Origin of the sequence: Pseudomonas sp. NPDC077451 (assembly GCF_044543345.1) — a bacterium.
Taxonomy (GTDB): Bacteria; Pseudomonadota; Gammaproteobacteria; order Pseudomonadales; family Pseudomonadaceae; genus Stutzerimonas.
This window is the reverse complement of record NZ_JBITVX010000001.1, coordinates 224950-282620: the sequence shown is the minus strand read 5'-3', so window position 1 is coordinate 282620 and position 57671 is coordinate 224950. Positions and strand designations below refer to the sequence as shown.

At 61.9% G+C, this 57671-nt stretch carries 48 protein-coding genes and 1 pseudogene (2 of these 49 only partly in view); 33 read left to right on the top strand and 16 right to left on the bottom strand.

Annotated elements, in window-relative coordinates:
• Positions 1-488: the beginning of a catalase/peroxidase HPI gene (katG, locus tag ACIGHL_RS01295; protein WP_128119039.1), read on the bottom strand. It extends 1744 nt beyond the left edge of the window; 488 of the gene's 2232 nt are visible here — the first part of the coding sequence; its start codon is at positions 486-488; its stop codon lies off the left edge, out of view.
• 315 nt (positions 489-803) lie between these two features.
• Here katG and ACIGHL_RS01290 point away from each other — a divergent pair, with 315 nt between their 5' ends.
• On the top strand, positions 804-1499 hold the full coding sequence (locus tag ACIGHL_RS01290; protein ID WP_128119038.1) for a GNAT family N-acetyltransferase: 696 nt from the start codon (positions 804-806) through the stop codon (positions 1497-1499).
• Positions 1500-1525: 26 nt separating this feature from the next.
• On the opposite strand, the gene ACIGHL_RS01285 is transcribed toward ACIGHL_RS01290, so the two are convergent.
• Together ACIGHL_RS01285 and ACIGHL_RS01280 are read right to left on the bottom strand one after the other, a co-directional pair.
• Complete coding sequence (locus ACIGHL_RS01285; protein ID WP_128119037.1) at positions 1526-2269, bottom strand: class I SAM-dependent DNA methyltransferase; 744 nt, start codon at positions 2267-2269, stop codon at positions 1526-1528.
• A 194-nt stretch (positions 2270-2463) separates the two neighbouring features.
• Positions 2464-3096, bottom strand: coding sequence for a TetR/AcrR family transcriptional regulator (locus tag ACIGHL_RS01280; protein ID WP_241508982.1), 633 nt, complete (start codon positions 3094-3096; stop codon positions 2464-2466).
• Positions 3097-3169: 73 nt separating this feature from the next.
• Here ACIGHL_RS01280 and ACIGHL_RS01275 point away from each other — a divergent pair, with 73 nt between their 5' ends.
• Both ACIGHL_RS01275 and ACIGHL_RS01270 read left to right on the top strand, forming a co-directional pair.
• Entirely contained in the window at positions 3170-4273 is a 1104-nt protein-coding gene (locus ACIGHL_RS01275) for a DUF2855 family protein (protein WP_128119036.1), read from the top strand.
• 110 nt (positions 4274-4383) lie between these two features.
• A complete protein-coding gene (locus ACIGHL_RS01270) occupies positions 4384-4770 on the top strand; it encodes an ester cyclase (RefSeq protein ID WP_128119035.1) in 387 nt (128 codons plus the stop codon).
• A 95-nt stretch (positions 4771-4865) separates the two neighbouring features.
• Here the strand turns inward: ACIGHL_RS01270 and ACIGHL_RS01265 are convergent, their stop codons facing one another.
• Positions 4866-5642, bottom strand: a complete 777-nt coding sequence (locus ACIGHL_RS01265; RefSeq protein ID WP_253910886.1) for a hypothetical protein — start codon at positions 5640-5642, stop codon at positions 4866-4868.
• A gap of 250 nt (positions 5643-5892) precedes the next feature.
• On the bottom strand, positions 5893-6276 hold the full coding sequence (locus ACIGHL_RS01260; protein ID WP_128119034.1) for a winged helix-turn-helix transcriptional regulator: 384 nt from the start codon (positions 6274-6276) through the stop codon (positions 5893-5895).
• 88 nt (positions 6277-6364) lie between these two features.
• Here ACIGHL_RS01260 and ACIGHL_RS01255 point away from each other — a divergent pair, with 88 nt between their 5' ends.
• The 4 genes from ACIGHL_RS01255 (at position 6365) to ACIGHL_RS01240 (ending at position 9160) form a co-directional block, all read left to right on the top strand.
• A complete protein-coding gene (locus ACIGHL_RS01255) occupies positions 6365-7426 on the top strand; it encodes an SDR family oxidoreductase (protein ID WP_216706759.1) in 1062 nt (353 codons plus the stop codon).
• Between the two features lie 78 nt (positions 7427-7504).
• On the top strand, positions 7505-7993 hold the full coding sequence (locus ACIGHL_RS01250; RefSeq protein WP_128119033.1) for an RNA methyltransferase: 489 nt from the start codon (positions 7505-7507) through the stop codon (positions 7991-7993).
• A gap of 198 nt (positions 7994-8191) precedes the next feature.
• A complete protein-coding gene (locus ACIGHL_RS01245) occupies positions 8192-8497 on the top strand; it encodes a cupin domain-containing protein (protein WP_128119032.1) in 306 nt (101 codons plus the stop codon).
• Between the two features lie 384 nt (positions 8498-8881).
• Positions 8882-9160: a hypothetical protein gene (locus ACIGHL_RS01240; RefSeq protein WP_128119031.1), complete on the top strand. Its 279-nt coding sequence runs from the start codon at positions 8882-8884 to the stop codon at positions 9158-9160.
• A gap of 32 nt (positions 9161-9192) precedes the next feature.
• Here the strand turns inward: ACIGHL_RS01240 and ACIGHL_RS01235 are convergent, their stop codons facing one another.
• The 3 genes from ACIGHL_RS01235 to ACIGHL_RS01225 form a co-directional block, all read right to left on the bottom strand.
• The gene (locus ACIGHL_RS01235) at positions 9193-9321 is read right to left on the bottom strand and encodes a hypothetical protein (RefSeq protein ID WP_256449906.1); all 129 of its coding nucleotides are present in this window, start codon (positions 9319-9321) and stop codon (positions 9193-9195) included.
• Positions 9322-9469: 148 nt separating this feature from the next.
• The gene (locus ACIGHL_RS01230) at positions 9470-9619 is read right to left on the bottom strand and encodes a hypothetical protein (protein WP_181689941.1); all 150 of its coding nucleotides are present in this window, start codon (positions 9617-9619) and stop codon (positions 9470-9472) included.
• Positions 9620-9764: 145 nt separating this feature from the next.
• Complete coding sequence (locus tag ACIGHL_RS01225) at positions 9765-10613, bottom strand: CAP domain-containing protein (protein WP_128119030.1); 849 nt, start codon at positions 10611-10613, stop codon at positions 9765-9767.
• A 159-nt stretch (positions 10614-10772) separates the two neighbouring features.
• Between ACIGHL_RS01225 and ACIGHL_RS01220 the strand changes: the two genes are divergently transcribed.
• From ACIGHL_RS01220 to ACIGHL_RS01190, 7 genes are all read left to right on the top strand, one after another.
• Positions 10773-11474: a response regulator transcription factor gene (locus ACIGHL_RS01220; RefSeq protein WP_128119029.1), complete on the top strand. Its 702-nt coding sequence runs from the start codon at positions 10773-10775 to the stop codon at positions 11472-11474.
• Positions 11474-12805, top strand: a complete 1332-nt coding sequence (locus ACIGHL_RS01215; protein ID WP_128119028.1) for a HAMP domain-containing sensor histidine kinase — start codon at positions 11474-11476, stop codon at positions 12803-12805. Before ACIGHL_RS01220 ends, ACIGHL_RS01215 begins: the two co-directional genes overlap by 1 nt.
• Before the next feature lie 137 nt (positions 12806-12942).
• On the top strand, positions 12943-14916 hold the full coding sequence (locus ACIGHL_RS01210) for a ligand-gated channel protein (protein ID WP_128119027.1): 1974 nt from the start codon (positions 12943-12945) through the stop codon (positions 14914-14916).
• Positions 14917-15095: 179 nt separating this feature from the next.
• Positions 15096-15398, top strand: coding sequence for an iron transporter (locus ACIGHL_RS01205; RefSeq protein WP_128119026.1), 303 nt, complete (start codon positions 15096-15098; stop codon positions 15396-15398).
• Positions 15395-16966, top strand: coding sequence for a PepSY-associated TM helix domain-containing protein (locus tag ACIGHL_RS01200; RefSeq protein ID WP_128119025.1), 1572 nt, complete (start codon positions 15395-15397; stop codon positions 16964-16966). The genes ACIGHL_RS01205 and ACIGHL_RS01200 overlap by 4 nt, the downstream gene beginning before the upstream one ends.
• Positions 16963-17298 carry a DUF3325 domain-containing protein gene (locus ACIGHL_RS01195; RefSeq protein WP_128119024.1) on the top strand — a complete coding sequence of 112 codons (336 nt, stop codon included), beginning with the start codon at positions 16963-16965 and terminating at the stop codon, positions 17296-17298. The genes ACIGHL_RS01200 and ACIGHL_RS01195 overlap by 4 nt, the downstream gene beginning before the upstream one ends.
• A 316-nt stretch (positions 17299-17614) precedes the next feature.
• Entirely contained in the window at positions 17615-26161 is an 8547-nt protein-coding gene (locus ACIGHL_RS01190; RefSeq protein WP_128119023.1) for a glycoside hydrolase family 94 protein, read from the top strand.
• Between the two features lie 123 nt (positions 26162-26284).
• Here the strand turns inward: ACIGHL_RS01190 and ACIGHL_RS01185 are convergent, their stop codons facing one another.
• On the bottom strand, positions 26285-28519 hold the full coding sequence (locus ACIGHL_RS01185) for a TonB-dependent siderophore receptor (protein WP_128119022.1): 2235 nt from the start codon (positions 28517-28519) through the stop codon (positions 26285-26287).
• A gap of 318 nt (positions 28520-28837) precedes the next feature.
• Between ACIGHL_RS01185 and ACIGHL_RS01180 the strand changes: the two genes are divergently transcribed.
• The 5 genes and pseudogenes from ACIGHL_RS01180 (at position 28838) to ACIGHL_RS01160 (ending at position 33790) form a co-directional block, all read left to right on the top strand.
• On the top strand, positions 28838-30838 hold the full coding sequence (locus ACIGHL_RS01180) for a peptidase U32 family protein (RefSeq protein WP_128119021.1): 2001 nt from the start codon (positions 28838-28840) through the stop codon (positions 30836-30838).
• Between the two features lie 162 nt (positions 30839-31000).
• The gene (locus ACIGHL_RS01175; protein WP_128119020.1) at positions 31001-31777 is read left to right on the top strand and encodes a transporter substrate-binding domain-containing protein; all 777 of its coding nucleotides are present in this window, start codon (positions 31001-31003) and stop codon (positions 31775-31777) included.
• Positions 31778-31978: 201 nt separating this feature from the next.
• Positions 31979-32389, top strand: a complete 411-nt coding sequence (locus tag ACIGHL_RS01170; RefSeq protein ID WP_128119019.1) for a septal ring lytic transglycosylase RlpA family protein — start codon at positions 31979-31981, stop codon at positions 32387-32389.
• Between the two features lie 87 nt (positions 32390-32476).
• Positions 32477-33253: pseudogene (locus ACIGHL_RS01165) on the top strand (PAS domain-containing protein); the annotation flags it as partial.
• A complete protein-coding gene (locus tag ACIGHL_RS01160) occupies positions 33233-33790 on the top strand; it encodes a methyl-accepting chemotaxis protein (RefSeq protein WP_371916883.1) in 558 nt (185 codons plus the stop codon). The pseudogene ACIGHL_RS01165 and the gene ACIGHL_RS01160, both read left to right, overlap by 21 nt.
• A gap of 154 nt (positions 33791-33944) precedes the next feature.
• Here the strand turns inward: ACIGHL_RS01160 and ACIGHL_RS01155 are convergent, their stop codons facing one another.
• Positions 33945-35135 carry a sugar transporter gene (locus ACIGHL_RS01155; protein ID WP_128119017.1) on the bottom strand — a complete coding sequence of 397 codons (1191 nt, stop codon included), beginning with the start codon at positions 35133-35135 and terminating at the stop codon, positions 33945-33947.
• Between the two features lie 1112 nt (positions 35136-36247).
• Complete coding sequence (locus ACIGHL_RS01150) at positions 36248-36685, bottom strand: hypothetical protein (RefSeq protein WP_128119016.1); 438 nt, start codon at positions 36683-36685, stop codon at positions 36248-36250.
• A 240-nt stretch (positions 36686-36925) separates the two neighbouring features.
• On the opposite strand from ACIGHL_RS01150, the gene ACIGHL_RS01145 reads away from it, so the two are divergent.
• On the top strand, positions 36926-37789 hold the full coding sequence (locus ACIGHL_RS01145) for an SDR family oxidoreductase (RefSeq protein ID WP_128119015.1): 864 nt from the start codon (positions 36926-36928) through the stop codon (positions 37787-37789).
• Between the two features lie 208 nt (positions 37790-37997).
• A complete protein-coding gene (locus ACIGHL_RS01140; RefSeq protein WP_128119014.1) occupies positions 37998-38594 on the top strand; it encodes a hypothetical protein in 597 nt (198 codons plus the stop codon).
• Positions 38595-38679: 85 nt separating this feature from the next.
• Here the strand turns inward: ACIGHL_RS01140 and ACIGHL_RS01135 are convergent, their stop codons facing one another.
• From ACIGHL_RS01135 to ACIGHL_RS01120, 4 genes are all read right to left on the bottom strand, one after another.
• Positions 38680-39462 (bottom strand): dienelactone hydrolase family protein, encoded by a 783-nt coding sequence (locus tag ACIGHL_RS01135; protein WP_128119013.1) that lies wholly within the window; start codon positions 39460-39462, stop codon positions 38680-38682.
• Between the two features lie 114 nt (positions 39463-39576).
• A complete protein-coding gene (locus ACIGHL_RS01130; protein WP_241508976.1) occupies positions 39577-40329 on the bottom strand; it encodes a DUF72 domain-containing protein in 753 nt (250 codons plus the stop codon).
• A gap of 35 nt (positions 40330-40364) precedes the next feature.
• The gene (gene mepA / locus ACIGHL_RS01125) at positions 40365-41201 is read right to left on the bottom strand and encodes a penicillin-insensitive murein endopeptidase (RefSeq protein WP_128119012.1); all 837 of its coding nucleotides are present in this window, start codon (positions 41199-41201) and stop codon (positions 40365-40367) included.
• A 38-nt stretch (positions 41202-41239) separates the two neighbouring features.
• Positions 41240-42385, bottom strand: a complete 1146-nt coding sequence (locus ACIGHL_RS01120; RefSeq protein WP_128119011.1) for an alpha/beta hydrolase family protein — start codon at positions 42383-42385, stop codon at positions 41240-41242.
• Between the two features lie 164 nt (positions 42386-42549).
• Between ACIGHL_RS01120 and ACIGHL_RS01115 the strand changes: the two genes are divergently transcribed.
• From ACIGHL_RS01115 to ACIGHL_RS01060, 12 genes are all read left to right on the top strand, one after another.
• Positions 42550-44985 (top strand): helicase-related protein, encoded by a 2436-nt coding sequence (locus ACIGHL_RS01115; RefSeq protein WP_216706758.1) that lies wholly within the window; start codon positions 42550-42552, stop codon positions 44983-44985.
• 199 nt (positions 44986-45184) lie between these two features.
• Positions 45185-46216 (top strand): ion channel, encoded by a 1032-nt coding sequence (locus ACIGHL_RS01110; RefSeq protein WP_128119010.1) that lies wholly within the window; start codon positions 45185-45187, stop codon positions 46214-46216.
• A 203-nt stretch (positions 46217-46419) separates the two neighbouring features.
• Entirely contained in the window at positions 46420-46845 is a 426-nt protein-coding gene (locus ACIGHL_RS01105) for a DUF1810 domain-containing protein (protein ID WP_128119009.1), read from the top strand.
• 96 nt (positions 46846-46941) lie between these two features.
• Entirely contained in the window at positions 46942-48597 is a 1656-nt protein-coding gene (locus tag ACIGHL_RS01100) for an FMN-binding glutamate synthase family protein (RefSeq protein ID WP_216706757.1), read from the top strand.
• A gap of 320 nt (positions 48598-48917) precedes the next feature.
• Positions 48918-49799 carry an MIP/aquaporin family protein gene (locus ACIGHL_RS01095; RefSeq protein ID WP_216706756.1) on the top strand — a complete coding sequence of 294 codons (882 nt, stop codon included), beginning with the start codon at positions 48918-48920 and terminating at the stop codon, positions 49797-49799.
• Positions 49800-49811: 12 nt separating this feature from the next.
• Positions 49812-51323, top strand: coding sequence for a glycerol kinase GlpK (glpK, locus tag ACIGHL_RS01090; protein ID WP_046164380.1), 1512 nt, complete (start codon positions 49812-49814; stop codon positions 51321-51323).
• 143 nt (positions 51324-51466) lie between these two features.
• Positions 51467-52225 (top strand): DeoR/GlpR family transcriptional regulator, encoded by a 759-nt coding sequence (locus ACIGHL_RS01085; protein WP_046164381.1) that lies wholly within the window; start codon positions 51467-51469, stop codon positions 52223-52225.
• Between the two features lie 629 nt (positions 52226-52854).
• Complete coding sequence (gene glpD / locus ACIGHL_RS01080) at positions 52855-54405, top strand: glycerol-3-phosphate dehydrogenase (RefSeq protein ID WP_216706755.1); 1551 nt, start codon at positions 52855-52857, stop codon at positions 54403-54405.
• A 238-nt stretch (positions 54406-54643) separates the two neighbouring features.
• Positions 54644-55807 (top strand): Na/Pi symporter, encoded by a 1164-nt coding sequence (locus tag ACIGHL_RS01075; RefSeq protein ID WP_216706754.1) that lies wholly within the window; start codon positions 54644-54646, stop codon positions 55805-55807.
• Positions 55808-55825: 18 nt separating this feature from the next.
• Positions 55826-56053, top strand: a complete 228-nt coding sequence (locus ACIGHL_RS01070; RefSeq protein WP_045425446.1) for a hypothetical protein — start codon at positions 55826-55828, stop codon at positions 56051-56053.
• 20 nt (positions 56054-56073) lie between these two features.
• Complete coding sequence (locus ACIGHL_RS01065; RefSeq protein ID WP_216706753.1) at positions 56074-57042, top strand: PstS family phosphate ABC transporter substrate-binding protein; 969 nt, start codon at positions 56074-56076, stop codon at positions 57040-57042.
• A gap of 64 nt (positions 57043-57106) precedes the next feature.
• On the top strand, positions 57107-57388 hold the full coding sequence (locus tag ACIGHL_RS01060; RefSeq protein ID WP_003282311.1) for a peptidylprolyl isomerase: 282 nt from the start codon (positions 57107-57109) through the stop codon (positions 57386-57388).
• A 97-nt stretch (positions 57389-57485) separates the two neighbouring features.
• Here ACIGHL_RS01060 and ACIGHL_RS01055 read toward each other — a convergent pair whose 3' ends face one another.
• Positions 57486-57671, bottom strand: the 3' portion of a protein-coding gene (locus tag ACIGHL_RS01055; RefSeq protein ID WP_128119001.1) for a methyl-accepting chemotaxis protein. Its footprint extends 1410 nt past the window's final position; only the last 186 of its 1596 coding nucleotides appear in the window; the start codon falls outside the window, past its right edge; the stop codon is at positions 57486-57488.

Here is a 57671-nt window from a genome sequence, read left to right as displayed (position 1 = left end):
TTACCAGTAAGCACGTAGAGGTCGGCCCAGGAAAGGTTGCGCCCGTATTTCTGCTTGATCGGCCACAGCAGGCGCCGAGCCTTGTCCAGCGAAGCGTTGTCGGGCCAGCTGTTGAGCGGGGCGAAACGCTGCTGGCCACCGCCAGCGCCGCCGCGGCCATCGGTGATCCGGTAGGTACCGGCGCTATGCCAGGCGAGCCGGATGAACAGGCCGCCGTAATGCCCGAAATCAGCAGGCCACCAGTCCTGAGAGTCAGTCATCAGGGCATGCAGATCGGCGATCACCGCGTCGAGATCGAGCGATTTAAACGCGGCCGCGTAGTCGAAATCGCCGCCATAAGGGTTGGAGCGCGGCGAGTGCTGGTTGAGTGAACTGAGGCTCAGTGCCTCGGGCCACCAGTCTTTATTACTCGGGCGTTTGCGTGGCGCACCAGCGCCGTGGCCGAACGGGCAGCCACCACCAGTGTTTTCTCCAGTTTCAGCGTTCATATTCTGCTCCTTAGGGTTGTCGTTGACGCGTTGACGCGCCGCTGAAAAGAACTTAGCAAACAGCCCCAGGCAGCCTGAACGACATAATTAACGGATGTTTGTCGCCATAATCTTTAAAACGCTTTAAATATGCTGCTATCAAGCGGCCTCATAGCGCCCTAAAGCATGCAAAGCGGTGAGCAGCATATTTGCCTATCGTCACGATAGGCTCGCCCTCTATGTCACTGCGGGTAAGCGGAAATCCTTCTTCTGCGTCGTCGTTCACGTGTGACGCCCGGTACAATTCAGCGTTCCACCCCGTCCGGAGCCAAGCCCATGTTCACCCTCGCCCACCTGGATACCCCACCGCCGGAATCGATGGAGAGCCAGCTGCTACGGATGGTGGTGGACTATCTCAGCGACGTCAGCCCGGTTTCGCTTCCCTCCAGCAACCCGCTGTATCAGCTGTACCAATACGTGGTGGGCTTCGAGGTGCATCGCTATCTGGACAGCATGGACGGCGCGCAAAACGGCAAGCCCGAACTGATCATGGCGCTGGACGCCGAAGACCCGGCGCGTCTGCTCGGGTTTGCGCTCTATCGGCCTTACGTGGACGACCCAGAGGCCAGTGCGCTGCTCTATCTGGCGGTGCAGTCCAGCCATCGCCGGCAGGGCATCGGGCGGGCCATGGTCGAGGCGATGCTGGCGCGCTATCCGCATGGAGAAGTGGCGTGCGTGGCGAGCAAGGTGCCGTACTTCCAATCGCTGGGCTTTCAGCCGTTGGCGGCCCGTGGCCCTCAGGTCGTCATGAACACCCGGAGCCAGGCGTCCAGCGGTCTGGTGGCGGTGCAGGACCTGGTGCCCATTTTCCAGTCAGAGGAAGTTCGCCAGATTCATAACTATCTGGTCAAACAACACGGCGCCGAAGCCATGAGCGACGCGGAGAAAAGCCGCGATCAATTACTCGATGAGCTAGCTCAACAGGCGATTCATCTGACGCAGACGTCTTCGACGGCCAATCGCCTGCATTGATTGCCGGCCCAGCGCAGCCATACGCCTCATAACTTCACACAGGCAAAGATCGCGTTGCCGGACGTCCCGTTCCAGGGAAGGATCTTTTCGTAATCGTGCTCCAGCACATGCACGTCGAAGTATGGCTGCAGCAGCTCGCTCAGCTCGGCGAAACTCACCGCCACCATGCGGTGCTCGTCGTGCCATGTCTGGCTTTGCCCTGCGGTCGTCCTTTCGATCCGCAGTTTCAACAGCTGTTGCTCGCCCGCCCCGGCGTAGTGCCAACCCGAGCTGAAGCTGAACAACCCATCGGGATGGTTCGCGTCGTGCGCTACAAATGACGCGTTGTCGATGGTGTGTTTGTCGACGGCGTTGAAGCAAAACAGCCCACCAGTTGCCAATGCACCGTGCACGCTGGCGATGCAGGCCTGCAATCGCGCGGTTTCGGCACTGTAGTGAATTGAATACAAGAAGCAGGTAATCAGATCGACCGGCTGGCCCACGGTGAAATCACACATGTCCTGCCGGGAGAAGCGAGCGTCCGGACAGCGAAGAGCCGCCCTGTCCAGCATCGGCTGATTGATGTCGAGCCCACTGCTCTGATAGCCAGCATCAAGAAAGTGCCGTACATGCGGACCTGTGCCACAGGCGAGATCCAGGTGTCGGTTGCCGCCGTTACCAAACAGCTTCTGCAGACGATGAACACAGTGGCTTTGCGCGCGGTAGTCGATATCGGCGCACATGAGGTCGTAGTAACCCGACAGGTCGGTATAGATGGCGGTGCCGGGCATGATGGCCTGAGGTGTGAGGGCTGGATGGGGCGCGCATATTATCTCGGCCGACTGGAAATCGCCTGGCAATTACGCATGAGCTGGCACGGCGCCCTCCACGCCCTCCCGATGGCCAGCGCACCCCGTTTGGCTCCCCCTTCAGCGGATCAGCTGAGCAAAACGATAGGTCTGCCCGGTCCAATGATCGATAGCGTTCAGACCGGGGCGACCGGCCCCGCTAGCCTGTCCAGGCATAGCTGTTCCATGCAGCGGGCCCAATCGCTCATCCGATCCGCTTCAAGCTGCACCAGCATCGCGTAGCGGCGTCCGCCCCACACCGAAAGATGAAGCGCTTCCAGGGTTGCAGCTGACGGGCGCGCCGGCAGGTCGGTCGCCGCGTCGATGACACGTTGCCAGGCGCCCAATAGGTCCTCATAGACCCGGCGCTGGTGCTTGGGCTCAGCCACCAGCGTTTCCAGTTCGAGCATGTCCGGGTGGAACCAGGGTAGCTGAGGTTCGGCCCCGGCCAAGGTGCGCACCAGGCGCCGGATGCGCTCGGGCCAGGCAAGGGCGATCGGAGCTACGGCTTGCGCCTCGATGAACTCCAGCAACTGCTCAACGCAATAGCGCACGTAGCCTGAGTGCAGCGCGTGTTTGCTGGGGAAATAGTCGTACAAGGTGCCGATGGCCACACCGGCTTCCAGGGCGACCGCCCGGGTCGTCAATCGAGACCAGCCGTCGCGCTGCCATATCCGAACATAGCTGTCGAAAATCGCCTGAACGGTGACCTTGGCGCGCTGCTGAGTGGGCCGTTTGAGCGGCTTGGCGCTTGGCAATCGTGTGTTCATGAAATCCGAACCCGGCGGAGAAACGAAAGGGCTACAGTCAATGCCATCCATTTACGAACCCAAGGTGCCATCGATGAGCGTCATCCGCCAGTTGCAGAACAACAAGAAAAACATGGAGCAGACTCGCCTTCAGACCCAGGCGATGCCTGAGCTGAAACCCGGCGAAGCCCTGCTGCGCATCAGCCGACTGGCGCTGACGACGAACAATGTGACCTACGCTGCATTCGGCGAAACCCCTCATCTGCGCTACTGGGACTTCTTCCCGACGGGCGATGCCGAGTGGTTTCACATGCCTGCCTGGGGGTTCGCCGAGGTCGTGGAAAGCACTGTCGATGGCTTGGCGAAGGGCGAGCGCTTCTATGGCTTTTGGCCGATCGCCAGCCATCTGGTCATGCAACCGGTGCGGGTCTCCGAGCGCGGATTCTACGACGGTGCCGAGCATCGACTTGAACTCACATCAGCCTACAACCAGTACCAGCGCATCAGCAGCGATGACGCCTATCGCGCCGAGAGCGAGAACTACCAGATGTTGTTGCGCCCGCTGTTCATCACCTCGTTCATGCTGGCCGACTTTCTCGATGACAACGCCTTCTTCGGTGCGCGCCAGATCCTGGTCTCCAGTGCCTCAAGCAAGACGGCGTACGGGACTGCGTTCTGCCTGCAGGACAATCCAGCCGTACAGCTGATCGGCCTCACCTCCCCGGGCAATATCGATTTCGTACAACGCCTGGGCTGCTACCGCCAGGCGCTCGGCTACGACCAGCTCGCATCGCTGGACCCGAGCGTGCCCACGCTGTATGTGGACTTCTCTGGTAGCGCCAGCCTTCGCCAGCAGATCCATGGACATTTCAAAGACGCTCTGGTGTACGACTGCTATGCCGGGTCTGCCCAAAGCCATGAATACAGCAAACGTGACCAGACGTTGGCCGGACCGCAACCACAGCCCTATTTCGCGCCTTACCAGATCAAGAAACGCAACGCCGACTGGGGGCCAGCCGAGGTGACACGCCGCTTCAACGAAGCGCAGCTGGCCTTTATCGCGCGGGTGAGCGATGCGCAGCAGCCCTGGATGCAGGTGAACGAGCACGCGGGCCTTGAAGCGGCACAAACGCTGGCCGAGTCCTTGATCAAAGGCGATATCAATCCATTGGAAGGCCACGCCGTGGTCCTCGACTGACCCGCTAACACTGCCGTTTATGGCGTGCCAGCCGAACGTATTAAGCGTGCGGCTGGCGTCTATTGCACAGGTCGCTAGCCTGACTATCAGCCTGACGCTGAGGAGCGATGATGACTGGTGACCAGATCACCGATTGCTACCAAGGCTATATCGCCTGTTTGAACAGCCAGAACTGGCCGGAGCTGGGTCACTTCGTCCATGACGAGGTGTATTACAACGGCAAGTTCGTGGGGCTGGGTGGCTATCGCCGGATGCTTGAAGAGGACTTCCGAGCGATTCCCGATTTGCAGTTCACGATTGGCCTGCTCATCGCCGAGCCGCCCCACGTGGCGGCGCAGCTGCTGTTCGACTGCACGCCCATAGCGGACTTGTTCGGCTTTGCAGTAAATGGAAAACGGGTGGCCTTCACCGAAAACGTGTTCTACGCGTTCAGCGAGGGAAAGATCCGGAACGTTTGGTCCGTGATCGACAAGGCCGCTGTTGGCGACCAACTCTGATCGAGTGGACCGTCAGAATGCGCTGCGATTGACAGACTGGGCCGGTGCTGGCGAATCCCGGCGCACCTGATCGTCAAACGCACCGGGAGCAGGATTCAAAGCTGGTTGTCGTGCAGCCCGGCGTAGAGGCGGGTCATTTCGTTGAGCTGACGGAACATCGATTCGGCATTCACCGCCACGATGGTGGGCACGAACTGCTTGGAGGTGAACGCCTTGCTCGCGAACTTCCAGCGTGCGTCGGCCTTGCGTAGGGCTTCGGCGATTTCTGCGTTGGGCGCATCGGCTGTCTGCAGCTCGGCCATGATGACGCCAAAGTCTTCAACCGAAGCTGCAAACTCCTTTTCCAGATCCGGATCCTGCACGCCCCAGGCACGGGCCATGTAGAACATGGCGGTGCGCTGGGTCAGCACACGGTTCCAGCCACTGCGGTTGATCGAATGCGACGCGGCATCGCCATTGTGTTGCTCGAACAGATCGGTGACTTGTTGGGTCTGGCGAACCAGCTCTTCGGCCTTCGCCAGTACGAGCGGAGCCTGGGCCTTGTCCGGCGTACTGGCCGCCAGAGCGCGGTAATCAGCCCAGGTGCGCTCCACGTCGTTCAACGCAACGCGAATGGCGTCACTCGGCGCAGCCGCCTTGAGCTGGGCATGGTGATCTTCGAACAAGGCCAGGCTTGCGGCACGTTGTTTGGTGGCTTCGTCCACTTTCACGCCGGCGCCGATCATGAGGTAATCCTTGGCGACGATCTGCCCCAGGCTGCGCTGCAGACCGGCCATGTTCATGATTTCCAAGGGCGCCATATCCGCCCAGCACGTCGCACTCAGCAGGCTGCAACCCAACAGCAGCGCGCGCAGAGATGTCTTGATCAACACGGTAAATCCTTTCTGGTTTTGAAGATGAGCACAGGCCGCTTACGCGGTCAGCGCCTGAGCCCGCCGCAAACAATCGCGTGCATGCGCCGCTCAGCGCGCCATTGGATTCGCCCTACCTTTCTCGAACCTTGCAGGGCGCGAAATCGGCAGTGTTGGATGTTGAAAGTGTGAAGCGATGCACCATAAAACAGCGGTGCCCTGGTGCCTGTAGAAAGGCAAACGCTGGCGGCAACGCATCAGCTGTTCGGCTTCAGCCCCGCCTACGCGACGTGCTTCTCGGCTGCAGCTGATCCAGCGCGCTGGAGTTTTGCCTCGCCCAGTCGTAGATCATTTCGATAGGTTGGACCATCAGTCTGCCGAGCGGTGAGAGCGCGTAGCTCACCGCTGGCGGGACGGAGTCGAGCGTGTGGCGTTCGATCAAGCCGCTGGTCTCCAGCTCTCGCAGCGTTTGCACCAGCATCTTTTTGGAGATTCCCGGCAAGCTGCGATGCAGCGCACCGCTACGCGCCACGCCGTCGTGGCGGGCATGCAGGGTGTGCAGAATCATGCTGGTCCACTTGGTCGAGAAGATCTCGAGCACACGTCTTGGGGCGCAATCTTCGCGCCATTGTTCTTCGTCAGAGCCGGGTTGCATGGGGGCTGGTTACCATTTGGTGCCGACTTGGATCGGCATTTTCGAGTGAGTAAGGTGCAGGCCTGTTTCGCTTTGTGGGGTTCTGAACATGACAAATCAAGCACTGGTGGTCGGCTCGAGTGGGATCGTTGGCAGCGCGGTGTCTCGCCTGTTGGCCAAGGAAGGTTGGTCCGTTGCCGGCCTGGCACGGCGGCCGAGCGAGGAATCCGGGGTTACTCCGATCAGCGCAGACCTGCTGGACCCGACGGCCCTGTCTTCGGCGCTGACCGACGTTTCGCCCACTCATCTCTTTCTGACCACCTGGGCGCGCCAAGCCAGCGAAGCGGAGAATATCCGCGTCAATGCACTGATGATTCGCAATGTGCTCGAAGCCGTTCGAACTTCAGGCTCGGTTCGCCATGTGGCGCTGGTTACCGGCCTTAAACATTACCTCGGCCCATTCGAAGCCTACGGCAAGGGCACGCTGCCACAAACGCCGTTTCGTGAGGAACAAGGGCGACTCGACGTCGAGAATTTCTACTACGCCCAGGAAGACGAGGTATTTGCAGCGGCCGAACGCGATGGCTTCAGCTGGAGCGTTCACCGCCCCCACACCGTCACCGGAATCGCAGTCGGCAATGCGATGAACATGGCAACGACGCTGGCCGTGTACGCCTCGATCTGCCGTCAGACCGGTCGGCCCTTCCGCTTTCCGGGCTCGGAAGTCCAGTGGAACAGCCTGACCGACATGACCGATGCGGGCCAGCTGGCCCGGCACCTGCACTGGGCTTCGACTACACCGGCCGCCGCCAACCAGGCCTTCAACATCGTCAACGGTGACGTGTTCCGCTGGAAGTGGATGTGGTCGCGCATTGCCGAGTGGTTCGGCATCGAGGCGGCGCCTTTCGACGGTCAACCCGCCCCGCTGGAGCAGCAGATGGCAAACGATGCCGAGGTCTGGGCAAAGATGGCCAAGCAGTTCGGTTTGGCTGAAGCGGATATCGGCAAGCTCATCTCGCCATGGCACACCGACGCAGACCTGGGTCGGCCTATCGAGGTGGTGACAGACATGTCGAAGAGCCGAAAGCTCGGGTTTCTGGACTTTCAGGCAAGTGACGACGCGTTCGTCGACGTATTCACCAAGCTGCGCGCCAGCAAACTCATCCCCTGATCGGAGCCGGGTATTCCGGGCCCACCGACGATTGGGCTGTCCCGTATACTCGCGCGTTTTCCGCGCGAGTCTTTTCCAGTGAGCAACAAACGTTACGCCTGCATCGGCCTGAGCAATCCGAAGTCGCCTTCCAATGTCGGCGCAATCATGCGGGCGGCGGGCTGCTATGGCGCGGCTTCGGTGTTCTACACCGGGACTCGTTATGACCGCGCCAGGGATTTCGTCACCGACACCAAGAAAGTCCATCAGGACATTCCGCTGATCAACATCGATGACCTGCGCAAGATCCTGCCTCTCGGCTGCGTGCCGGTCGCTGTGGAGTTAGTCGAAGGTGCCCGTGCCCTCCCCGAATACACCCATCCGGATCGCGCGCTGTACATCTTCGGTGCCGAGGATGGCTCGCTGAGCAAAGAGATCCGCGACTGGTGCGAAGACGTGGTCTACATCCCCACCAACGGCTGCATGAATTTGGCGGCGACGGTCAACGTGGTGCTCTACGACCGCCTGTCCAAGGGCAACAACACCCGCTCGGGCCCCGGGTTCGGAGCGGCGCGTAAACCGTGCTGAACCGCACACCTTCATCATCTGGGCGACTCGCTGCACGGATGTAATCGCTTGAAAGAACGCCGATGTGCATGCGGCTTACAGCGCAGATGAGCAGCAAGGTGTCGACCCCAGACAATTGGCCAGCGTAGCCCGCTAGTAACGTGAGCGGCCCATACCCTGGCCAACGCACCAATCACCGTACTGCGCGACACTCAGCCGATGCCTGTCGTCGACGCCTGCAAGTGGGAACGTATCGAAGGCGACCCGCATACCGTCAACCTCAACGCCTACACCTCCGATGATGGCAGCAAGATCATGGCCACCTGGATCTGCACGCCCGATAAGTGGCGCGTGGATTACCTCAAATGGGAGTACTGCCACTTCCAGGAAGGCTACTGCATCATCACCCCGGACGGCATGGAGCCCATCCACCTCAAGGCTGACGATATCTTCGCGGTAGAGCCCGGCATGTCCGGCACCTGGGAAGTCGTGGAAACCGTTCGCAAGTACTTCGTGTTCGACTGACGGCCCCGCCCCTCGACCGTTCCCACACGCAGCGTGGGAATCTGATCGCTGGCAGTACTGCATTTTTCCTTTCGATCACGGGGCCGTATTCGTGTCGTTGCGGCGACGGGCTGGTCCTTCGCAACGCCTTCGAAGAACCCCTAACCCAATGCTGCAGCAAGGCCGTATCACCGCAGGACTAGTGCGCCGCGGTATCAGGCAATTCGCGCTAAACAGCACCCATACCGATACAACAACGCATCGAATGCTTAATCCTGGCCGTAACATCCATCATTCGGGCGATTGATGGCCATACGGCCCCCCTATACAGTCGCCTCTGCCTGCCAAGGACAGAACGACGCTTATACAAGCTCGATGGCTGCGGGTTCTTTTTGAGGATTGGACATGTCTGTTGGGCTTAAGCAGGTGCAGAACGATGCAGGCAGCCAACCGGAGCGAACCGATTACCCAATGCCAGCTGGAGTCCAGGGTTGGGGCGCACTCCTGGCAAACGCTCGGCGCGTCCCGCTGACAATGCTGGCATTGTTGCTGCTGTTAACGGTTGCCGGCATGACAGCTGAGGTGTCCAGTAAGCAAGAACAGGCGGCGATAGCCAAACCCGCCGGGGCCATGCCCGTGCTGCTGATGATGACGGAGAGGCCGGCCGGTCGCGCCACCCGTTGACGAACTAACCTGGGCACACGGCTACGGCTGCATCAAGCTGGCTTCATCATTATCACGATGAAGCCCACCACGATACCGGCCACGGCGATTGCCCAGCCGATCCGATGCGCACGGTTCTTTTCTGCTTGCCTAACAGGGTCTACTGGCTTTTTCTTTCTCACGATCTACCTGCTTTTGAAAAAAACACGACTGCTGACTAGCACGTTGTTACCGAGCTTGAGGCGCGTCTTTTTAGGCTGGGCCGATCGAATTGTCCAGTACGCTGCTTGGCGAAGGGTCCTCTGCAACCAATGGAACAGGTGCCGCCGGCTATCCGAGCGGGCTCTCTCCAGCATTCGGCTCGTCTTTGGGCTTTACCGTTTCCTCCGGGTCGTTTTCGCCCGAATCAGGCGCGTCGCCATATTCGTCATAGTCCGGTGGGGTCAGGCCATCCTTGAGTGGATCGTTAGGGTCGGTCATGTCAGTGGTCCTGATCTGTTACGTGAAAGATGAACAGCTCAGTTGTTCGAACGCTCCTCTCAACGAAATGTTCGCAGGCGACCGAACAGGACCGAAAAAATACTCGCCATCGTGAAGGTCAGGCGTTGCGTTCGTGCGGCACCGGTTAGGGCGCGCCGAAGAGTGCGACCCAGTAGATGCCCGCATCGCTCTGCGGATCCACCGCATAGGCTGCACCCAGCTCGCTGAATTGCGGATTCATCAGATTGGCGCAGTGTCCTGGGTTCGCCAGCCAGCCTTCAACGATCTGGCGGGGTCGATCCAGCGCGGCCGCGATGTTCTGGGCGACCGGCGCACCGGGATAACCGGCCAGCTCCGCCCTGTCGCCCGGCGTTCGTCCATCCCGATCCAGGTGACTGAAGAAGTTGCCGTTGGCCATGGCTCGGCTGTGGGCCTCGGAGAGGCCGGCGAGCGTTGTGTTCCAGTTAAGCGGAGCGGCTGCAGCGAAGGGTTTGCCAGCACACTGGCGCGCGCTGGCACGCACGCGATTGATTTCGTCGAGTAGCGCCAGCCCTTCTGCCTGCGCGTCTTTCAAATGCCCGCCGAGCATCGGCCGCGCCAGCACGATGCGCCAGTCGCGCCCCTCGCGACTGACGCCGATGTCGGCGTATTGCGGATCGAGCACCACGCGACAGAAGCTTTCGCGCAGCGCCTGCATCGCGGCTTGCGCATCACGCGGCCCGGACAGGCTGACGGCCTGAACGTTGGCCATCGGATAACCGTTGCGGGCCAATGAGCCCTGCAGATCACCGGCGCCAGTGGCAGGCAACACCAGGCGCGGGTCGGACGAAAGGGCCGTCAGCTCCTCACTCGCCCGGTCTTCGCAACGCTGTACTTCACTGCGGTAGGCGTTGATCGTCTCGATCAATTGCGCCTCCTCCGCTTCGCTGGCCGCAATCGCCACAGCGCTGCCAGTGAGCGTTACCAAAAGCAGTGAGAGAGAAAGCAGGCGCATGAAGATCTCCAGATAGCACGGATGCGGACGCTGAAGATGCACCGGGCACGCCCCGGAAGTCGAGCCCATGTGGCGAACCAGCCCTTGAACCAGGGACCACGCTTGCCGTTCCGCCCCTGCTGCAATCTATAATCGTTCTTATTTGCACCGGAACCCTGCATGTCCTCCTGCGCAGCTCGTCAGATACTGGCGATCGAAGACGACCCGATCCTCGGCCCTCACCTGAAAACCTCTCTGGAACATCGTGGCTTTCACGTCACCCTCGCCGATGACGGCCCGACCGGCCTCGCATTGGCCAGCGAAGCAACGTATGACCTGATCCTGCTGGATGTGATGCTGCCTGAACTCAGCGGCATGGAGTTGCTGACCCGGTTGCGCGAGCAACGCCGCACACCTGTGCTGATGATGTCCGCGTTGGGTAACGAGGCGCACCGCATCCAGGGATTCGACAGCGGTGCCGACGACTACCTGCCCAAGCCGTTCAGTATCGAGGAGTTGCAGGTGCGCATCGCTGCCATCCTGCGGCGGGTGGCCTATGAGCGCAGCGTACCGGCAGCGCCGAATCAGGATGCGGTGCGCTTCGATGACCAACGCAGCGACCTGCAGTACGAAGGGCGATGGGTCGGCCTGACAGCCACCGAATATCGACTGATGAAGGTCCTGCACGACGCCGCTGGCGAAGTGCTGAGCAAGCCGTTTCTCTACCAGCAGGCGCTGCGCCGCGGCTATTCCCAGCATGATCGCAGCCTGGACATGCATATCAGCAATATCCGCCGCAAGCTGGCGCGCGAAGAGGTGGCGACCCTGCGCCTGGAATCCGTGTGGGGCAAAGGCTACGTGCTGGAACTGCAGGCGAGCTAATGCCCAATCGTCATTCGTTGTTCTGGCGCCTGGTGGTGCTGGTTGCTGGGTTCTGTCTGTCGATGATCTGGGCCAGCGGCTACGTGAGCCGTTATATCGACAAGACCAGCTCATTTCTGTCTGAACAGGCGCGCGACACCCTCACCGGCTACGCGAGCGAAGCTCAAGCCGCTCTGCAAGCGGGTCCAGAAGCGATGGCGCAATGGCTGACGGTGATGAAGGAGCGTGAGCCGACTTGGCTGGTGGTGGTGGACGAACAGCTGCAACCGCTCGGCGGCCAGTCCTTGAGCGACGAGGAACGGCGGAGGCTCACGTTTGTGCGGCACTACGACTGGCCTATGAGCAGGCGCTATGACGGCCTGCCCTTGGTGTCCGTACCGCTGGAGGGCACCGGTGCCCAGTTGATCATCCAGCTGCCGGAACGATTCCGTCCCTGGCGTAACCATGCGCTACTCACCGCGGGCGGCGTGTATCTGCCGCTGGTGTTGCTGTCGCTGCTGTTCTGTTGGCTGCTTTATCGGATGCTGGTTTCACCGCTGGACCGCCTGCGCCGACAGGCCAACGCGTTACGCGGTAACCGCCTCGACTCGCTGCTTCCGCCCTCCATTGCGCGGCGCAACGATGAGCTGGGGGAGCTGGGCCGTTCACTGGAGTATCTCACGCAGCGTCTGCGCGATTCGGTCGCCCAGCAGCAACAGCTGTTACGCGATCTGTCCCATGAGCTGCGCACGCCATTGAGCCGGCTGCGTGTCGCCTGCGAGAGCGAGCTGAGCGCCGAAGACATGCGCAACCGCACCGAGCGTGAAATCAACAGCATGCAGCAACTGGTCGATAACACCCTGGAGTTCGCCTGGCTGGACAGCGAACAGCCCCGCTTCGAGTGCGAGCCCGTAGATGTGGCGGCGCTTTGGGACCTGCTATGCGAGAACGCTTGTTTCGAGGCCGGCTGGCCGCGTGAACGCATCCAGGCGCAGATACCGGAAGGCTGCCAGGTGCTCGGCAACCTCAACGCATTGGCGCAAGCCATGGAAAACATCCTGCGCAATGCCATTCGCTATTCCCCCGCGCACGGCGTGGTTGGCCTCACGGCCGCTCGAGACGGGGACAGCTGGCGTCTGCGCATTCAAGACCAGGGCCCGGGCGTGCCAGAGGCGAAACTGGCCGTCATCTTCAGGCCCTTCGCACGGCTCAGCGCAGCCCGCCCGGGAGGTGACGGCTTCGGGCTGGGTCTTGCCATCGCCCGCAGCATGGTGGTGATGCAAGGCGGTGCGATCTGGGCCGAGAACAGCCAACCCGGCCTGCGCCTGACCATTCGGTTGAAAACTGTATAGATTGTAAATGCGCTTTACTCTCAAATGAGAATACTTAGCATTGCGGTCGGCTGGCGGCTCGCACCGCGGCTCACAAGCATGCGCCATGTCGTTCATGGCCGCAGATGACGTAAGTTTTCTAAGGGAGATGGCAGTACATGGTGACTTTCAATCGGCATCGGCTGGCTTGCGCGATCGCATTAGCAACCTGGACGAGCTTGCCAGCCAACGCTGCAGAACCAGTCGAATTATCGAACGTCGTCGTGACCGCATCAGGTTTCGAGCAACAGATCAAGCAGGCCCCCGCCTCCATCTCCGTGGTCACTCGAGAGGAGCTGGAAAACAAATCCTATCGCGACGTCACCGATGCCCTGCGGGACATTCCGGGCGTTGTGGTCACTGGCGGCGCCAGCTCCAGCGATATCAGCATTCGCGGCATGGCGTCCAAGTACACCCTGATCCTCATCGACGGCAAACGTATGGAGTCGCGCGCGACGCGTCCCAACAGCGATGGCCCTGGCATCGAGCAAGGTTGGACGCCTCCCCTGGAAGCCATCGAGCGCATCGAGGTCGTGCGTGGGCCGATGTCCTCCCTGTATGGCTCCGACGCCATGGGTGGCGTGATCAACATCATCACGCGCAAGGTGGCCGATACCTGGCGCGGCGGCGTGCGGACCGAAAAGACCTTCCAGGACCGCTCCGATTCCGGTGATTACCACACCCTCAACGGCTATCTCTCCGGGCCCGTGGTCGACGGCCTGCTAGGGCTCCAGGTCTATGGACAGACGTCTCGCCGGGACGAAGATGACATCCCTCGCGGGTTCAACGAGCAGAAAACCGACAGCGCAACGGCCAAATTGTCGTTCACGCCGAACGAGGCCAACGACATCGTTCTGGAAGTGGGCAAGACCGAGCAGGAACGCAACGCCAGCGTGGGCCGGTCCGGTACGGGTAACAGCGATTCGCTGTCGGATTACGAGCGTACTCATTACTCGATCAGCCATACCGGGCGCTGGGATTCGGGCCAGTCGGAAAGCTACGTGCAGCAGGAGCGCATCGAGAACCCGGGTCGCGAGATGGAGCTGGAGAACAGCGTCTTCAATACCCAGACCTCGCTCTTCCTGGGTGACCACATCGCCACGCTCGGCGGCCAGTACAAATACGAAGATCTTTCGGACAAGGGCAACCAGTTGGCTGGCGCCGAAGACGTGACCCAACTGACGCGCTGGTCCTGGGCGCTCTTTGCCGAAGACGAATGGAGCCTGACCGACAGCTTCGCACTCACCACCGGCCTGCGTATGGATCGCGATGAAAACTACGGGACTCATTGGTCGCCGCGCGTTTATGGCGTATGGCAAGCGGCCGAGCAATGGACAGTAAAAGGCGGCGTATCCAGTGGCTATCGCTCGCCGGATATTCGCGCCGCGGTGGATAACTGGGGGCAGATCACCGGTGGTGGTCGGGGCGACCCGGCCGTGATCGTGGGCAACTCGGCGCTCAAGCCAGAGGAAAGCCTGAGCCAGGAAATCGGCGTGCTGTGGGACAGCCTGAACGGTGTCTCGGCGGGCGTGACAGTGTTCAACACCGACTTCGAAGACAAGATCACCGAGCTGCGCCGCTGCACGGACACCACCGGCAATGCCTCAGGCCAGTGTGTCGTCAATGGCGAGGCTTACCGCTTTATCAGCGATCGCGTAAACGTCGACGAAGCACGCATGCGCGGTGTCGAGGCGACCTTCGACTGGGCGATCACCGAAACCATATCCCTGGGCGCCAACTACACCTATACCGAATCGGAGCAGCGCAGCGGCGACTTCCGCGGCGAGCCGCTGAACAAGATGCCCAAGCACATGTTCAACACCATGCTGGACTGGCAAGCCAGCGACCGCCTCGGCACCTGGGCGCGACTCAATTACCGCAGCGAAACCTCCGAGTACCTGTCGCGCACCAGCATGGCGGAAAGCACCCCTTCCTACACGCTGGTTGACCTGGGCGGTACCTATGACGTGAACCGCAACGTCAAGCTGCTTGCTGGGGTCTACAACATTTTCAACGAGCAGATTGAATACGACAGCTACGAAACCGTGCTCGACGGGCGTCGCTACACCCTGGGGGTGAGCGCTTCGTTCTGAGGAGTCGTGAGGGAGGCGCCTTGCCAACTGGCGTCTCGCTTCGATCCCTAAGACTGGCGTAGCGAGCATCAGTTTGGACGGGGCGCATGGGCGTCCCCCGGATCATCACAAGACCGATGCCCAGCCGGCGTTTACGACGGTTGGGCATTTTTCGTAAGACTCTCACTGGGAAGCCCGTCGTGACCCGTTCTGCCATTCAATCGCGAAGCGCCTGGCCTGCCATCGCGGCCCGCACCGCACTGGCCCTTCTCGGCGGTTACGCCTTCACCTATGCCTTTACTGCCGCGCTGGCGCGGCTATTGCCGCTCGACCCGGTGGACGCCGTCACCGCTGCTTCGCTGCTGTCGTTCGTGGTGTATCTGGTGTTCATGCTTTGGGTTTTCGCTGCAGCGTCGTTGCGGCGCGTGCTGGTCGGTGTCGGTTTGACTTTCCCGCTGGCCGCCATCGGTTTCTGGCCGCAGCTGATGGAGGTGCTGGGATGAAAGGTAGCCTGACGCAATCGATGTCCTGGCTGCATACCTGGTGCGGGCTTCTACTCGGCTGGATGCTCTTCGCCATCTTTCTCACCGGCACCCTGGCGGTGTTCGACAAGGAGATCAACTGGTGGATGCAGCCTGAGCTGAGCGATCAGGCGCTGTCACCTGCCGCTGCGGCCAATGTGGCGCAGCGCTGGCTGGCAGAGCGTCACCTCGACGAAACGAACTGGAACATCAGCCTGCCGACCGCACGCGCGCCTGATCTGGCCGTCTCGGTCGGTGAACGGCGCCGCGGCGGTGGCGGCAGCGGTGTCACTCATCTCGACCCGTTGAGCGGGGAGAAGATCGAGCCGCGGGAAACCATCGGCGGCAACTTCTTCTTCCATTTCCATTACACCTTGCACCTGCCGCGCACGCTGGGCGTATGGGTGGTGGGGTTCGCGGCTATGGCGATGCTGGTGGCGCTGATCAGCGGCATCATCATCCACAAGAAGATCTTCAAGGAGTTCTTCACCTTCCGCCCCGCCAAAGGCCAGCGATCCTGGCTCGACGCGCATAACGCCAGCGCCGTCCTGCTGTTGCCGTTTCACCTGATGATCACCTACACGGGGCTGGCGATCTTCTTTCTGCTCTATATGCCAGCGGCGGTGAACGCCCTGTACGACGGTGATCGCCAAGCCTATTTCCGCGATGGGCAATCGGGCCAAGCAGCCGAGCAGGCGCCGCGAGGCGAAGGCCGTGCTAGCAAGGCCGTCTCGGCACCGGCGGCGCCGCTGCGCCCGCTGAGCGAGATTGTCAGCCAGGCCGAGGCCCACTACGGTCAAGGCATGATCGGCAGCCTGGCGGTGAGCAATCCCGGGCGAGCCAATGCCCAGGTCACGGCGCGCCCCGTGCTGGGCAACCGCATCGAACTGACCAAGGGCGAAGGCATGCTGTTCGACGGCGTCAGCGGCAAGCTGATCCAGGCGCCGGAGCCTTCACGCACCAGCCAGCTGACCCAACGTGTGTTGGCGGGCCTGCACTTCGCGCAGTTTGGCGGCTATCCGATGCGCTGGCTGTACTTCATCTGCGGCCTGATCAGCTGCGCGATGATCGGCACAGGCCTCGTGCTCTACGCGGTCAAACAGCGCAAGCAGGCCAAGGCCAACTCGCAATTCCTGCGCGTGGTAGAAAGCCTCAACGTAGCGGTAGTCGCCGGGCTTTTGCTGGCCTGTATCGCGCTGTTGTGGGCCAACCGGCTGCTACCGGCAGAACTGGCCGCACGTCAGAACTGGGAGCTGCGGCTGTTCTTCGGCGTCTGGGCCCTCAGCTGGCTGCACGGCTGGCTGCGCAAGCCGTTGTCAGCCTGGCGCGAACAGCTCATGGCCGCCGCACTCCTGGCTACCAGCCTGCCGGTCCTGGACCTGTGGAGCGCCCAGGACACGCTGGACGTCATGCGGCTGTCCCTTTTAGCAAGCGTGGCTTCGATGGGCCTGCTGCTGGGCTGGACCGTTTGGAAAATCCCGACGGTCATTGCCTCCCGCAACGCCCGTTCGGCTCGCCTTGATCGTCCCGCTGCCGGAGCCTCCTCATGAACGGTTCCGCGCTATTCGCCAGCCTCCTGTTCGCTTACGCCGGCATGCTCGGCTTTTGCCTGGGTAAGGAGCGTCATTGGAAGCAGTTGGTCAATCCGCGCGTGCCAACCTGGCTTCGTCGCCTATGTGCCCCGTTCGGCGGGCTCCTGCTCGGGCTCGCGATATACGCGTCCTGCCAGGTCTGGCCCGGTGGCATGGCGGTGGTTGGCTGGTTCGGCCTTATCTCACTGGCTGGCTTTGCCTTGCTGTTATTACTTCCCTACGCGCCGCGTCTGGCCGTGAGCCTGCCCCTGTTGGGAGGACTGGTTTGGGCAGCCGCCGCCCTCACCTGAGCACCGGGCAAAATCGCCTCTCAACCAAGCACCGACAATAAAACCGACGTTGCTGTATCGTGAGTCCATTGCTGCGACAGCATTCTTCCTGCAAGCGGGGCGGCCTTTACGCCCTTCCGCTTACATGGCTCGCCGAATCTTGACGCCTCTGCCACACCGCCATGCGGTGTGGCGTATCCACGAGGCCGTACGGCGATTTGGCAGAAACCGGCAATCGGTTTCCCGTTGTTCCGAAAGCTTGCCGCCGTGGTTCCTCTCGACAGGATCCGGCGCCTCTACGCCTGCTCCCCTATATCCGCTAGTCGGACAGGCGCACATGACCTCAGTTTTCCGTCACATTCTCGGACGCCACCAGCGCTCGCCCCTCTGGAACGACCGTGCGCCCGTGCGCGACGAGCTGTTCGGTATCGAACGGCTGGAACACCACGCCCGTAGCCTGGCCGCGGCCCAGCCCGTCACCGACACCCCGCCCGCCGTCATGCCACTGCACGAGCGGCTGAACGACAACGCGGCGGTACTGCTGGCAGCTTACCGCGCCAGCGCCGCGGAGCTGGAAAGTGGGCGCAGCGTGGTGCCCGCCGCAGAATGGTTGCTGGACAACTATCACCTGGTCGAAGCGCAGATCCGCGAGATTCGTGACGACTTGCCACCGGGCTTCTACCGCCAGTTACCGAAGTTGGCCGAAGGCCCCTTCACCGGTTATCCGCGCGTGTTCGGCATCGCCTGGGCGTTCGTCGCCCATACCGACAGCCATTTCGATCCCGAGACGCTGCGCCGCTTCATCAGCGCCTACCAGCAGGTCCAGCCGCTGAGCATCGGTGAGTTGTGGGCGGTGGCGATCACCCTGCGCATCGTACTGATCGAGAACCTGCGGCGCCTGAGCGACCAGATCACCGACGGACGTGCTACCCGTGCTGCGGCCGATGACATGGCCAGCCGGCTGCTGTCGGCCGTCTCTGCGAAAAAAGCGCTGGAGGATGAAATTGCCTCGCGTGGTAGCGCGCCGATGTCCGAAGTGTTCGCGGCGGAGCTGGCCAAACGGCTACGCGACCAGGACCCGAACACCACACCTGCTCTGGGCTGGCTGGAAGAGTTACTGGGTCAGCAGGACAGCTCCATCGATCAGGTGGTGCAGCATTCGCAGCAACGCCAGGGCGCGTCCAATGTCAGTGTGCGCAACGTGATGACCAGCATGCGCCTGATCTCGGATATCGATTGGACCGAACTGTTCGAGAGCGTCAGCCTGGTCGACGCGCGACTGCGCGCCGGCAGCGCCTTCGCCATCATGGACTTCCCTACGCGCAACCTTTACCGCAGCGCCATCGAACAACTGGCGCGCGGCTCCAGCGCGACCGAGCTGGACGTCGCCAGCGCCGCACTCAGCGCCGCAGCTGCTGCCCCCACGCACGATCTCGCGCAGGACGAGCGCGTGGGCGATCCGGGCTATCACCTGATCGGCGAGGGCCGCCTGGCCCTAGAACGCAGCATCGGTTTTAGCCCGCCGCTGGGATTGCGCCTGAGCCGATTCCATATTCAGCTCGGGATCGTCGGCTATGTCGGCTCGATTCTGCTGGTGACCGCGCTGCTGCTGTCGGTCGGCCTCCAAGCACTGACCAGCGTCGGCGTTGGTGCCGGATGGCTCGCACTACTGGCCGTGGTCGCATTCCTGCCGATTACCGATGTGGCCACCACGCTGGTCAACCGCGTGGTGACCTGGCGCTTCGGTGCCATGACCCTGCCCGGCCTGGACCTGACCACCGGCGTGCCGCAATCGCTACGCACCCTGGTGGCCGTGCCCACGTTGCTGACCAACGAAGCGGACCTGCTGGAGCAGATCGAACGCATCGAAGTGCATCACCTGGCGGGCGCTGGTGGTGACCTCACCTTTGCGCTGCTGACCGATGGGCTGGATGCCGAGTCGGAAACCATGCCTGGCGATGCGCATCTGCTCGCCGTCGCCGTTGGCGCCATTGCCGCCCTCAACGAACGCTATGGCCCGGCACCTGGCGGCAGCCGCTTTCTGATCTTGCACCGCCGACGCCAGTTCAATCCCAGCGAGGGACGCTGGATGGGCTGGGAGCGCAAGCGCGGCAAGCTGCATGAGCTGAACCAGCTGCTGCGCGGCGCCACCGACACCAGCTATATGCCGTTGGCCGGTTGCACGCAGCAGGTGCCCACCGATGTGCGTTATGTGATCACGTTGGACGCCGACACCCGGCTGCCGCGCGATGCCGCCATGCGCCTGATCGGCAAGATGGCGCACCCGCTCAATCGCCCGCGCTTCAGCGCTTCCGAACAACGGGTGATCAACGGGTACGCGATCCTTCAACCACGGGTCACGCCATCGCTGCCGGTGGGTCGTGAAGGCTCGTTCTATCAGCGGGTGTTCTCCAGCCCTGGTGGTATGGACCCCTACGCCGCGGCTGTCTCCGATGTCTATCAGGACCTGTTCGGTGAAGGCTCGTACACCGGCAAGGGCATCTATGACATTGATGCGTTCGAGGCGGCACTCGCCGGTCGGGTACCGGAAAACACCATGCTCAGCCACGACCTGTTCGAGGGCGTCTTTGCTCGTGCAGGGCTGGCAACGGATGTCGAGGTGGTCGAGGAGTTTCCGTCGCGCTATGACGTCTCCGGTAAGCGCCAGCACCGCTGGACCCGTGGCGACTGGCAGCTATTGCCGTGGATATTCGGCGCCCGCAGCGGCACCCAGGCGCTGCCGGATATTGGCCGCTTCAAGATGCTCGACAACCTGCGCCGTTCATTGGTCGCACCGCTCACCCTGCTCGCATTGACGCTGTGCTGGCTGCTGCCTCTCCCGGCCGCGCTTGTCGGCACCTTGCTCGTACTCGCGACGATGGCCATTCCCGCCGTACTGCCGATCTGCTTTGCACTGCTGCCCGCTCGCAGCGGCATTTGTATGCAAAGCCACCTGCGAAGGCTGCGCGACGATCTGCGTCTGGCTGCCTCGCAAACAGGGTTGAACCTGGTCTTTTTGCCGGACCAGGCCTGGCGCATGGTCGATGCCATCGTGCGGACGCTGTCTCGCCTATCGTCCCGACGCAATCTGCTGGAATGGACCACCGCCGCCCAATCGGCCATCAGCCCGCGCCTGAAGCTCAGCGGTTTCTACCGTGGTATGGCCGGCGGCACGGCCTTGGGCGTTGGCGCTGCGCTCTTCGCGCTACTGATCGCTCCTGGCTCCTGGCCCGTGGTGCTGCCCTTTGCCCTGCTTTGGCTGGGTGCACCCGCCATCGCCCTGTGGGCCAGCCGCTCACCGCGCATCGCTCCGAGCCAGAAACTCGCCGAACCGGACGCCGCGGAGCTGCGCCTGATCGCCCGACGCACCTGGCGCTTCTTCGAAACCTTCGTCACGCCGGCCGACAACATGCTGCCGCCGGACAATTTCCAGGAAGACCCCAAGCCGGTCGTCGCCCGGCGGACCTCGCCCACCAACATGGGCCTTTACCTGCTCTCGGCCATCACCGCGCGTGACTTCGGTTGGGCTGGCACCCTACAGACCCTCGACCGTCTGGAAGCAACGCTGGACAGCATGAGCCGTCTGCAGCGCCACCGCGGCCACTTCTTCAACTGGTACGCGACCGAAGACATGCGGGCGCTGGAGCCGCCTTACGTGTCGGCCGTGGACAGCGGCAACCTTGCCGGCCACCTGATCGCGCTCGCCAATGCCTGCGAGGAATGGCTCGAGGCACCCACCGCGCCGAATGCGCGCGCTGGCCTACAGGACACCTTGGCACTGATTCGCCAGGCTATGACCGCGCTGCCGTCCGCCAGTGGCGAGCGTGGCCGTCCGCTGTCCGAGCTGCTCGACGAGATCAGCGCGCAGCTCGGCGAGGAGCAGGCGCTCGATACGCTGTCCGCGACGCTCCAGCAACGGGCCGAAAAGGCCGCTCGCCTGGGCCTGGAACTCTGCCCACCGGGTGAAGACGACGAGTCGTCCGACCTGCGATTCTGGATCGACGCATTGGGCCAGACCCTGGCCGAGCACGCTCGCGACCGCCAGCTACAAGGCGAAACGCTGAGCGATACGCAGGCGCGCCTGCGTGAGCTTTCTCGCAGCACCCGGCAGATGGCGCTGGAGATGGACTTCGCCTTTCTGCTCGACCCCGAACGCAAGCTGCTCTCGATCGGCTATGGGCTGGCCGAGAACAGCCTCGACCCCAGTTGCTACGACCTGCTGGCTTCCGAAGCGCGTCTGGCCAGCCTGTTCGCCATCGCCAAAGGCGACGTGACCACGCGCCACTGGTTCCGCCTGGGGCGTACCGCTACGCCGCTGGGCAACGGCTCGGCCCTGATCTCCTGGTCGGGCTCGATGTTCGAATACCTGATGCCCTCGCTGGTCATGCGTGCGCCGGCAGGCAGTCTGCTGGAGCAGACCAACAGCCTGGTGGTGCAGCGCCAGCAAGATTACGGCAACGACCGGAATGTCCCATGGGGCGTGTCGGAGTCGGCGTATCACGCCCGCGACATGGAATTCACCTATCAGTATTCCAACTTCGGCGTGCCGGGCTTGGGCCTCAAGCGCGGGCTGGCGGAGAACCTGGTCATCGCGCCCTACGCCACCGGCCTTGCCACCATGGTCGACGCTCCGGGCGCACAAGCGAACTTCCGCCGCATGGCAGCGATGGGCGCGGTCGGCCGCTACGGTTTCTACGAGGCACTGGACTTCACCCCGGCGCGACTGCCGGACGGCCAATCGTTCGTCATCGTGCGCAACTACATGGCTCACCATCAGGGCATGACCATCGTCGCCATCGCCAACACCCTGCTGGACGGGCCGATGCGCGCCCGCTTCCATCGCGAGCCGATGATCCAGGCCTGTGAACTGCTCCTGCAGGAGCGCATGCCGCGTGACGTGGCCATCGCCCATCCGCGCGCCGAAGAAGTGAAGATCCGTGCTGTCGAGGGCAGCGGCGATCCGCAAGCCCTGCGCCGGCTCAACGCGGCCGCCGCCGGAGCCGCCCCTGTCACCCATCTGCTCAGCAATGGCCGCTACGCCGTGATGCTCACCGCCGCCGGCGCGGGTTACAGCCGCTGGCGCGATATCGCGGTGACCCGCTGGCGTGAAGATGCCAGCCGTGATGACTACGGCTCGTTCATCTTCCTCCGTGATACGGCAGACGGCCGCGTCTGGCCGGCTGGCGGTCAGCCCAGCGACAGCGATGCGCTGAGCCATGAGGTGATATTTGGCGAGGATCGGGCCGAGTTCATTCGTCACGACAAGGACCTGTCCACCACCCTGGATGTGCTGGTGTCCGGTGAGGATGACGGCGAAGTACGCCGCGTCTCGCTCGCCAACAGCGGCCCTGACGCTCGCGAGATCGAGCTGACCTCCTACAGCGAAGTGGTGCTTACGACGCCATCCACCGACAACGCGCACCCGGCCTTTGCCAAGCTCTTCGTAGTCACCGAATACCTGCCCGAGTTCGGCGCGCTGCTGGCCACTCGACGCCTGCGCAGCGAGGGCGAGCGCCCGATCTGGGCGGCGCATTTCGCGGTGGCTGAAGGCGAAGTCGTAGCCGATCCGCAGTATGAAACCGACCGTGCCCGTTTCATTGGCCAGCGGCCAAGCGTTGCCGCCGCTGCGGTCGTTGCCGAAGGGCTGGCACTATCGAATACCGTGGGCACGGTGCTCGACCCCATCTTCTCGCTCAAATACCGGGTCAAGGTCGCACCGGGCAAGGTTGCCCGCGTCGCCTTCTGGACCCTGATCGCCGGCTCACGAGACGAGCTGCTGAACCTGATCGAGAAACACCACGACCGCAGCGCCTACGACCGCGCCAAGACCCTGGCCTGGACCCAGGCGCAGGTGCAGCTGCGTCACCTGGACATCAAGCCGGCTGAAGCGGCCGACTTCCAGCGCCTGGCCGCGCCGATTCTCTATGCCGATCCGCAGTTTCGTGCGCCCTCGGCGGCCATTATTGAGGGCGCTGGCGCTCAGTCCGGTCTCTGGCCGCACGCGATCTCCGGTGACCTGCCCATCGTGCTGCTGCGCATCGACGACGTTCAGGACATCGCCCAGGTACGTCAGCTGCTACGCGCCCACGAATACTGGCGCATGAAGCGCCTGGCCGTGGATCTGGTGATCCTCAACGAGCACGCCAGTTCCTACCTGCAGGACTTGCAGATCGCCATCGAAACCGCCGTGCGCAGCAGCCAGTCGCGCCCGCGCTTTGGTGCCGAACTCGCTCAAGGCACGGTGTACATGCTGCGCGCTGACCTGCTGAGCACCGAGGCGCGTGCGCTACTGCGCAGCGTGGCTCGTCTATCGCTAATCGCTCGCCGCGGTCCGATTGCCAATCAGCTGGCCAATCAGTTGATCGCTTCGCAAGCGCCAGCTGATTTGCCACGCCTGGCCGGTAGGCAATCGACAGCAATTGCCACTTCGGCTATCGCACAGCCATCGGCTGCCGAGATCTCTCAGCACCTTGAATGTTTCAACGGCCTGGGCGGTTTCGACAAGGATGGCCGCGAGTACGTAACCCTGCTGGAAGCGGACGCCAACACACCCGCGCCCTGGATCAACGTAATTGCCAACCCGCAGTTCGGCTTCCAGGTATCAGCGCAAGGCAGTGGCTACACCTGGGCCGAGAACAGCCGGGAGAACCAGCTCACGCCCTGGTCCAACGACCCGGTTACCGACCCTTGTGGCGAAGCTTTTTACATCCGCGATATGGACAGCGGCGCGCTATTCAGCCCCACCGCTCAGCCGATCCGTGACGGCGGGCTCTACATCGCGCGGCACGGGCACGGCTACAGTCGCTTCGAACACCAGGCCGACGGCATCGCCATGGACCTGCTCGAATATGTACCGCTGGCCGACCCCATCAAGATTTCCCGGCTGACCTTGCGCAACCTCTCGGCCGTACCGCGCAGGCTGTCGGTTACCCGCTACAGCGAATGGGTGCTCGGCACGGCACGCGGCGCCAATGCGCCTTACATCATCACCGAACGCGATGAAAGCCTCGGCATGCTGCTGGCGCGCAATCCCTGGAGCAGCGCCTTCCCCGGCCGCGTGGCCTTTGCCGACCTTGGCGGTAGTCAAACCGGCTGGACCGCCAATCGCCGCGAATTCCTCGGCCGCAACAGCGGCCCCGCTACGCCAGCGGCGCTTCTCGCGGGTGCGCCCCTGTCGGGAATCACGGGCGCCGGCATGGACCCTTGCTCGGCCTTACAGACAAGCATCGAACTGGCCCCTGGCGAAAGCATCGAAATCGTCGCCTTTATCGGCCAATGCTCGTCGGCAGAGGCAGCCCGAGCACTGGTCGAACGCTATCGCCAGGCAGATCTGAACGCGGTGCTTTTGGAAGTCACCGAGCACTGGCGCACCGCACTGGGTGCCATTCAGGTGAAAACCCCGGACCGCACCATGGACATCATGCTCAACGGCTGGCTGCTGTATCAGACCCTCGCCTGCCGCATCTGGGCGCGCTCGGCGTTCTATCAGGCCAGCGGCGCCTACGGCTTCCGCGACCAGTTGCAGGACGGCATGGCACTGACCTTCTCGCGGCCTGAGGCCACCCGCAGCCACATTCTGCGCGCGGCCAGCCGCCAGTTCGCCGAGGGCGACGTGCAACACTGGTGGCTGCCGCACTCCGGTCAGGGCGTGCGTACGCGCATTTCCGACGACCGTGTCTGGCTGTCGTTCGCCACGGCGACCTATATCCAGGTCGCGGGCGATCTGGCGATTCTCGACGAGCCGGTGACCTTTCTCGAAGGGCCGCTACTCAAACCCGGCGAGCACGATGCCTTCTTCCAGCCGATGATGGCTGGCGATGCCGCACCGCTGTTCGAGCATTGCGCGCGCGGCCTTGACCAGTGCCTGGAGCTGCACGGCGAACTCGGCCTGCCGCTGATTGGCGGTGGCGACTGGAACGACGGCATGAACCGCGTTGGCGAACACGGCAAAGGCGAAAGCGTCTGGCTCGGCTGGCTGCTCCTGCGCACCATCGAGCTCTTTGCGCCGCTGGCCGACCAGAGAGGCACAGTGGCTGACTCACAACGCGCCGAGCGCTGGCGTGAACACGCCGTGGCGCTCACCGATTCGCTGGAAGAAAAGGCCTGGGATGGCGAATGGTATCGCCGCGCAACCTTTGACGACGGCACCTGGCTGGGATCAAAGGACAGCGACGAGTGCCGCATTGATTCCATTGCCCAGTCCTGGGCGGTGTTGTCGGGCGCGGCAGACCCCGCCCGTGCAAAGCAGGCCATGGCTTCGGTGCGCAAGCACCTGATCCGCGAGGACGACGGGCTGGCGCTGCTGTTCACGCCACCATTCGACAAGACCGAGAAGGAGCCCGGCTACATCAAGGGTTATCCGGCGGGCCTGCGCGAAAACGGCGGGCAGTACAGCCACGCAGCGATGTGGGCCATGCTCGCCTTTGCCAAGCTGGGCGACGGTGATGCAGCGTGCCGGATGTTCAAGCTGCTCAACCCTATCAATCACGCGCTGACACCCGAAGAAAGCCGACGCTACAAGGTTGAACCCTACGTGGTTGCTGCGGACGTCTACGGCGTTGCTCCGCACAACGGCCGTGGCGGCTGGACCTGGTACACCGGTGCGGCCGGCTGGATGCACCGCGCGGGCGTCGAAGGCATCCTCGGTATTCGTCGTGAAGGAGAATGGTTGATCGTCGACCCGTGCATCAGCAGTCAGTGGCCCGGATTCGAAGCCACCATCACCCTGGGTGAAACCTGCTACGCCATTCGCGTGGAAAACCCTGCTCAGGGCAATCACGGCATCAAGCATGCGCAGTTGGATGAAGAGGCACTCGAGTGTGCAGACGGGTATGTACGGCTCGCGCTGGATGGGAGGGAGCATCGCGTGGTGTTGAGTCTGTAGGCAGAGACTGCAGTGGCTTAATGCTAGGCCTAGCAGTAACGAAAAAGCCCCGGCCTTTCGGTCGGGGCTTTCCTTTAGCGCTCCACGGATGGCCTAACGGGCCGGCGCTCAAAATCGCTTCGGTCAGAAGCGGTACTTAGCAGATGCAGTGACGCTACGGGGAGCTCCGTACGTCAGGGCACCGTAGGCTTCGAACATATCGAAGTACTCCTCGTCGGTCAGGTTGTCGACGTTCAGCTGGGCGGTGAGGTTGTCCGTCACCTCGTAGCGAGCCATCAGGTTAACCAGCGCATAGGCTTCCTGCTCGATCTTCTCGCGGTTGCCGGCTGGGCTGGTGGCGTAGGTGTAGATGCTTTCCTGCCAATTCACCCCGCCGCCGACGGTGAGCTTGTTGAAGGCGCCCGGCAGGCGATAGGTCGTGAAGGTGCGCAGCAGCTTGGTCGGGAAACGCGTGCTGCGGGCGTTACCGTCCGGGTCTTCAACCTCGAACTGGGTGTAGCCGGCCATGAGATTCCAGCCCGGTGACAGCTCGCCGGAAACTTCCAGCTCGAAGCCCTCGCTGGTCACATCGATGGCCTGATAGGCAAACTCACCGGCCATTCCACCTGGAACGGGCACACCCGTGCTCTCGCCCAGACCATCCTGCTTGATCTTGAATATCGCCGCAGACGCATTTAACCGGCCTTCGAAGAACTCTGCTTTCAGCCCCGTCTCATAACTTTCACCAATAATGGACGCCAGCTGCTGCCCGGTGATGTCACGCCGAGCTTGAGGCTGGAAGATATCGGTATAGCTGGCGTAGGCCGAGAGGTTCTCGGTGAGGTCGTAAACGATACCGGCGTACGGTGTCAGTTCGTGCTCATCCAGACGGGAGGGCGATGTGAACGGAGTGTCGTCGCTAGTCTTCTCGTAGCGGTTGTCGCGCGCGCCAAGGATCACTTTCAGGTCGTCTGTCACGCTCAGACGGGTTACACCGTACAACCCTTTTTGTGTCAGGTCGCCGTAACTGTAGGGCGTCAACCCTCCCCAAATCGGCGCCTGAAAGTTGCCTTCATAGGCATCGAAATTGGCGACACCACCAAAGCCGCTCTGCGCGGCGCGAGAATCGGCATTGAAGTCCTGCTGGCTATAGATGTAGCCGAAGGCGACCTCATGCTCGCGCCCGAACAGCATCACAGGCCCGCCAAGGCGGATGCTGTAGTCGTCCTGCACGGTCTCAGTCTTATAGGAGCCAGGAAATGAAAACATCGGCGAGCTGCCGTCCCGCCCTGGGTTTCCAGAAAGATACAGAAGGTAGGAGTCGGAATCGCGTTCGCCGCGGTTGTAGCTCAGGTTCATCTCCCAGTCGTTGGCGAAGCGGTGGTCCAGGTTGACGAAGTAGGTTTCGTATGTGCTGTCCCATTTGCTCCACTTGGCGGAAGTGGTTTTGGAGCGGCTCCAGTTCGTGCGGCTGCCGTCTGCGTACCAGATCGGCAACCCGCCCCACATAGGCGAGTCGGAATCGTTTTGCTGGCGGCTCAAGCCGAACCACAGCGTGGTATCCGGGGTGAGGTCGACGTCAATGGTGCCGTAGAAGGTTTCGCGTTCTTTCGATTTCAGATCGATCCAGCTATCACCTTCGTTATATTCCCCAACCAACCGCGCACGCACTGTGCCGGCTTCGTTCACGGCAAAGGAGATATCTCCTTGCGTGCCGTAGGTATCCCAACTTCCAGCGCTCACCTCGACCGAGCCGGTCAACTCGCGGCTGTTCGCGCGTTTGCGAACCAAGTTGAGCGAAGCGGACGGCTCGCCCGCCCCCGCCATCAGGCCGTTCGCACCGCGCACCACTTCCACACGGTCGTACATCGCCAGGCTGCTGAACATCTCGCCCGAGCTCCATGGCTGCTCCCAGATCGTCGGCACACCATCGATCATCAAGGAGTTGATCTCGAAACCGCGCGCGTTGAACTGCGCCCGATCGGTTTCGTAGCGATTGACCGACACGCCTGTGGTGTTGTTGACCACATCAAGGATGGTTTGCATGTCCTGATCTTCCATCCGCTGCTGCGTTATTACGCTGACAGACTGCGGCGTTTCGCGAAGAGACATGCTGAGTGGCGTGGACGTGCGTGCAGCACCGGTAGTGTAGGACCCGGTCCCCTCCGTCACGTCTCGCACCGCCTCACCGGTGACAGTGACGGCGTCAAGGGTGGTTGCGTCGTCCGCTTCAGTTGCCGCGGTCTCCTGTGCGTATGCAGGCATGCCTGCCAGGACGGCACCCGCTGCGAGTAGATGAACGACCAGCGCAAGCGGTCGGAGGGCGAGCTTCGGGCATCCAGCGGCTGGAGCTAGCTGGGCAAGCGTGTTGGTCGGCATCTGTCAGCTTCCATGGAATATGATTGATTCTACGAATCGTTCGCATTATATGTTCGCATCTTGCCTTGCTGGAAGCCCTTGATTACACATGCGAGCAGGCCGGCAAACTGAACCGCAGATTTTTAGAAGCCGCAGACGAGCGTCTGATAACCATTGAAACCAAGCCAGGCTGCTCGCAATTGGCGACGTAGAGAGGCTGACGCGGGTCAGCTCTATCCAGCGTGTTTAAGGTCCTTGGTCTACTCGCCCAGCGGCCAGTCCCAAATGGCCCGTAAGTCTTTACAATGCGCGGCTTCCATCTGCACCCGGTCCGCGCTCATGTCCTTGCCCCAACATCATCTCGAACTGCTCTCCCCTGCCCGGGACACGACCATTGCTCGCGAAGCCATCCTGCATGGCGCCGATGCGGTGTACATCGGCGGGCCGAGTTTTGGGGCGCGGCACAACGCCGAGAACAACGTGGCGGACATAGCGGAGCTGGTGAAATTTGCGCATCTGTTCCACGCACGGGTATTCGTCACGATCAACACCATCCTCCACGACGACGAGTTGGAAGCGGCGCGGGCGCTGATCTGGCAGCTGTATGAGATCGGTGTCGATGCGCTGATCGTGCAGGACATGGGCGTGATGGAAATGGACATCCCGCCGATCGAACTGCACGCCAGCACCCAGACCGACATCCGCACCCTGGAGCGCGCCAAATTCCTCGACAAGGCTGGCTTCTCGCAGCTGGTGCTGGCCCGCGAGCTGAATCTGCAGGAAATCCGTGCGATCAGCGACGCCACCGATGCCGCCATCGAGTTCTTCATCCACGGCGCGCTGTGCGTGGCGTTCTCCGGTCAGTGCAACATTTCCCACGCGCAAAACGGCCGCAGCGCCAACCGTGGCGATTGCTCCCAAGCGTGCCGCCTGCCCTACACGCTCAAGGATGACCAGGGCCGCGTCGTTGCCTTCGACAAGCATCTGCTGTCGATGAAGGACAACAACCAGAGCGCCAACCTGCGCGCGCTGGTCGACGCCGGCGTGCGCTCGTTCAAGATCGAGGGGCGCTACAAGGATGTGAGCTACGTAAAGAACATCACCGCTTACTACCGTCAGCGACTCGACGAGATTCTCGAAGACCGCACCGTCCTTGCCCGCGCCTCCAGCGGCCGCACTGACCATTTCTTCGTGCCGGACCCGGACAAGACCTTTCATCGAGGCAGCACCGATTACTTCGTGACCGACCGCAAGATCGACATTGGCGCCTTCGACTCGCCGACCTTTACCGGTCTCGCCGTGGGTGAAGTGCTCAAGGTCGGCAAGCATGACCTGACGGTGCAGACCCGTGAGCCGCTGTCCAATGGTGATGGCCTCAATGTGCTGATCAAGCGCGAAGTGGTGGGCTTCCGCGCCAGCGTGGTCGAGCCGTTGAAGCAATTCGAGGAAGACGGTCAATCGCTCTGGCAGTACCGCGTCGAGCCCAACGAGATGCCCGACGCGATCCGCCAGCTACGTCCGAACCATCCGCTCAACCGCAACCTGGACCACAACTGGCAGAACGCGCTGCTCAAGACGTCCGCCGAGCGCCGCATCGGCGTGCGTTGGCTGGCCAAGCTGCGTGCCGATGAGCTGGAGCTGCACGTCACCAGTGAAGAAGGCGCCTATGCCAGCGTCTCGCTGGCCGGCCCCTTCGGCGAAGCGAAGAAGCCGGAACAAGTGCCTGGCCAGATCGCCGACCTGCTGAGCCAGCTGGGCACCACGATCTACCACGCCGAAGAAGTGGACGTGGATGCGCCGCAGGCCTTCTTCATCCCCAACTCGCAACTAAAGGCCCTGCGCCGCGAAGCCATCGAGGCGCTGACCGAAGCCCGCGAAGCGATTCGGCCATTAGGCAGCCGCAAGGCCGTCAGCGTACCGCCGCCGGTCTACCCGGAAGCGCACCTGTCGTTCCTCTATAACGTCTACAACGAGAAAGCCCGCGCCTTCTACCACCGCTACGGTGTGCAACTGATCGATGCGGCCTACGAGGCTCACGAGGAAACCGGCGAAGTGCCGGTGATGATCACCAAGCACTGCCTGCGCTTCTCGTTCAATTTGTGCCCGAAACAGGCCAAGGGCGTGACGGGCGTGCGCACCAAGGTTGCGCCCATGCAGCTGGTGCACGGCGATGAGGTGCTGACCCTGAAGTTCGACTGCAAGCCCTGCGAGATGCACGTGATCGGCAAGATCAAGGGCAACATCCTCAACCTGCCGCAGCCGGGCAGCGCCAGCAGCGTGGTCGGCCACATCACCCCGGCCGACTTGATGAAGACCATTCGTAGCAAGCCGCACGCCTGAGGTAGATAATCCGCGGCTGCCGACGTCGAGCCGTGGCAACTCTCCACTCAGTTAAACCTTGTGAGGCCGGTCTGCAGTCCGGTACGTTCGACATGCCCGTTCCAACTGACAGGCCAGAACAATAACCGCGGCCGCCCAGGCATGCCCTTGCAAGGAAACACCATGAGATCTCTGATTGCGGCTGGCATCTTGCTGGCCAGCGGCGCGGCCTTCGCCGCGCCCTCCTCCTCGGTGCTTGATGAAGCCCAACAGCGCGGTACGCTGAAGGTCTGCACGACTGGCGACTACAAGCCCTACACCTTTCTGCGCGACGACCAGAGCTACGAGGGCATCGACATCGCCCTCGCCGAGTCACTGGCGAAGTCCCTGGGCGTCAAGATCGAGTGGGTACCGACCACCTGGAAGACGTTGATGCCAGATTTCCTCGCTCAATGCGACATGGCCTTGGGCGGCGTCTCCATTTCACTCGAGCGGCAAAAGCAGGCCTTCTTCAGCAATCCGATCACCGTGGACGGCAAGATCCCCTTCGTCCGCTGTGATGAGGTCGAGAAGTACCAGACCATCGAGCAGCTCAACCAGCCCTCGGTGCGCCTGATCGAGCCGCCAGGCGGCACCAACGAAGCCTTCGTGCGTCGCGAGCTGCCCAAGGCGCAGCTGGAGCTGTTCCACGACAACACCGTGATCTTCAAATCCGTCGCCGATAACAAGGCCGACGTGATGATCACCGACTCGTCGGAGGCGCAGTATCAACAGCGCAACTACCCGACTCTGTGTGCGGTTAACCCCGACAAACCCCTGCAGTACAGCGAAAAGGCCTTCCTGCTGCCGCGCGGTGATGTGGCATTCAAGGCCTACGTCGATCAGTGGCTGCACCTGACCAAGGCCACTGGAGAATACCAACGCATCGCTGACGCCTGGCTCGCCAAACCGAGCGAGTAAGCGCGCCGGGCGGACCCGGGCGGTCGGGTCCGCTGTGCATTACACCGCTCGGCTTGCAACATCCCCGGTGCGCGAGCGCTGATCACTGAAGCACGATTGACCTCGAAAACTTACTGGCACCGATACACTCTTAATGGCACCGCGCCTTGCCGTTCCGTACGGCGCTGCCCGGATCTCTCATGACGAAGACAAGGATCGACGATGCTCATAAGGCCAGCCGTTTGGTTGTTCACCCTGCTCATGGTCGTAGCACTTGCAGGCTGTACCACTCCGCGACCGAAGACCCCCTCGCCGCAGGAAGTGCCCACCGAGACGGGCGCGCTGATCGGTTCAGGCAAGGCCTCATATTACGGCAACCAGCACCACAACAAACTGACCGCCAGCGGCGAGCGCTTCGACCAAAACGCGCTGACAGCGGCTCATCGCACGCTGCCGTTCGGCACTCGGGTCCGGGTCACCAACACCCGTAACGGCCAAAGCGTCGTGGTGCGTATTAACGACCGCGGGCCATTCGTCCGAGGACGGATTATCGACCTATCGAAAGCGGCGTTTGAGCGCATCGCCAGCGCTCGCGCCGGCGTAATCCGGGTGCGCTTGGAGCGGGTCGACTGACGCACACGCACCGAACGACGCTGGTCATCAAGTATGGAAGTGGCGTGCCGATAGAGCGGTTACGTCCACTCAGCTTCCGGTGCTTTCATGTTCAACAGCCACCTCAAAAAACAAGTCGAAGACCAGGCTGTAGAACTGTCGCTGCTCCGGCAGCTTCGCGATCAAATGAACGCAACGATGCTGTCGATCACCCTCGACACCGAGTTTCGAATGGTGGCCGTCAACCAGAAATTCGCGCAGACGCTCGGCTACAAGGTCGAGCAACTGCAAGGCCGCGCCATGGCGGATATCGTCCCGGCCTATGTAAAAAGCCTGCCCTGCTTTCATAATTTCCGAGCGGCCGTGTCCAAGCTCGAACCCGTCAGCGACGACTATCGTTTTCTGCGCACCGACGGCAGCCTTGCCTGGCTGCACATCGATTGGTATCCGGTCCTGAACGCCCAAGGCAAGTTGCTGCACATGAGCGGGTACGCCCGTGAAGTGACGAAAGAGCTGCAGCTGGCAAAGGAGAACGAAGCGTTCATTAAGGCGCTGCTGCGTTCTACCGCGGTCATTCAGTTCAATCTGGACGGCACCATAGTCTCGGCCAACGACCAGTTCCTGCAAGGCATGGGCTATTCGCTCAAGCAGATCGTGGGCAAGCACCACAGCATGTTCTGCACCCCGGAAGAAGCGTCTTCCCAGCAGTACAAGACCTTCTGGCAAACGCTAAATCGCGGCGAATTCGTTGCGAACCGCTTCAAGCGCATCGACAGCATGGGCCGGGACGTCTGGCTGGAAGCGACTTACAACCCCGTCTATGACACCGAAGGCAAGCTGTGCAAAGTGGTCAAGTTCGCCAGTGTGGTCAGCGATCAGGTCGCACGTGAGGAAGAGGTCCGGGAGGCGGCGAGCATCGCCTATGACGTGTCGCGCAAGACCGACACCAGCGCCGAGCGCGGCGCCGTGGTGGTCAAGGATACGGTTGCGACCATGAAACGCATCGCCGAGGAGGTCGAATCAGCCACCCAGGGTATCGAGGCGCTGGGCCAGCAATCGCACCTGATCAGCTCCATCGTCCAGACCATTGGGGGCATCGCTGCACAAACCAACCTGCTCGCACTCAACGCCGCCATCGAAGCCGCACGCGCCGGCGAACAGGGTCGCGGGTTTGCCGTAGTCGCCGACGAAGTTCGCCAACTGGCCGGCCGCACCAGCGCCGCTACTGAAGAGATCGTCAGTGTGGTGCAGAAGAACCAGGCGCTGGTCGACGAAGCCGTACGGGAAATGGCCAACAGCCGCGAGCAAGCAGCTCAAGGGCTGTCGCTGGCCAACCAGGCGGGCGAGGTCATTGTCGAAATCCAGGACGGCGCCAAACAGGTCGTGAGTGCGGTGGGTCGCTTCGCCAACGAACTGCATTGACGGGAAGGCTGGCTACGCTCCCCCCCACCATTAACGGCTGATACCGGAATCGACGTCGCCAGGGACTTCGTCAACGGAGCACCCAGCTTCTCGGCCAAGCCTAACCCTCGCAGCAACGAGGGATCACTGCCCCGCTGCCCCCTGCTCCAGCGCGTCAGAGCGCAGCGCTGCCCACAGGCCTGGCGAAGCGATAGGTCGCAAAGCAGCACAGCACGACGCCGCTCAGTGCCAACAGGCCGCCAACGATGCCAACATCGCTAAGGCCGAGATGAGCGGTGACCAGGCTGCCCAGCAGCGCACCGCCACCAATGCCGATGTTGTAGATGCCCGAGAACAAGGCCATGGCGACATCAGTTGCGTCGGAAGCCAGGTTCAAGACCTTGGTTTGCAACGCCAGACCAAAGCACATCCCGGCAATCCCCCAGACAACGACCAGCATGCCCAGCAACGAGGTGTCGCGTGCCGCCGGCAGCAACAGCAGCAAGCAGGTCGCCATGACCGAGATCGCCGCGATCATGAAGCCCTTGGGATAGCGCCCGCTGTAGCGGCTGAAGAGGAAGGAGCCGAGGATGCCGGCACCACCGAACAGCAGCAGCAACACGGTGGTCATGTCCCCGCTCAAATGCGCGATGGTCTGCGCGAAGGGCTCGATGTAGGTGTAAGCCGTGAACTGCGCGGTAATCACCAGCGCCGTCAGCACGTAGGTCGCCACCAGCGCCGGCCGCTTGAACAGCACCGGCAGGCTGCGCAGCGAGCCGGAATTCTGGCTTGGCAGCAGCGGCAAGGTCCGCGCGAGAACCAGCACAACCAGCGCGGCGACCCCGGCAATCGCCAGAAAGGTGGTGCGCCAACCCAGCGCCTCGCCGACCACACGGCCCAGCGGAATGCCGAGCACCATGGCCAGTGCGCTGCCGGTAGCCAGCAGTCCCAGCGCCTGCGCCTGCTTGCCGACTGGCGCGACGCGCACGGCCAGCGAGGCGGTAATCGACCAGAACACCGCGTGGGACAGCGCGATGCCGATGCGGCTGATCATCAGCATGCCGAAACTCGACGCCACGCTGGACACCAGATGGCTACCGACAAACACCACGAAGACGAACATCAGCAAGGTGCGACGCTCGATGTTGCGCGTCATCAGCATCATCGGCAGTGACATAAGGGCCACCACCCAGGCATAGATGGTCAGCATCAGGCCGACCTGAGACGGTGGCATGTCGAATGAGCGGCCAATGTCGCTAAGCAAGGCGACCGGAACGAATTCCGTCGTGTTGAAAATAAAAGCGGCCAGGGCCAACGCGATAACGCTGAGCCAACTCCCGCCGTGGGAGCTTTGCGATTCGTTCATGTGGCCGTCGTCTGAAAACTGCTGTTCACTCGGCAACCGCAACGCGCCAGGACGGCACAGTACAGTGTGACGAAGAAGGTGTAAGGGATGGCCGTTCCATCACCTGCCACAACTCAGATCGCCCGCGGCGCAGGTAATGCACGCAGGATGGCAGCGTAAGCGTTGGAGGTGCGAAGAGGGACAGCTGGAGCGGCGCGGATTCTACGCCTGCAGTCGGTCGATGTCAGGCCGGAAAAGTATCTGGCGACCGGTGGCAGACCTGCAGCGCACCTGCAGCGAACTGCGCGACCCCGTACGACATGGACAAGCCGCGGATCAGGCTGTTGTAGGAGCCAGCTTGCTGGCGATCCGCACCTGCGCGGTGGTGAAAAGATCGCCAGCAAGCTGGCTCCTACAGGGGACAACGCCAGCGAAGGTAGTCGTGGCGCTGCGAGGTGCGGAATCCTGCAGTCAGTCGCGGCCAGGCCGAGCAGGCATCTCGCGACCGGTGGCAGACCTGCACCGTACCGGTAGCGAACTGCGCGAACCCTTACGACATCACGCTTATGTAGGAGCCAGCTTGCTGGCGATCCACGCCTCTGCGGTGTCGAAAAGATCGCCAGCAAGCTGGCTCCTACAGGGGACAACGCCAGCGAAGGTAGTCGTGGCGCTGCGTGCGGATTCTGCAGTCGGTCGCTGTTAGGCCGAGCAGGCATCTCGCGACCGGTGGCAGACCTGCCCCGTACCTGTAGCGAACTGCGCGAACCCTTACGACATCACGCTTTTGTAGGAGCCAGCTTGCTGGCGATCCGCACCTGCGCGGTGGTGAAAAGATCGCCAGCAAGCTGGCTCCTACAGGGGACAACGCCAGCGAAGGTAGTCGTCGCGCTGCGTGCGGATTTCTGCAGTCGGTCGCTGTTAGGCCGAGCAGGCATCTCGCGACCGGTGGCAGACCTGCCCCGTACCTGTAGCGAACTGCGCGAACCCTTACGACATCACGCTTTTGTAGGAGCCAGCTTGCTGGCGATCCACGCCTCTGCGTTGTCGAAAAGATCGCCAGCAAGCTGGCTCCTACAGGGGGCAACGCCAGCGAAGGTAGTCGTGGCGCTGCTAGGGGCGTTCAGGCGTGTGCGTTATCGATTGAAGTAAGCGCGGGCGCGCTCGACCTCGGCAGCCGTCGGCTTGTAGCTGGTCCACTGACCCTGCTCTTTCTTCTTGTAGCGAATCACGCCTTGCGCCACGTCGAACTCGTAGAACGGATAGACCTCGCGCAGGTTGTAGAACGCGGCCGGCGCGAAGAACAGGATGTCAGCGACAAGATAGCCACTGTTGAACTTGAGCGGGACGATCCCGTACATCGGTTCCATGCCGTCCTGCGTAGCGCGGAAGCGGTACTGACCGAAGCTGGTTGCCTTGTAGGTCTTGTTTAGGGGGTTCTTTAGTACCAGCGGAGCATCGTCGTTGATCTTGACCGCGAGGCTCGGGTCGCTGGAGCGCAGCGAAGTGGTGGCAGTACAGGCGGACAACAGCGCAGCGAGCAGCGGCAGTGCCAGAAGTTGCTTGGTTTTCATGGTCATTCCCTTGCAGATGGTAGGCGTGAACGGCCATGACATCCCTACGCTGGGGTGCTGCGGCCGTCCGTGGCGGGCGGCACTATAGGCCAGCGCAAATACATGGCCAAGCGCCATCTAGCTATACAGCGCCTTTCCCGATCATCGCTCACCACCGGACGCCCACTCGGCACTCCGCCGAAACTTTCCCGCCAGGCACCAGCCGTACGTACAGAACCCACTTTCATGTCTGGAGTACCTATGGCTTATCCGAAGATCCACGCACAGAAACAGGACCGCTTGCCCGGTCTGGAACGCGAGCTGCAGCCACCGGCCGAGTTCATTCGCGACAGTTACAAGGGCAGCGGAAAGCTCGCTGGCAAGGTCGCGCTGGTCAGCGGTGGCGACAGTGGCATCGGCCGCGCGGCAGCGGTGCACTTCGCCCGAGAAGGCGCCGACGTAGCGATCATGTACCTCGATGAGCATCAGGATGCCGAAGACGCCAAGCGCATGATCGAAGCCGAGGGGCAGCGCTGCCTGCTGCTGCCAGGCGACATCCGCGACAGCAGCTACTGCAAGGACGCCGTGGAGCAGACCGTGAAAACCCTTGGCCAACTGGACGTGCTGGTCAACAACGCTGGCCGCCAGGAAGTCCAGACGCGGCTGGAGGACATCACCGACGAGCAGTGGGAAAAGACCTTCGCCACCAATATCCATGGCTACTTCTATCTCACCCGTGCCGCCCTGCGGCATCTGAAAGCCGGCGCTTCGATCATCAACACCACGTCGATCAACTCCTTCATAGGCAACCCGATGCTGGTCGATTACACCTCGACCAAAGGCGCCATCGATGGGTTTACCCGTGCCCTGTCACAACAATTAATCGAGCGCGATATCCGGGTCAACCAGATTGCCCCTGGCCCGATCTGGACCCCGCTGCAACCGCCATCGCTCGGCAAGCACGATCCGGAACTGCTCGAAGACTTCGGCAGCCAGATGCCAATGGGCCGGTGCGGTCAGCCATCCGAACTCGGCCCGGCCTACGTGTATCTGGCCTGCGAGGACTCGACCTACGTCAGCGGCCAGACCATCCATATCAACGGCGGCAAGGTGGTCAACGGCTGAGTTGGCCCATCTACCTGGTGGGCCGCGCCAGTTGCCGGCGCGGCCCGCCCAGATTCCAGGCATCCGAATCATTGGGTAATGACCCGCTACGGAACCATCTTCCCGGCTCGCCCGCCCAACAATCAGGACGGCACGCGCTCACCTGACCGGTCGAGACGCTCGCCGCGTATATGAACCGCAGCCAGGCCTGCATACCCAAGGTGAAGTCATGCCCCAGATCCTCCTAGCGGCGTTTGATCGTTACGCCGAAGCCGAGCACGTCAAAACTGAGCTGATGAGCAAAGGGATAGCCAACGACGCCATCCAGATTTCAGCCTCCTTCAACCCCGACACTGTGGACAGCAGCCGCGTGGACGTTATAGGCGAAGAGCCAGGCGATGACGCTACGGTTGCCGATAAGCTCGGCAGCTTCTTTCACAAGGTCTTCGGCGATGATTCCAGCCAGCATGCCGGCCGTTATCCGGAAGCCGCCCGGCGCGGCTCGACCATCGTGACCGTCACGCTGGATACCGATGATGAAGTCGCCATGGTCGAAGAGTTGATGGAGCGCAACGGCGCGATCGATATCGACGAGCGCAGCGCCAGCTGGGGTGAAGAGGAAGCAACCCCTGTCACCGCCAGCACCGAAACGCTGACCACCGGCTATCCCGATGCCACCTCACTCAGTGTCGACGAACGCAAACTGGACGGAACGGCCAGCGGTGACCGCGGCGCAGCAGACGGATCAATTCCCGGGCGTGCCGAAAACGACAAGGCCGGGCGACGTGACAACACGGCTGGGCGTGTGCGGATCGTTCCGCGCTGAGATCATTTGCCGACCCGCGCAGGTCAGCCTCCATCTTTCTGAATAGCGGCTGACCTGACGCAACCGACCGCAACCTCCGGTCGCATCACTGCGAGACAAACACCTCGTCGAGCAGACTGTTCATGGCCTGAAATGCCCGCTCGGCCACTTCCGGATTGAACTCGTTGCGCCCAGGCACGTTGGCGTAAGGGTCGGTGAAGGAATGCACGGCGTTGCCATAGATGTTCATCTGCCAATCCGCATCGGTGGCTTTCATCTCGGCGATGAACGCATCGACCTGTTCTTTCGGTACCGCCGGGTCATCCGCACCATGCAACACCAGCACCGGCGCCTTGATCTGTTTGGCGTCGTCCGGGTTCGGCGTATCCAGGTTGCCATGGAACGAGACAAAGGCGTCCAGATCGGAGCCGGACCGGGCCAACTCAAGAACTGCACCGCCGCCAAAGCAGAAACCGATCGCCGCCATCTTGCCGTCAGCCAGCGCCACCTCCTGTTGAGACTTGAAGGCGTCAACCGCAGCCTGGGTACGCTTACGCATCAGTGGCCGATCGCCACGTACCGATGTGGCAGCGGCCTTGGCTTCATCCGGATTGGATGGCCGCACCGCCTTGCCATACAGGTCAGCCATGAACACGACGTACTTATCCCCCGCCGCGCGCGCAGCCTTTTCAGCGGAGCGCTCGGTGACGCCCAACCAGTTGGGCACCATCAGCAAGCCGGGCCGCGGCGTGGTGACCGAATCGTCATAGACGAGCAGCCCCTCATAGGTTTCACCGGCGATCTCATAGGCATGTGGTTTGACCACCACCGCCGCTTCGGCGGCACCGACCATCCCGGCCAGCGCCAGGGCAATACACGTCTTGTTCATGGAGGCGTTCCTGCTCAGTGAGACGACTGTTCAACGGTAGCGGAAAACCCAGACCGTACCGGCTGGCCTTACCCTCAGACCATTTCGGTTTGTGTCGCCACCTTGCGAGCAGAGTCAGAACTGCTTGAGGCGATGCTGCAGTGCTAGCGCATTAGCGGTCGCCGCCCCGCTGGCGGTGTTGTCGAAAATGCACCAGCAGGCTGTGTCCGCTGGTTGCGTAGCACTTCGCTCGGCCAGCCGCTCGGTCAAGCGGTCGAGCCAATCTTCACCATACGAGGAGGAGTAGATGCGCGGCGAGCCATGCAGACGGTAATAACCGAAGCCCTGCCAACCGCCCGGCTCGGCCGCCGCCGGAAAAGGCGCCGGGTCAGCCGCGACCCGTGCAATTCGAGCGTCCTGAAGCACTGGCTCGGCATCGAACCAGCTCGGATGGCGCGGCTCGATCGCCACCAACCCGTCATAACGTGCTCTCAACGAGTCGATGAATGCACGGGCGACGCTCGGCTCGTAAACCAGCGAAGGTGGCAGCTGCACCAGCAGGCAGCCTAGCTTGTCAGCCAAATGGCCGCACTCGTGAAGAAACTGTTCGATCAGTTGATCGCAGCCAGCCAGCCGCCGTTCATGGGTGATCTGCTTGGGTACCTTGACGCTGAAACGAAACCCGACCGGCACGCTTTCCGCCCACTTGGCGTAGGTCGTGGGCCGATGGGCACGGTAAAACGAGCTGTTGATCTCGACAGCGGGTAAACGAGCCGCGTACCGCTGCAGGTGCGTGCCCTCCGCTGGAAACGCCGACCATTGCTCGCGCGGCAAGCTCCAACCGGCGGTGCCGAGCAGAACGGAGGATTTTTCGCTGGCGATACTCACCGGACCGCTCCCGTTACGTTTTGCATCCCTGCCGCCTACTGACTGAACACAGCGGCGCAGGCAGCGGGCAGACGGCGACTTGGGCTGGCCATTGCCTCGGGGCGCGGGGTCGGGAGAATCGCTTTGCAGCCCTCGCCCGGTGGCGGCGGTGGCTGGTCGACACACTCTGTAGAGCCCTCCGGACAGCGCAGACGAACATGCAAATGTTCGTCATGAAACGGCCATGGGCGGATGCGCTGCAGCCAGGAGCGGTCGTCCCATTCACGCTCGCAGAGGTCTCGCTTGACCGCAGCGTCGACGAAGATGCGCGTCACCCGCGAATCCTGAGCGGCAAGGCGGATCAGCTCGGCGTGCTGGGCGGTCCATTGAGCGCTGTCCAGTTCCCCGGTGGTTTCGTCGACCAGGATGGGTTGTTCGAGGCCCTCGCGCTCGCTGCGGGCCAGCGGCGGCAGGTCCAGACGGAACCAGATGTCGACGTCCAGACCGCTCTGGTGGCTAACGTGCCCATAGGACATCGGGCCGCCGCGCGGCTGCGCCATATCGCCGACGAGCATGGGCCCGATGCCAGCCCCATCCAGCCGGCGGCCAAGGTCCTGGATGTAATCAAGCAGCGCGGGATGCCCGTAGTGACGGTTACGCTGCATATCGACGGCCTGGTAGCCCTCACCTTCGGGCGGCAGCCGTACCGCGCCAGCCAGACACGCCGCGCCATGCTTACCGATGATTCGCGGCTCGCCGGGTAGCGGCTCGGTGACGCTGGACCAGTCCCGGTCCGCCGCGTTGGCCGCGGAAACCATCCATCCCGCCAGACCGCAGGCCGCCAGTACCCGCCTGCAAAGGTGACTCGACATGCTGATGTGTTGACTGCTCATAGCGACTTCGGAGTCCTTGTATCGATCTGAATCTTGCATCACCGCTGCTGACGAGAAAGCCATTCCAGCCCAGGCCGGTAAAGCATGTCGTGCTCACCTTCGAACAGCACCAGCTCGGTCGGACCCGACTTCAGGTACAGCAACACATCAGCATCCGCCTCGGCGAACTGCGGGAATTCATCGCTGCCCTTGGCCGATCGTTGACGCAAGGCATCCGGGACCTGGCGAGTCTCCATCAACTGGTCGATCTGCTCCTGAGGAATTCGATCCCCTTCCTTCGCCAGGTCGTTGAAGGCATGAAGCGCCTGCTCAGGCGGGACAGTGGTGTCATTGATGCCGTGAGCGATGAGTACGCGAATATCGCCCGCCACCTTCGGCACATAGCGACTCGGGCTGCGCTTGCGGCATTCATCAAAGGCGCTGGAGCCCTGAGTTGGCTCACCACCACAGGCCTGCTCGATTTCACCGGCGTACTTTTCGCCGCGCGCTTTGTTCCATTGATGCCAGGTCACCAAGTCATAAACCGGCACCCAAGCCGCAACGCCGGCAAACACATCGGGATTACGACTCACCAGGTGCAGTGCATTCATCGCGCCGCCCGAATAGCCGAGCAGGTAGATTCGCGACTCGTCAATTTCAGCATGTTCTCGCGCATATTCGAGCGCGTCCTGCATGTCAGAAATCGCCAGATCGGAGGCGGTCGACTCGGGACGACCATCGTTCTGACCTCGGAAATTCGGGTGAATGAACACCCAGTCGTTCGCAATCGCGAACTGGCCCAGCGGAATGTCGATGTTCTGCAGGTAATCGGTGCTCCAGCTGTGCAGCACCATGAGCAGCGGCTTTTCCTTGTCTGAACCTGAGTCGTAGAACAGCGCCGCCTGCTCACTATCGTCGGCACTGGATGGGATCATGATGTCTTTTATTTCCGGCGTTGCTTCACGCCAGCGCGAGAGTTCGGCTATCGCCAGACCGCCCGGATAATTGGTGACCCGCAGGAGATCGCTGGGGTGCTTCAGATCCTCGGCCTGAACGCTCCCGACGCCAGCACCGGCCAGCATCAACATCCCGAGCATGACCGCACGGATGACCCGCCCAAACAGATCGTTGGCGCGCCATGACGGACCATCGCCCACTGGAACAGCCTGTAGTGAGTAGCTGCTTTCTCCGTTGCGAAGCACCATAGTCGTTGTCTCCCGCGAGTCGGTATCGGGCGTATAGGATTTGCGACTCCGAGCAGCCCCATACGTTCGTCTGCGAGCCGACGCATGGCCGCCTGCCGTGCCGCTCGTATTGCGCGGCCCGATTGTCCAAACTTGCAGGACCCCTGATCAGAGAGGCGTCGATCATGCGCAAGGCCGAAGCCAAACACCGCCACACCCACAAACTCGAAAGACTTCAGCGCTTTTTGGACTGGGCCAGTGAGCGCCATCCCGATTTCGTAACGAAGAAAAATCACCAGGAAAAATGGTTCAGCACCTACCTCGGCCATCAGCCACCCGAAATTGGCCGTGCAGCGCGGTTGTTCTGGCTTGGGCTGGACGAGCCTACGGTCGAGGCGAATCTTGAGGACGCCGACCCGACTCACCTTATCGGCCGACTGCTGAACCGGGACGTGAACGATTTCAGTTGTACCGTCGACATCTTCGGTATTGAGAAATCGCTGGATTGCGGCCCGGTGCAGAACCTGCTGGAACCCGAATTTGCGCTGCGCATCGACGATAGCGAGTCGACCCAGGACTTTGAACGCAACGCCTGCGCTGCGGTGCAGGCCCTGGTCCGGGATCGCCTGCATGTCCTGGAGAAGCCGTTCACCAGCCTCAGCGAAGAACACAAAGCCCAATGCCTGGAGCGCCTGCCCGTGCGGCTGTCACGCCTCGACGATTTTGCGGCGCGCGCCGTCGACATCGTCAACGAGGTCAAGCACGAGCTGCGCTATGTGGTCGAGCTGCGCCACGGCGAGGTCGCCCTGGACATGCAAAGGCGCATTCCGGGCGGCCAGGGCCATGTGCTCAGCGAGCAAGAAGTCGCGCAGCTCAAAGACGAAGACCGTCAGGCCATGAATGCCAAGTTCGAGATGATGATCGAGGAAGCGCAGGACTTCGATCTGCAGCTGCTCGGCGAGAAGCGCCTGACCGAAGTCTTCATGATGGAGCCAAAAAAGCTGCGCCGGACCATCCGTTTTGCCCGCGAGGACAATCGCGAAAAGATGGCATTCGCCGTGTTGCTGGAGAACAACCCGCGCTTCGTCCATTACCACAAGCTCTACGCCGCGCGGCGCATCACTCGCACCTGGACCGCCCTGCTCGGCCCGACCAACAGCGGCAAGACTTACCAGGCGATCCAGGCCATGACCGGCGTGACACACGCCATCTACCTGTCGCCGCTGCGCCTGATGGCTCTGGAAAACCAGGAACGCATCGAATCCATGGGCGTGCCCTGCTCGTTGGTCACCGGCGAAGAGGAAATCATCCGCGAAGGTGCGACCCACTATTGCTGCACCGTCGAGGAATTCGCCCGCTTCCGTCACGAGTCCTGGGACGTGGTGGTGATCGACGAAGTGCAGATGATGGCCGACTCGCAACGCGGCTGGGCCTGGGTCGATGCGCTGGTCAGCGCCTACACCCAGGACCTGATCATGACTGGCCCGGAGCTGATCCAGCCGTCGCTGAAAACCCTCTGTGACCTCTGCGAAGACCAACTGGTAGTCAAACGCACCAAACGACTTTCACCTGTGGACGTGGCGCGCCGCTCGACCAACCTCAAGCAGCTCGACGCCGGCTCGATGCTGGTCGCCTTCAGCCGCAAGACAGTGCTGGAGCTCAAGGCGATGCTGGAGATGACCGGCAAGAGCGTCTCGGTGGTCTACGGTGCGCTGTCACCGGAAGTTCGCCGCGAGCAGGCACGTCGCTTCCGCGAAGGCGAAGCAGACCTCATGGTCGCCACGGATGCTGTGGGCATGGGCCTCAACCTGCCGGCGCACACGCTGTGCTTCTACACCGACGAAAAGTACGACGGCATCCAGAATCGCCAGCTGAAGGTGCAGGAGGTCAAGCAGATCGGCGGCCGCGCCGGGCGCTTCGGGCATCATGACAGCGGCCTCATCACCGCGCTGGACGGGCAGACGCTGCAGTCGATCAAGCGCCTGTTCCACAGCGCGGATCTGCCGGTGGACCTGACGCAATTTCAGGTCCGACCCTCCATTGAGCACCTGCAAGCCATCTCCGAACTGATGAACGAGCCAAGCCTGCTGCGCGCCTGGCTGACGTTCAACCGCAACATCAACTACGGCGACGAATTCATATCGATCCTGCCCGACGAGCTGGCGGAATGGATCAAGCTGATCGACGACCCGACCATCGACCTGCCGTTGCGCTGGATATTTGCCTGCACACCAATACGCGGAGGTCTCGACAGCCCGGCCGCCGTTTTCGCCCAGCAGTGGTTGAAAAAGGTCGCGCAGGACAAAGAGATCCCATTGCCGCGGCTGATCATCGATGCCGACTTGGCCACGTTGGAAAGCTCGCTGCACGTCATCGAAACCTACCTGCATCTGGCGCGCACGCTGCCGGCACACTTTCCGGCGCTGGAGCAGGCCGAAGAGCACCGCAGCCTGCTCAACGGTGCGATCACCCGTGAGCTGTCACGCCAGCGCAAGCCACGCAGCTCGGACCGACGTCGCGGATCCGGCGACAACCGCAATTGCAAGGGCTGTGGCAAGGCCATGCCGATGGCAGCACGCAAGTTTCGGCTGTGCCAGAGCTGTTTTCGTGAGCAGCGCTAGGACAGTTCGGGCGCTTGGCGGAACCGCCGCTCAGGCGTCCACCACTACGTCACTCAGGTACCGCTGCTAGCCCATGGCGGGCAGCGAGGCTGGCAAGCTGCGGCCTCGGCCCTTAGGATGCGGCAGGTCTATAGCGTGACCGGGGCCATTCAGAGCCTCGTTACGATGGCCATTACCGAAAGCCATGGAGTCAGGGCCGATGTCGATCATTATTCAGTTGCGCAGGCAACTGGCGGCGGTTACCAGCCGATTTGGCTGGGCCGCACTGTTATTCGCGCTTTTAGTGCATGCCGGCGTGTCCTACCTCGGTTTGCGTCTGTTCGCCGAAGCGCCGCTCACCGAGCTGAAGACCTTCGTCTACTTCTATCTGACCACCGCACTGACCGTCGGCTACGGTGACTTCTCACCGCAGACCGCTGGCGGTCGCATCTTTGTTTCCACCTGGCTGATGGTCGGCGGCATCGCGCTGCTGACCGCCGTCATCGGCAAAACCACCAATTCCGTAATCGCAGTCTGGAGGAAGGGCATGAAAGGCAAAGGAACGTTCGCCACCTGCACGGGCCATACCGTTGTGATCGGCTGGGAAGGCGAAATCAGCGAGCGTGTTGTCGAGCTGCTGCATGAAGACGAAACCTCCAATGACCACCTGATCGTCATCTGCGACACGGCGCTCGAAGAAAACCCGATGCCAGGCAAGACCGAGTTCATCCATGGCGAGAGCCTGTCGTCCCTGGCGTTGCTGCAGCGCGCCGGGGTGAAAGGGGCCGAACGCACACTGGTGCGCACCGGCTCGGACGACCTGACGCTCGCGGTCGTGCTGACCATCAACCAGCTCAATCCGGTCGGCCATGTGGTTGCCCATTTCAGCAGCAGCGAGACCGCCCGACTGGCGCGCAGCTATGCGCCCAAACTGGAATGCACCTCCAGCATGGCCATCGAGATGCTGGTGCGCTCATCGCAGGACCCGGGCTCCTCGGTGATCATCAATGAGCTGCTGAGCGTCGGCCAGGGCGCGACCCAATACCGCCTGCTACTGCCCGAGAGTTACGAAAGCACGGTTGGCGCGCTGTACAAGCAATTGAAAGACCGGCACAACGCGACGCTGATCGGCTACCGCGCCAAGGACCAGACCCAGCCGACCATCAATCCGTCCAACGACACCCCGGTACGCGGCGGCGAGCTGTTCTATATCGCCAACACACGCCTCGCCGGCCTGGGTGACGCCAGCTGAGCATGACGCTGCGCCGAGCGGACATGCGTTTGTAGGGCCGAACGTGTTCGGCCCTACAAACGCCGATGAGCCCAATGAAGCCCCGCGGGCGTTGACGCACCTGGCCTGCCATCGACGACACCCAGCTCTCGCCCCCTTCATCTAGGGAATCAACCCCGCCATCCCGGCTCTGATTAGGACAGTCTGAGCAATCGGGAGGCACCATGAGCGACCCACACGATCTGCAGCGATTCGTCGACGCCCAGCAATCGATCTACGACCGCGCGCTGGCGGAACTCAATGCCGGCCACAAACAAAGCCACTGGATGTGGTTCATCTTTCCGCAGATAGCAGGCCTCGGCCACAGCGACATGGCGCGACGCTACGCCATCAAGGATGCGGACGAGGCGGCGGCCTATCTAGAGCACCCTCTGCTCGGGCCTCGCCTGGAGCAATGCGCGCAAGCACTGCTCGCCCATGCCGAGCGTCCGGCACGGCAGATTCTGGGTTCGCCCGACGACATGAAGCTGCGCTCGAGCATGACGCTGTTCGCTGCCGTTGCGCCTGAACGGCCGACGTTTCAGGCGGTGCTGGATGCATTTTTCGCGGCCGATCCCGACCCGGCGACGCTATCACGCCTGGATCGTTAAGCGGCTCGGGCACAGACCTCTGATAGGCGGACCGAGGCCGGTACGATAGGCTTCTCGCTTTATGGCAGGTCCGCCGCCCCTCACACAGGTGCACAGATGAATCTCTCGCTGTTCAGCCGTTACGCTTTTTTCGTCCTGTGCGCTGCCACTGCCGTGCTGTGCCTCCCTTTCCTGAGCCACCCTTGGGTGTGGCCGTTGTTCGTCGTCACGGCGCTGCTGACCTTTACCGGCATTCGTGATCTTCGCCAGTGCGAACATGCGGTTCGGCGCAATTACCCGATCCTCGGCAACATCCGATACCTGGTCGAAGGCATCCGCCCGGAGATTCGTCAGTACCTGCTTGAAAGCGATCAGGAGCGCGTACCGTTTTCCCGCGCACAACGCTCGCTCGTCTATGCACGGGCGAAAAACGAGGTGGATGACAAACCCTTTGGCACCCTTATCGACGTATACGAACCGGGATACGAATGCATCGGCCATTCGATCCGCACCGCAGCGGTCAGCGATCCCGAAACCTTCCGCGTATCGATCGGCGGGCCGCAGTGTGAGCAGCCCTACTCCGCTTCGGTGTTCAACATTTCAGCGATGAGCTTCGGCTCGCTCAGTGGCAATGCGATCCAGGCGTTGAACCGAGGCGCCAAGCTCGGTGGCTTCTACCACGACACAGGCGAAGGCAGCATCAGCAGCTACCATCGCCAGCACGGCGGGGATCTGGTCTGGGAACTGGGCAGCGGCTATTTCGGTTGTCGAACCGAAAGCGGTGCATTCGATCCAGATCGCTTCGCCGTTCAGGCACGGGATCCGCAGGTCAAGATGATCGAGATAAAGCTAAGCCAAGGCGCCAAACCAGGGCACGGCGGCATCTTGCCGGGGCGCAAGGTCAACGCGGAAATCGCGTCCACCCGCGGCGTGCCGGAGGGCGTGGACTGCATTTCCCCCGCGAGCCATAGCGCCTTCAGCACACCCTTGGAGTTGATGAATTTTATCGCCAGCCTGCGCGAGCTGTCCGGCGGCAAGCCGGTCGGTTTCAAGCTGTGCATCGGCCATCCGTGGGAGTTCGTCGGCATCGTCAAGGCGATGCTGGAGAGCGGTATCTATCCGGATTTCATCGTGGTCGACGGCAAGGAAGGCGGCACGGGCGCGGCGCCCGTCGAGTTCACCAACCACATCGGCATGCCACTGCGCGAAAGCCTGCTGTTCGTGCATAACGTGCTGGTCGGCTGCAATCTGCGCGAGCACATTCGCATCGGTGCCAGCGGCAAGATCGTCAGCGCCTTCGACATCGCCAGTGTCCTGGCCATGGGCGCCGACTGGGTGAACTCGGCTCGTGGGTTCATGTTCGCGATCGGCTGCATTCAGTCGCAGCATTGCCACACCAATCGCTGCCCCACCGGCGTTGCCACCCAGGACCCGCTGCGCCAACGCGCTCTGGTGGTTCCGGACAAGGCCAATCGAGTGTTCAGCTTTCACCGCAACACCGTGCACGCGCTGGCCGAACTGCTTGCAGCTGCCGGCTTGTCACATCCTGCCGAACTGGGCCCGCATCACTTGATCCGGCGCGTCAGCTCAACGGAAATCAAACTGTTCTCGCAGCTCTACTATTTCGTCCAGCCCGGTGCGCTGTTGAGGCCAAAGATCGACAGCGAGTTCTTCGCCAGGATCTGGAGCATGGCCCAGGCAGACAGCTTCGAAGCTATGCCGCAGAAAACTGAGCGTGGGGCCGCGCAGGTCGAGGAACCACTGATCAGTTAACCCCTCCAACCAGCGGATCGCAGCCAGCCTCCGAGGTCGTTGCGATCCGACTGCGTCAATGGCCGTGCTTTTGTCGGCCTGCAAGTTCCAGCGGCTGCCACATCAAAACCTGGCTGATAGCCGCTCAGGCCATTATTTGCGCGCCGGAAATTTGCCACTCTCGACAGACACCACGCTATTTCGTCAGCTTTCCGTTGAAATGTTCAGCTTTTTACTTTGACAGCCCGTACTTTTGACTTTAAGTTTTCACTTCCGAACATTTCCGAACCCTCGCAGTATTCGGATCATAAAAACAACAGTCCCACAAAGAGGTTCTGCGCATGAGTAACCCGTCCACCCCTACGCTTCGGGGGCAATGCATCGCCGAGTTTCTCGGCACCGCCCTGTTGATCTTCTTCGGTACCGGCTGCGTGGCGGCACTCAAGCTCGGCGGCGCAGATCTAGGTCTTTGGGAAATAAGCGTTATATGGGGTATCGGCGTCAGCATGGGCGTCTACCTCGCGGCCGGTGTATCCGGTGCTCACCTGAACCCTGCGGTATCCATTGCGCTCTGGCTGTTCGGCACTTTCGAGCGTAACAAGGTGCCGGCCTATATCCTCGCCCAGACCGCCGGCGCCTTCTGTGCAGCTGCGTTGGTTTATGGACTTTACAGCAGCCTGTTTTTCGATTTCGAACAGGCCCAGCAGATGACTCGCGGCAGTGTTGCCAGCCTCGAGCTCGCATCGGTGTTCTCCACCTACCCGCACCCGTCGCTTTCGATCGGCCAGGCGTTTCTGGTGGAAGTGGTGATTACCGCTATCCTGCTGGGGATGATCATGGCCCTGACCGATGACGGTAACGGTCTGCCACGCGGCCCGCTGGCGCCCTTGTTGATCGGCCTGCTGATTGCGGTGATCGGCGGCGCAATGGGGCCGCTGACCGGGTTCGCGATGAACCCGGCACGCGACTTCGGTCCCAAGCTGATGACCTTTTTCGCAGGGTGGGGACAGGTCGCATTCACCGGCGGCCGGGATATCCCCTACTTCCTGATCCCGCTGATCGCCCCGGTCATTGGCGCCTGCCTCGGGGCCGCTGGTTACAAGGCACTGATCTGCAAGCATCTACCGGGCGTTGGCGGTGCTTGCGCTGTTCCGGAACCGGAACCAAAACCAGAGGCCGACCGCTACTCCAAACACGATGTCACTGCCCAAGAAGCTCGTTAAGGAATCGACACCATGAGCAACCAGAACAACAAGCAATTCATCGTCGCCCTCGACCAGGGGACCACCAGCTCGCGGGCCATCGTGCTCGACCGCAACGCCAACGTGATCACCATCGCTCAGCGCGAGTTCGCACAGATCTACCCGCAACCAAGCTGGGTCGAGCATGACCCCATGGAAATCTGGGCCACTCAGAGCGGCGTGTTCGTCGAGGCGCTGGCACAGGCCGGCATCACCAATGAGCAGGTTGCTGCCATTGGCATTACCAACCAGCGCGAAACCACCATTGTCTGGGACAAGAACACCGGCCGGCCGATCTACAACGCCATTGTCTGGCAGAGCCGCCAGAGCACCCCGATCTGCGATCAGCTCAAACGCGACGGTATGCAAGACCATATCCGCAAGACCACCGGCCTGGTCATCGACCCCTACTTCTCCGGCACCAAGATCAAGTGGATCCTCGATCACGTCGAGGGCAGCCGTGAGCGCGCGCGCCGCGGCGAGCTGCTGTTCGGCACCGTTGATTGCTGGCTGATCTGGAAAATGACCCAGGGCAAGGCCCACGTCACCGACTACACTAACGCCTCGCGCACCATGCTGTTCGACATCCACAAGCTGGACTGGGACCCGGTGATGCTGGAGACGCTGGATATTCCGCGCGAAATGCTGCCGGAGGTGCGCTCCTCCTCAGAAGTCTACGGCCACGCCTATCTCGGCTCCGGCCAGAGCACCGGCATTCCCATCGCCGGGATTGCGGGCGATCAGCAGGCCGCGCTGTTCGGCCAGATGTGCGTCGAGCCCGGCCAGGCGAAAAACACCTACGGCACCGGCTGCTTCCTGCTGATGAACACCGGCACCAAGGCCGTGCAGTCCGAACATGGCCTGCTCACCACCATCGCCTGCGGTCCTAAGGGCGAGGTCAACTACGCCCTTGAAGGCGCCATCTTCAACGGCGGCTCCACAGTGCAGTGGCTGCGCGACGAACTGAAGGTGATCAACGATTCGCTGGATTCCGAGTACTTCGCCACCAAGGTGCAAGACAGCAACGGCGTTTATCTGGTGCCGGCCTTCACTGGCCTTGGCGCCCCCTACTGGGACCCGCGTGCCCGCGGCGCTTTGTTCGGTCTGACGCGGGGTGTAAAGGTCGACCACATCATTCGCGCCGCGCTGGAATCCATCGCCTACCAGACCCGCGACGTGCTCGACGCCATGCAGCAGGACGCCGGCGAGCGACTGCGTTCGCTGCGCGTGGACGGTGGCGCGGTGGCCAACAACTTCCTCATGCAATTCCAGGCCGACCTGCTCGGCACCCAAGTCGAACGCCCGGAAATGAAGGAAACCACCGCTCTCGGTGCTGCCTACCTGGCCGGCCTGGCGACCGGTTTCTGGAGCAGCCTGGACGAATTGCGCAGCAAGGCCACCATCGAGCGCGTGTTCGAACCGGCCTGCGACGATGAGAAGCGCGAAGCACTCTATAAAGGCTGGAAGAAGGCGGTTGGCCGCACACGCGACTGGGAAGAGGAATAAGCCTCGACGTCCAAACGCACCACACCTCGCGCCCGGCCCGGGTCTTAACCGCGCCGGGCGCGCTTATTCGCAAACGAACAATTCTTTAATCAAACCCCAGACTGCGGCATCCTTCACGGCATATCGATAAGAAGGAAGCCTCCATGAGTCTGGCCCCACGACAGCAAAGCATTCTCGAACTGGTCCGCGAACGCGGCTACGTCAGCATCGAAGAGCTGGCGCAGCAGTTTGCAGTCACGCCCCAGACCATCCGCCGTGATATCAACCAGCTAGGCGAAGCCGGCCTGCTTCGCCGCTACCATGGCGGTGCCGCCCACGATTCCAGCGTACAGAACACCGCCTATACCCAACGCGCCCGGCAGATGCGCGACGAGAAGCGCCGCATCGCCGACGCCATGGCTGCACACATTCCCGATCAGGCGTCGCTGTTCATCAACATCGGCACCACCACCGAAGCCATCGCCCACGCCCTGCTCAACCATCGCGATCTCAAAGTCATCACCAACAACCTGCACGTGGCGAGCATCCTCAGCCCCAAGGAAGATTTCGACGTGTTGATTGCAGGCGGCAACGTGCGCAGCGATGGCGGTGTGGTCGGCCAAGCCACAGCGGATTTCATCGGTCAGTTCAAGGTCGACTTCGCACTGATCGGCATCAGCGGGATCGACGAGGACGGCACCCTGCTGGACTTCGATTACCAGGAAGTGCGCGTCTCGCAGGCCATCATCAACAACGCCCGCCAGGTCTTCCTCGCCGCCGACTCGAGCAAATTCGGCCGCAACGCCATGACCCGCCTTGGCTCGCTTGAACAGATCGACATGTTGTTTACCGAGGCCCAGCCACCCGAGGCCTTTCTCGAGTTGCTCAGCCGGCACAAGGTCAAACTGGAAGTGACTGGCTGAAGCATTCGTGTCGGTTGTCGTCAGCCCGCGGCAAGACCAACACCGACTCGCCCTCAGCTGCACCATGCGCCTGATGGCGCACCTCGCGCCGACTCTTGATTTGACGGTGGCTAATACCTGACCTTGCAGTGGCGGCACCGGTGGGCTGAAGCCCACCCTACTCGGCCGCAGCCTACCCTCTTAACTGCCGATACGTTCGTGTCGGTGTTCGTCAGCCCGCGGCAAGGCCAACACCGTCCCGCCCTCCGCTGCACCATGTGCCTGATGGCGCACCTCGCGCCGCCTCCTGATTTGACGGTGGCTAATACCTGACATTGCAGTTGCGGCACCGGTGGGCTGAAGCCCACCCTACTCGGCCGCAGCCTACCCTCTAACCGCCGATACGTTCGTGCCGGTGATCGTCGGCCCGCCGCAGCAGCAGGGTGGGCTTCAGCCCACCAATAGCATTGCCATAACCTCTCACGCCCACATTGACGGCGCGCATTCGCTGACCGGCATTATCTCAATGCCCGGCTAAGCACCAATTATCTGTTCGCATAGGTTCGATTATTTTCTTTTGATATAAAAAATGAACATCAGCTCTAGAGAGCCATTCATATGTGCGCTAGGATGTTCACATTCGAAAATTAATGTTCGTTCTTGAGGAGAATCCCGTGACTGAGACCGTCTCCGAGCTGTACGACATCGCTGTGATTGGCGGTGGCATCAATGGTGTAGGCATCGCTGCTGATGCAGCCGGACGCGGCCTGTCGGTGTTTCTGTGCGAGCGTGATGACCTGGCCAGCCACACGTCGTCGGCCAGCAGCAAACTGATCCATGGCGGCCTTCGCTATCTGGAGCACTACGAATTCCGCCTCGTGCGCGAAGCCCTGGCCGAGCGTGAAGTGCTCCTGGCGAAAGCGCCGCATATCGTTAAACCCATGCGTTTCGTCCTGCCGCATCGCCCGCACCTGCGCCCCGCCTGGATGATTCGCGCCGGGCTGTTTCTATACGACAACCTTGGCAAGCGCGAGAAGCTGCCTGCTTCGCGCGGCCTGCGCTTTGGTAGTGAAAGCCCGCTCAAGCCCGCCATCAAGCGCGGCTTCGAATATTCCGACTGCTGGGTCGACGATGCGCGACTGGTCGTGCTTAACGCCATGGCCGCGCGGGAAAAAGGCGCGCACATCCACACCCGTACCCAATGCCTGAGCGCCAAGCGCGCCGGCGGCATCTGGCATGTCGAACTGCAGCGTCAGGATGGCAGCCGTTTCTCCCTACGCGCCAAGGCGCTGGTCAACGCGGCTGGGCCCTGGGTGGCGCAGTTCATAGGTGAGAACCTGCAGCAGCGCTCGCCTTACGGCATCCGCCTGATTCAGGGCAGCCACATCATCGTGCCGAAACTGTACGAAGGTGAGCAGGCCTACATCATGCAGAACGAGGATCGGCGCATCGTCTTCGCCATCCCCTATCTCGACCGCTACACCATGATCGGGACCACCGACCGCGAATATCGCGGCGACCCGGCTACGGTCAGCATCAGTGAAGAAGAGATCGCCTATGTTCTGGGCGTCGCCAATAGCAATTTCCGCAAACAGCTGACAGCGGATGACATCGTTCATACGTTTGCCGGTGTTCGGCCGTTGTGTGACGACGAGTCAGATAACCCATCGGCGGTGACGCGCGATTACACCTTGTCTCTGGCTGCCGAAGAGAAGCAGGCGCCCTTGCTCTCAGTGTTCGGCGGCAAGCTGACCACCTACCGCAAACTCGCCGAATCGGCGATGGCTCAGCTCAAGCCATTTTTCCCGAAAATGGGCCCAAGTTGGACCGCCAAGGATACGTTGCCTGGTGGGGAAGGCATGACCACCGCCGAGGCGCTTGCTGCTGAGTTGATGGCCGAGGTGAAAGGCATCGATCAACCGCTGGCCAAACGCTGGGCGACCCTATACGGCAATCGCGTTTGGCGCATGCTCGGCGATGCCCGCTCGATCGATGCACTGGGTGAAGACCTCGGCCAGCGCCTGTATGCCCTGGAAGTCGACTACCTTCGTCGTGAAGAATGGGCGACGCAGCTCGACGATATCCTCTGGCGCCGGACCAAGCTCGGTCTGGCGTTCGATGACGCTGACAAGTCGCGCCTGGAACGGTATCTGGTCGAGCGCCCCACAGCCGAAGCCACACGCAGCAGCAACGCTGCCTGAGTGTGACTCACGAGCGCTAGCGAACGGAGCCTGTTAGCGGCAGGCTCCTGCCCCCCTTTCCATTCAGCAACGCACCGCCTACGGCCTGCAATCCGCACGAAATGACGCTGCGCGGGCTCAGATAGCATTGCTATCGCTGCGCGCACTGACCGTTAGTCTCCCTCTGCCGTTGCGGTCATCAAGTAGTCACAGCCGAGGCACACCGTCGAGCCACTGACACGCTCACGGGAGTTGCCTGATGACGATGAACGCCGGTGCCCTGGCGGCAAAATCCTCCACTCCGATTACGCGCCAATGGCTGTCCTGGCTGCTGGTGGTCACGCTGATCTATCTACTGCTGGCTGCGGTCGGCGCGATTGGCGACGGCTTCAAAGCCGCAGTGGGCGACAACGCAAAAGAACTGTTCGCTTTCGCCACCAACCCCTTTGTCGGGCTGATGATCGGCCTGGCTGCCACGGCGCTGATCCAGAGTTCCAGCACGGTGACCTCGATCATCGTGGGCATGGTCGCCGGTGGCCTGCCGATCCCTATCGCGATTCCGTTGATCATGGGCGCAAACATCGGCACATCGCTGACCAGCACCATTGTCAGCCTCGGCCATATCCGCAGTGGAGAAGAGTTTCACCGAGCCTTCGCTGCGGCCACAGTGCATGACGCCTTCAACATCACAGCGGTGACCATCCTGCTGCCGCTGGAGTTGCTCTTTCATCCACTGGAGCGCATGTCACAGGCGCTTGCGGGCCTGCTGGTGCATGACAGTGCCGGCGTCGACATGAAGAGCATGAACTTCATGAAGACCATACTGACCCCTGCCAGCGAGCTGCTCGAAGCCAGCGTGTCCTGGCTGCCGAGCAAGGTGTGGGCCGGCGTCGGGCTGATCATCATCGGGATCGGGCTGATCCTCTTCGTGGTCCAGGCGATTGGCAAGGTGCTGCGCAAGGTGATGGTGGGTCGCGCCAAAGACATCATGCATGCAAGCGTCGGACGCGGACCGGTGTCCGGCATTGCCTCTGGAACGGTCATCACCATACTGGTGCAATCGTCATCCACCACAACAGCACTGATTGTGCCGCTGGCCGGCACGGGCGTGTTCACGCTCAGGCAGGTCTATCCATTCACCCTGGGTACAAACATTGGAACCTGCGTCACCGCCCTGCTGGCCGCCACGGCAATCGCCGGCCCCACGGCAGAACTGGCGATGCAGATCGCGCTGGTGCATCTAATGTTCAACCTTCTGGGGATCTCCATCATCTACGTACTGCCGTTCCTGCGCGGCGTGCCTCCGGCGATTGCCAACTTCCTCGCGGACCTGGCTCAGCGCAACAAGCTGTATGTCGGGGCCTATATCGGCGGCGTGTTCTTCGGCCTTCCGTTGCTGCTTATTGGCGGCAGCCAACTCTGACCCTGCCTGGAGCCAATCATGCAAAGCGAACGCCGCATCCAGACCGAGAACCGCATCCGCGAACTCCGTGAATCGCTGAACGAACTCGAGGCCCAGCTAGAACGCATCGACGGACAGGAACAGCAAGCGCAACACCGTGAAATCGACCATCTTGATGACTACATCAATGCCGTGGACACGCGCTTCAACAGCCTCCAGCTGTTCTGGACCACGCTCAAGGCTGACTGGCTAAAACCGAAATCCTGAGCCAGTAGAAGGAACTCTCCATGCACATCGCCAAATCCAGCGCTTTAATGCTGATCAGCCTATTGCTTGCCCTGCACACCACGCTCGCATCAGCCGAGGGAGCAACGGAGGCAGCGGCATCCGAAGGGCTGCTCATCGACGGATCGAGCACGGTTTACCCGCTAACCCGTGAAGCGATAAAACGGTTTCAGCGTGCCCGCCCCGGTCATCCGATCAACGTTGAGTTTTCCGGGACCACCGCGGGTTTTCGTCGATTCTGCACCGGCGAAACGGATATCAATGATGCGTCGCGCGAAATGAACGCCGAAGAACAGGCAGAGTGCGCCAAGAATGACGTCCGCTACCGCAAGATCCCCCTGGCCATGGACTCCATTGCGGTAGTGGCACATCCCAGCAACCACTGGGCGAAAGACATTACGGTAGATGAACTCAAGGCCCTATGGGCACCGGATGCAGAAGGTCGGGTCATGCGCTGGAACCAGATCCGCCCCGAATGGCCGGACCGTCCCGTGAAACTGTTCGGACGGGGCCAGGATTCGGGCACCTACGATGTCTTTACCCGCGAGATCGTCGGCGCGACGCACCGCAGCCGTCAGGACTACACCGCCAGCGAAAACGAGGAACAACTGGCCGCCGGGATTGCGGCCGAGCCCGATGCGCTCGGTTTCTTTGGCATCGGTGCGTACCATCGGCATTGGGACGAACTGAAGTTGCTCGCCGTGGACAACGGCAACGGACCGGTTTACCCGACGCTCGCCACGGTCAGCGAAGGACGCTATCAGCCACTGACGCGCCCGCTGTTTGTATACCTGAACGAAGAGAGCCTGCAGCGCAAACCGATCACCCGCGCATTCGTCGAACACTATCTGCAGGGGTTGCCCGGCTGGATTCACTTCACCGGCTACATGCCACTCAGTGCCGAGCAATACGAACGCAGCCTGGCGATCCTGCAGAACTCACCGGAGCAGCCCTCGCCCGAGCCGAACTGAGCCGATGCTTGAATCGCTGAGCAAATCCGGTAGGCTCGCACCTTTCCCACTGGAGTAGACCCACATGGCACGAGCCACCGCCCGCCACATCCTTGTTCCTACCGAAGAAAAGTGCAACGAGCTGAAGGCTGCCATCGAAGGCGGTGCCGATTTCGCTCAGGTTGCCAAGGACAATTCCACCTGCCCGTCCAGCCGTCAGGGCGGCGACCTGGGCTCGTTCGGCCCCGGTCAGATGGTCAAGGAATTCGACACCGTGGTTTTCAGCGCCCCGCTCAATGAAGTCCAGGGCCCAGTGAAAACCCAGTTCGGTTATCACCTGCTGGAAGTGACCAGCCGCCAGGACTGATCCCTCGGCCCCCGCACCTCAAATGCGGGGGCGCCGCTCTTTGCTGTCGATGTAAAGAAGCGCCCTCCTCCAAGCAGCACCTCCCCCACCTTGACGATCACGCCTGCAGACGGAAACGCCCCGTCAACGCCTTGAGCCCGTTCATGCTCTGCATGATGGTGTTGCCTGACGCCGCCGTGTCGTGCGTGGCGCTGGCTGCCTGATCGGCCACCTGGGCGATACGGGTCAGCGACTGATTCATGTCCTCGGCAACATGCGACTGCTCCTCCGCCGCCGTCGCAAT

What these genes read in the sequence shown, in the direction of transcription:
- ACIGHL_RS01290 (WP_128119038.1), top strand. Translation starts at nt 804, where the DNA reads ATGTTCACCCTCGCCCACCTGGATACCCCACCGCCGGAATCGATGGAG.
- ACIGHL_RS01285 (WP_128119037.1), bottom strand. Translation starts at nt 2,269, where the DNA reads ATGCCCGGCACCGCCATCTATACCGACCTGTCGGGTTACTACGACCTC.
- ACIGHL_RS01280 (WP_241508982.1), bottom strand. Translation starts at nt 3,096, where the DNA reads ATGAACACACGATTGCCAAGCGCCAAGCCGCTCAAACGGCCCACTCAG.
- ACIGHL_RS01275 (WP_128119036.1), top strand. Translation starts at nt 3,170, where the DNA reads ATGAGCGTCATCCGCCAGTTGCAGAACAACAAGAAAAACATGGAGCAG.
- ACIGHL_RS01270 (WP_128119035.1), top strand. Translation starts at nt 4,384, where the DNA reads ATGACTGGTGACCAGATCACCGATTGCTACCAAGGCTATATCGCCTGT.
- ACIGHL_RS01260 (WP_128119034.1), bottom strand. Translation starts at nt 6,276, where the DNA reads ATGCAACCCGGCTCTGACGAAGAACAATGGCGCGAAGATTGCGCCCCA.
- ACIGHL_RS01255 (WP_216706759.1), top strand. Translation starts at nt 6,365, where the DNA reads ATGACAAATCAAGCACTGGTGGTCGGCTCGAGTGGGATCGTTGGCAGC.
- ACIGHL_RS01245 (WP_128119032.1), top strand. Translation starts at nt 8,192, where the DNA reads ATGCCTGTCGTCGACGCCTGCAAGTGGGAACGTATCGAAGGCGACCCG.
- ACIGHL_RS01240 (WP_128119031.1), top strand. Translation starts at nt 8,882, where the DNA reads ATGTCTGTTGGGCTTAAGCAGGTGCAGAACGATGCAGGCAGCCAACCG.
- ACIGHL_RS01230 (WP_181689941.1), bottom strand. Translation starts at nt 9,619, where the DNA reads ATGACCGACCCTAACGATCCACTCAAGGATGGCCTGACCCCACCGGAC.
- ACIGHL_RS01225 (WP_128119030.1), bottom strand. Translation starts at nt 10,613, where the DNA reads ATGCGCCTGCTTTCTCTCTCACTGCTTTTGGTAACGCTCACTGGCAGC.
- ACIGHL_RS01220 (WP_128119029.1), top strand. Translation starts at nt 10,773, where the DNA reads ATGTCCTCCTGCGCAGCTCGTCAGATACTGGCGATCGAAGACGACCCG.
- ACIGHL_RS01215 (WP_128119028.1), top strand. Translation starts at nt 11,474, where the DNA reads ATGCCCAATCGTCATTCGTTGTTCTGGCGCCTGGTGGTGCTGGTTGCT.
- ACIGHL_RS01210 (WP_128119027.1), top strand. Translation starts at nt 12,943, where the DNA reads ATGGTGACTTTCAATCGGCATCGGCTGGCTTGCGCGATCGCATTAGCA.
- ACIGHL_RS01200 (WP_128119025.1), top strand. Translation starts at nt 15,395, where the DNA reads ATGAAAGGTAGCCTGACGCAATCGATGTCCTGGCTGCATACCTGGTGC.
- ACIGHL_RS01195 (WP_128119024.1), top strand. Translation starts at nt 16,963, where the DNA reads ATGAACGGTTCCGCGCTATTCGCCAGCCTCCTGTTCGCTTACGCCGGC.
- ACIGHL_RS01190 (WP_128119023.1), top strand. Translation starts at nt 17,615, where the DNA reads ATGACCTCAGTTTTCCGTCACATTCTCGGACGCCACCAGCGCTCGCCC.
- ACIGHL_RS01185 (WP_128119022.1), bottom strand. Translation starts at nt 28,519, where the DNA reads ATGCCGACCAACACGCTTGCCCAGCTAGCTCCAGCCGCTGGATGCCCG.
- ACIGHL_RS01180 (WP_128119021.1), top strand. Translation starts at nt 28,838, where the DNA reads ATGTCCTTGCCCCAACATCATCTCGAACTGCTCTCCCCTGCCCGGGAC.
- ACIGHL_RS01175 (WP_128119020.1), top strand. Translation starts at nt 31,001, where the DNA reads ATGAGATCTCTGATTGCGGCTGGCATCTTGCTGGCCAGCGGCGCGGCC.
- ACIGHL_RS01170 (WP_128119019.1), top strand. Translation starts at nt 31,979, where the DNA reads ATGCTCATAAGGCCAGCCGTTTGGTTGTTCACCCTGCTCATGGTCGTA.
- ACIGHL_RS01155 (WP_128119017.1), bottom strand. Translation starts at nt 35,135, where the DNA reads ATGAACGAATCGCAAAGCTCCCACGGCGGGAGTTGGCTCAGCGTTATC.
- ACIGHL_RS01150 (WP_128119016.1), bottom strand. Translation starts at nt 36,685, where the DNA reads ATGAAAACCAAGCAACTTCTGGCACTGCCGCTGCTCGCTGCGCTGTTG.
- ACIGHL_RS01145 (WP_128119015.1), top strand. Translation starts at nt 36,926, where the DNA reads ATGGCTTATCCGAAGATCCACGCACAGAAACAGGACCGCTTGCCCGGT.
- ACIGHL_RS01140 (WP_128119014.1), top strand. Translation starts at nt 37,998, where the DNA reads ATGCCCCAGATCCTCCTAGCGGCGTTTGATCGTTACGCCGAAGCCGAG.
- ACIGHL_RS01135 (WP_128119013.1), bottom strand. Translation starts at nt 39,462, where the DNA reads ATGAACAAGACGTGTATTGCCCTGGCGCTGGCCGGGATGGTCGGTGCC.
- mepA (WP_128119012.1), bottom strand. Translation starts at nt 41,201, where the DNA reads ATGAGCAGTCAACACATCAGCATGTCGAGTCACCTTTGCAGGCGGGTA.
- ACIGHL_RS01120 (WP_128119011.1), bottom strand. Translation starts at nt 42,385, where the DNA reads ATGGTGCTTCGCAACGGAGAAAGCAGCTACTCACTACAGGCTGTTCCA.
- ACIGHL_RS01115 (WP_216706758.1), top strand. Translation starts at nt 42,550, where the DNA reads ATGCGCAAGGCCGAAGCCAAACACCGCCACACCCACAAACTCGAAAGA.
- ACIGHL_RS01110 (WP_128119010.1), top strand. Translation starts at nt 45,185, where the DNA reads ATGTCGATCATTATTCAGTTGCGCAGGCAACTGGCGGCGGTTACCAGC.
- ACIGHL_RS01105 (WP_128119009.1), top strand. Translation starts at nt 46,420, where the DNA reads ATGAGCGACCCACACGATCTGCAGCGATTCGTCGACGCCCAGCAATCG.
- ACIGHL_RS01100 (WP_216706757.1), top strand. Translation starts at nt 46,942, where the DNA reads ATGAATCTCTCGCTGTTCAGCCGTTACGCTTTTTTCGTCCTGTGCGCT.
- ACIGHL_RS01095 (WP_216706756.1), top strand. Translation starts at nt 48,918, where the DNA reads ATGAGTAACCCGTCCACCCCTACGCTTCGGGGGCAATGCATCGCCGAG.
- glpK (WP_046164380.1), top strand. Translation starts at nt 49,812, where the DNA reads ATGAGCAACCAGAACAACAAGCAATTCATCGTCGCCCTCGACCAGGGG.
- ACIGHL_RS01085 (WP_046164381.1), top strand. Translation starts at nt 51,467, where the DNA reads ATGAGTCTGGCCCCACGACAGCAAAGCATTCTCGAACTGGTCCGCGAA.
- glpD (WP_216706755.1), top strand. Translation starts at nt 52,855, where the DNA reads ATGTTCGTTCTTGAGGAGAATCCCGTGACTGAGACCGTCTCCGAGCTG.
- ACIGHL_RS01075 (WP_216706754.1), top strand. Translation starts at nt 54,644, where the DNA reads ATGACGATGAACGCCGGTGCCCTGGCGGCAAAATCCTCCACTCCGATT.
- ACIGHL_RS01070 (WP_045425446.1), top strand. Translation starts at nt 55,826, where the DNA reads ATGCAAAGCGAACGCCGCATCCAGACCGAGAACCGCATCCGCGAACTC.
- ACIGHL_RS01065 (WP_216706753.1), top strand. Translation starts at nt 56,074, where the DNA reads ATGCACATCGCCAAATCCAGCGCTTTAATGCTGATCAGCCTATTGCTT.
- ACIGHL_RS01060 (WP_003282311.1), top strand. Translation starts at nt 57,107, where the DNA reads ATGGCACGAGCCACCGCCCGCCACATCCTTGTTCCTACCGAAGAAAAG.